At 47.3% G+C, this 57,671-nt stretch carries 46 protein-coding genes (1 of these 46 running past the window's edge); 14 read left to right on the top strand and 32 right to left on the bottom strand.

Annotated elements, in window-relative coordinates; translation table 11 throughout:
- Positions 1-341 precede the first annotated feature (341 nt).
- From DKW60_RS11035 to DKW60_RS11045, 3 genes are all read right to left on the bottom strand, one after another.
- Positions 342-1,697, bottom strand: coding sequence for an ATP-binding protein (locus DKW60_RS11035; RefSeq protein ID WP_109837717.1), 1,356 nt, complete (start codon positions 1,695-1,697; stop codon positions 342-344).
- 201 nt (positions 1,698-1,898) lie between these two features.
- A complete protein-coding gene (locus tag DKW60_RS11040) occupies positions 1,899-2,408 on the bottom strand; it encodes a hypothetical protein (protein ID WP_109837718.1) in 510 nt (169 codons plus the stop codon).
- Positions 2,405-3,676 carry an AAA family ATPase gene (locus DKW60_RS11045; RefSeq protein WP_109837719.1) on the bottom strand — a complete coding sequence of 424 codons (1,272 nt, stop codon included), beginning with the start codon at positions 3,674-3,676 and terminating at the stop codon, positions 2,405-2,407. The genes DKW60_RS11040 and DKW60_RS11045 overlap by 4 nt, the downstream gene beginning before the upstream one ends.
- Before the next feature lie 110 nt (positions 3,677-3,786).
- Between DKW60_RS11045 and DKW60_RS11050 the strand changes: the two genes are divergently transcribed.
- On the top strand, positions 3,787-4,068 hold the full coding sequence (locus tag DKW60_RS11050; protein ID WP_181389662.1) for a PIN domain-containing protein: 282 nt from the start codon (positions 3,787-3,789) through the stop codon (positions 4,066-4,068).
- On the top strand, positions 4,065-4,283 hold the full coding sequence (locus DKW60_RS11055) for a ribbon-helix-helix domain-containing protein (RefSeq protein WP_109837721.1): 219 nt from the start codon (positions 4,065-4,067) through the stop codon (positions 4,281-4,283). The genes DKW60_RS11050 and DKW60_RS11055 overlap by 4 nt, the downstream gene beginning before the upstream one ends.
- Positions 4,284-4,335: 52 nt before the next feature.
- Here the strand turns inward: DKW60_RS11055 and DKW60_RS11060 are convergent, their stop codons facing one another.
- From DKW60_RS11060 to DKW60_RS11100, 9 genes are all read right to left on the bottom strand, one after another.
- Entirely contained in the window at positions 4,336-5,133 is a 798-nt protein-coding gene (locus DKW60_RS11060; RefSeq protein WP_245929687.1) for a M48 family metallopeptidase, read from the bottom strand.
- 5 nt (positions 5,134-5,138) lie between these two features.
- Positions 5,139-8,387, bottom strand: coding sequence for a type I restriction endonuclease subunit R (locus tag DKW60_RS11065; protein ID WP_109837722.1), 3,249 nt, complete (start codon positions 8,385-8,387; stop codon positions 5,139-5,141).
- A gap of 48 nt (positions 8,388-8,435) precedes the next feature.
- A complete protein-coding gene (locus tag DKW60_RS11070) occupies positions 8,436-9,731 on the bottom strand; it encodes a restriction endonuclease subunit S (protein WP_109837723.1) in 1,296 nt (431 codons plus the stop codon).
- Positions 9,721-11,241: a type I restriction-modification system subunit M gene (locus DKW60_RS11075; RefSeq protein WP_109837724.1), complete on the bottom strand. Its 1,521-nt coding sequence runs from the start codon at positions 11,239-11,241 to the stop codon at positions 9,721-9,723. Before DKW60_RS11075 ends, DKW60_RS11070 begins: the two co-directional genes overlap by 11 nt.
- Before the next feature lie 310 nt (positions 11,242-11,551).
- Positions 11,552-11,962 carry a type II toxin-antitoxin system VapC family toxin gene (locus DKW60_RS11080; RefSeq protein ID WP_109837725.1) on the bottom strand — a complete coding sequence of 137 codons (411 nt, stop codon included), beginning with the start codon at positions 11,960-11,962 and terminating at the stop codon, positions 11,552-11,554.
- Positions 11,959-12,204, bottom strand: a complete 246-nt coding sequence (locus DKW60_RS11085) for a DUF6364 family protein (RefSeq protein ID WP_109837726.1) — start codon at positions 12,202-12,204, stop codon at positions 11,959-11,961. The genes DKW60_RS11080 and DKW60_RS11085 overlap by 4 nt, the downstream gene beginning before the upstream one ends.
- Positions 12,205-12,280: 76 nt before the next feature.
- Positions 12,281-13,957 carry a SulP family inorganic anion transporter gene (locus DKW60_RS11090; protein WP_219988720.1) on the bottom strand — a complete coding sequence of 559 codons (1,677 nt, stop codon included), beginning with the start codon at positions 13,955-13,957 and terminating at the stop codon, positions 12,281-12,283.
- Positions 13,958-14,005: 48 nt separating this feature from the next.
- Positions 14,006-14,224 carry a helix-turn-helix domain-containing protein gene (locus DKW60_RS11095; RefSeq protein WP_109837727.1) on the bottom strand — a complete coding sequence of 73 codons (219 nt, stop codon included), beginning with the start codon at positions 14,222-14,224 and terminating at the stop codon, positions 14,006-14,008.
- On the bottom strand, positions 14,196-14,342 hold the full coding sequence (locus DKW60_RS11100; RefSeq protein WP_219988721.1) for a hypothetical protein: 147 nt from the start codon (positions 14,340-14,342) through the stop codon (positions 14,196-14,198). Before DKW60_RS11100 ends, DKW60_RS11095 begins: the two co-directional genes overlap by 29 nt.
- A 150-nt stretch (positions 14,343-14,492) precedes the next feature.
- On the opposite strand from DKW60_RS11100, the gene DKW60_RS11105 reads away from it, so the two are divergent.
- Positions 14,493-17,135, top strand: coding sequence for an MGH1-like glycoside hydrolase domain-containing protein (locus DKW60_RS11105; protein ID WP_109837728.1), 2,643 nt, complete (start codon positions 14,493-14,495; stop codon positions 17,133-17,135).
- A 957-nt stretch (positions 17,136-18,092) separates the two neighbouring features.
- Positions 18,093-18,992: a reverse transcriptase domain-containing protein gene (locus DKW60_RS11110; protein WP_109837729.1), complete on the top strand. Its 900-nt coding sequence runs from the start codon at positions 18,093-18,095 to the stop codon at positions 18,990-18,992.
- A 126-nt stretch (positions 18,993-19,118) separates the two neighbouring features.
- On the opposite strand, the gene DKW60_RS11115 is transcribed toward DKW60_RS11110, so the two are convergent.
- From DKW60_RS11115 to DKW60_RS11125, 3 genes are all read right to left on the bottom strand, one after another.
- Positions 19,119-19,400: a hypothetical protein gene (locus DKW60_RS11115; RefSeq protein WP_109837730.1), complete on the bottom strand. Its 282-nt coding sequence runs from the start codon at positions 19,398-19,400 to the stop codon at positions 19,119-19,121.
- A gap of 220 nt (positions 19,401-19,620) precedes the next feature.
- Positions 19,621-20,406 carry a class I SAM-dependent methyltransferase gene (locus DKW60_RS11120; RefSeq protein WP_219988722.1) on the bottom strand — a complete coding sequence of 262 codons (786 nt, stop codon included), beginning with the start codon at positions 20,404-20,406 and terminating at the stop codon, positions 19,621-19,623.
- Between the two features lie 196 nt (positions 20,407-20,602).
- Positions 20,603-21,256 (bottom strand): LysE family translocator, encoded by a 654-nt coding sequence (locus DKW60_RS11125; protein WP_109837732.1) that lies wholly within the window; start codon positions 21,254-21,256, stop codon positions 20,603-20,605.
- A gap of 215 nt (positions 21,257-21,471) precedes the next feature.
- Between DKW60_RS11125 and DKW60_RS11130 the strand changes: the two genes are divergently transcribed.
- The gene (locus DKW60_RS11130) at positions 21,472-22,125 is read left to right on the top strand and encodes an ankyrin repeat domain-containing protein (RefSeq protein ID WP_181389663.1); all 654 of its coding nucleotides are present in this window, start codon (positions 21,472-21,474) and stop codon (positions 22,123-22,125) included.
- 16 nt (positions 22,126-22,141) lie between these two features.
- Positions 22,142-23,002: an urea carboxylase-associated family protein gene (locus tag DKW60_RS11135; RefSeq protein WP_109837734.1), complete on the top strand. Its 861-nt coding sequence runs from the start codon at positions 22,142-22,144 to the stop codon at positions 23,000-23,002.
- A gap of 181 nt (positions 23,003-23,183) precedes the next feature.
- Here DKW60_RS11135 and DKW60_RS11140 read toward each other — a convergent pair whose 3' ends face one another.
- Positions 23,184-24,401, bottom strand: a complete 1,218-nt coding sequence (locus tag DKW60_RS11140; RefSeq protein ID WP_109837735.1) for an aminopeptidase P family protein — start codon at positions 24,399-24,401, stop codon at positions 23,184-23,186.
- Positions 24,402-24,609: 208 nt separating this feature from the next.
- Here DKW60_RS11140 and DKW60_RS11145 point away from each other — a divergent pair, with 208 nt between their 5' ends.
- From DKW60_RS11145 to DKW60_RS11160, 4 genes are all read left to right on the top strand, one after another.
- A complete protein-coding gene (locus tag DKW60_RS11145; RefSeq protein WP_109837736.1) occupies positions 24,610-26,451 on the top strand; it encodes a Na/Pi cotransporter family protein in 1,842 nt (613 codons plus the stop codon).
- Complete coding sequence (locus tag DKW60_RS11150; protein ID WP_109837737.1) at positions 26,448-26,729, top strand: hypothetical protein; 282 nt, start codon at positions 26,448-26,450, stop codon at positions 26,727-26,729. The genes DKW60_RS11145 and DKW60_RS11150 overlap by 4 nt, the downstream gene beginning before the upstream one ends.
- A 94-nt stretch (positions 26,730-26,823) precedes the next feature.
- Positions 26,824-27,390 carry a Uma2 family endonuclease gene (locus DKW60_RS11155; RefSeq protein WP_109837773.1) on the top strand — a complete coding sequence of 189 codons (567 nt, stop codon included), beginning with the start codon at positions 26,824-26,826 and terminating at the stop codon, positions 27,388-27,390.
- Between the two features lie 50 nt (positions 27,391-27,440).
- On the top strand, positions 27,441-29,087 hold the full coding sequence (locus DKW60_RS11160) for an L-lactate permease (RefSeq protein ID WP_109837738.1): 1,647 nt from the start codon (positions 27,441-27,443) through the stop codon (positions 29,085-29,087).
- A gap of 90 nt (positions 29,088-29,177) precedes the next feature.
- On the opposite strand, the gene glgX is transcribed toward DKW60_RS11160, so the two are convergent.
- The 5 genes from glgX to DKW60_RS11185 form a co-directional block, all read right to left on the bottom strand.
- Complete coding sequence (gene glgX / locus DKW60_RS11165; protein WP_109837739.1) at positions 29,178-31,283, bottom strand: glycogen debranching protein GlgX; 2,106 nt, start codon at positions 31,281-31,283, stop codon at positions 29,178-29,180.
- A gap of 258 nt (positions 31,284-31,541) precedes the next feature.
- Positions 31,542-32,297, bottom strand: coding sequence for a hypothetical protein (locus DKW60_RS11170; RefSeq protein WP_219988723.1), 756 nt, complete (start codon positions 32,295-32,297; stop codon positions 31,542-31,544).
- Between the two features lie 9 nt (positions 32,298-32,306).
- Complete coding sequence (locus DKW60_RS11175) at positions 32,307-34,568, bottom strand: xanthine dehydrogenase family protein molybdopterin-binding subunit (protein WP_109837740.1); 2,262 nt, start codon at positions 34,566-34,568, stop codon at positions 32,307-32,309.
- Positions 34,569-34,570: 2 nt separating this feature from the next.
- Complete coding sequence (locus DKW60_RS11180; RefSeq protein ID WP_109837741.1) at positions 34,571-35,035, bottom strand: (2Fe-2S)-binding protein; 465 nt, start codon at positions 35,033-35,035, stop codon at positions 34,571-34,573.
- 207 nt (positions 35,036-35,242) lie between these two features.
- Positions 35,243-36,076: an SGNH hydrolase domain-containing protein gene (locus DKW60_RS11185; protein ID WP_109837742.1), complete on the bottom strand. Its 834-nt coding sequence runs from the start codon at positions 36,074-36,076 to the stop codon at positions 35,243-35,245.
- Between the two features lie 216 nt (positions 36,077-36,292).
- Between DKW60_RS11185 and DKW60_RS11190 the strand changes: the two genes are divergently transcribed.
- Positions 36,293-37,237, top strand: coding sequence for a hypothetical protein (locus DKW60_RS11190; protein ID WP_109837743.1), 945 nt, complete (start codon positions 36,293-36,295; stop codon positions 37,235-37,237).
- Between the two features lie 100 nt (positions 37,238-37,337).
- On the opposite strand, the gene fabF is transcribed toward DKW60_RS11190, so the two are convergent.
- Entirely contained in the window at positions 37,338-38,603 is a 1,266-nt protein-coding gene (fabF, locus tag DKW60_RS11195; protein ID WP_109837744.1) for a beta-ketoacyl-ACP synthase II, read from the bottom strand.
- A 113-nt stretch (positions 38,604-38,716) separates the two neighbouring features.
- On the opposite strand from fabF, the gene DKW60_RS11200 reads away from it, so the two are divergent.
- Positions 38,717-39,358, top strand: coding sequence for a TetR/AcrR family transcriptional regulator (locus tag DKW60_RS11200; RefSeq protein WP_109837745.1), 642 nt, complete (start codon positions 38,717-38,719; stop codon positions 39,356-39,358).
- A gap of 33 nt (positions 39,359-39,391) precedes the next feature.
- Here the strand turns inward: DKW60_RS11200 and DKW60_RS11205 are convergent, their stop codons facing one another.
- From DKW60_RS11205 to fusA, 3 genes are all read right to left on the bottom strand, one after another.
- On the bottom strand, positions 39,392-40,513 hold the full coding sequence (locus DKW60_RS11205; RefSeq protein WP_109837746.1) for an acyltransferase family protein: 1,122 nt from the start codon (positions 40,511-40,513) through the stop codon (positions 39,392-39,394).
- Between the two features lie 153 nt (positions 40,514-40,666).
- The gene (gene ung, locus DKW60_RS11210; RefSeq protein ID WP_109837747.1) at positions 40,667-41,347 is read right to left on the bottom strand and encodes a uracil-DNA glycosylase; all 681 of its coding nucleotides are present in this window, start codon (positions 41,345-41,347) and stop codon (positions 40,667-40,669) included.
- Between the two features lie 245 nt (positions 41,348-41,592).
- Positions 41,593-43,677, bottom strand: coding sequence for an elongation factor G (gene fusA, locus DKW60_RS11215; protein ID WP_109837748.1), 2,085 nt, complete (start codon positions 43,675-43,677; stop codon positions 41,593-41,595).
- A 234-nt stretch (positions 43,678-43,911) separates the two neighbouring features.
- Here fusA and tcdA point away from each other — a divergent pair, with 234 nt between their 5' ends.
- Entirely contained in the window at positions 43,912-44,691 is a 780-nt protein-coding gene (tcdA, locus tag DKW60_RS11220; protein ID WP_109837749.1) for a tRNA cyclic N6-threonylcarbamoyladenosine(37) synthase TcdA, read from the top strand.
- A gap of 52 nt (positions 44,692-44,743) precedes the next feature.
- Here tcdA and DKW60_RS11225 read toward each other — a convergent pair whose 3' ends face one another.
- From DKW60_RS11225 to DKW60_RS11240, 4 genes are all read right to left on the bottom strand, one after another.
- Positions 44,744-45,934, bottom strand: coding sequence for a GNAT family N-acetyltransferase (locus DKW60_RS11225; RefSeq protein WP_146203473.1), 1,191 nt, complete (start codon positions 45,932-45,934; stop codon positions 44,744-44,746).
- A 212-nt stretch (positions 45,935-46,146) separates the two neighbouring features.
- Positions 46,147-46,590, bottom strand: a complete 444-nt coding sequence (locus tag DKW60_RS11230) for a type II toxin-antitoxin system VapC family toxin (protein ID WP_109837751.1) — start codon at positions 46,588-46,590, stop codon at positions 46,147-46,149.
- Positions 46,581-46,865 carry a type II toxin-antitoxin system Phd/YefM family antitoxin gene (locus DKW60_RS11235; RefSeq protein WP_181389664.1) on the bottom strand — a complete coding sequence of 95 codons (285 nt, stop codon included), beginning with the start codon at positions 46,863-46,865 and terminating at the stop codon, positions 46,581-46,583. Before DKW60_RS11235 ends, DKW60_RS11230 begins: the two co-directional genes overlap by 10 nt.
- 92 nt (positions 46,866-46,957) lie before the next feature.
- On the bottom strand, positions 46,958-48,670 hold the full coding sequence (locus DKW60_RS11240) for a monovalent cation:proton antiporter-2 (CPA2) family protein (protein WP_109837753.1): 1,713 nt from the start codon (positions 48,668-48,670) through the stop codon (positions 46,958-46,960).
- Positions 48,671-48,849: 179 nt separating this feature from the next.
- On the opposite strand from DKW60_RS11240, the gene DKW60_RS11245 reads away from it, so the two are divergent.
- Complete coding sequence (locus tag DKW60_RS11245) at positions 48,850-53,052, top strand: hypothetical protein (RefSeq protein ID WP_181389665.1); 4,203 nt, start codon at positions 48,850-48,852, stop codon at positions 53,050-53,052.
- 208 nt (positions 53,053-53,260) lie between these two features.
- Here DKW60_RS11245 and DKW60_RS11250 read toward each other — a convergent pair whose 3' ends face one another.
- The 3 genes in view from DKW60_RS11250 to DKW60_RS11260 are tightly spaced (at most 33 nt apart) and all read right to left on the bottom strand, a layout consistent with a single transcriptional unit that may run on beyond the window.
- Positions 53,261-54,088, bottom strand: coding sequence for a formylglycine-generating enzyme family protein (locus DKW60_RS11250; protein WP_109837754.1), 828 nt, complete (start codon positions 54,086-54,088; stop codon positions 53,261-53,263).
- 33 nt (positions 54,089-54,121) lie between these two features.
- Positions 54,122-57,418, bottom strand: coding sequence for an SUMF1/EgtB/PvdO family nonheme iron enzyme (locus tag DKW60_RS11255; RefSeq protein ID WP_109837755.1), 3,297 nt, complete (start codon positions 57,416-57,418; stop codon positions 54,122-54,124).
- Positions 57,411-57,671, bottom strand: the final stretch of a protein-coding gene (locus DKW60_RS11260; protein ID WP_109837756.1) for an AAA family ATPase. Its footprint extends 807 nt past the window's final position; the window shows 261 of its 1,068 coding nt (coding positions 808-1,068); its start codon lies beyond the right edge, outside the window — the gene reads right to left on this strand; it ends in the stop codon at positions 57,411-57,413. The genes DKW60_RS11255 and DKW60_RS11260 overlap by 8 nt, the downstream gene beginning before the upstream one ends.

Raw genomic sequence — 57,671 nt, forward strand, 5'->3', positions numbered from 1 at the left:
CCTGAATACTCCTGAGACCGATGTGGAGAACTTGTTTTACCACGACTTGGGCACTTTGATGCCGCAGGCCGGGAGTATTCACCTCTTTTCGGTCTGATTAACCACTCTGATTTAAGGTTGGGATGCGTTCATATCATTCTCCTTGATTACGTGCTAGTAGCAATTCCAATCGATTAAACCAAACATGTACTGGATAGCATTTTGTTAGCTAACGCACCAGTGTCATAGCTTGAAAAGCGATACCATCTTTACTTGACGCCACTTCGGACAATTCAAAACCAACCTAGGTATCCGGCTCACTAAGTGCACCGTGATCCTTAACGATAATGACCGTATTCATTTTAATCGCAGGCAACCCACTCCCGCCAATACTCCACCAAATAATGGGGCAAGCTTACCAGCTCATAACGACCACCCTGAACCAGTGGCACATCCTGCCGCTTCGGCAAGTTATTCAAAAAGCGCAGCGCGACACCTGCATGCGATTCTTTGCTGCTCATAAACACCTGCAATGACTTCATCGCACCCGATGCTCCAGACTTAACCTCAACAGGCACAACCTTGCCCTGCTTAACCGTCAAGAAATCAATTTCAGAGGTCGCGCCTGCTTTTTGACGCTGCCAGTAATGCAGCTGTGGTCGTTGAAACAGCTCACGATCATCCAATAAATGTTGTGCGATGAACTGCTCTGCCAAGGCCCCTCTGGCCGTGTTATTGAGTTCACGATCAATAGAGTCCAGCTGTAAGCCCAGCGCGCTCAGCACTAAACCGATATCAAGGAAGAAGGTTTTGAAGTGATTGTCTTTTTGCTCGGCAGCGAGTGGCGCGCCATTGCCTGCGGAGTGATAACAACGGCTAACAACACGCGCCAGCTCTAGTGCTTCAAGCGCTTTTTTATTCGTTTCACTGCGCTCACCACTGGCAAGCTGGGTATAAACAGTCTTTTCAGAAATCGTGAATGACAGTTTGCGAAACACTTGCTGGATGACGTCACTTTTCACATGACGATGGTATTTACCAAAGTCAGCATAGTAAGTGTCTAAGATGGACTCTTTAACACGGGCAACCTCTAACCATGACTGGGTATCACGGTATGTTTTCACGGCTTCTGGCATTCCACCCGTCACGACATAAGCCCGTAACCGCTCCGTATACATGTCGTGTAATGCCCGGCTGGGTAGCTTACCCCAACTAAACTCAGCTAACTTGTCTGCTAAAGGTGCCTGATCAATGCCGCGTAAGTACTCATCAAACGTCATCGGGTTGATGTATAAGAACTCGACCCGCCCGACAGGAAACGAAAAGTCCGGTGCATTGATGACAAATTCCAACAACGAGCCCGTCAGCACTACCCGATACTGCGGTGCTTTTTCATAGCAATACCGTAAGAAAGGAATGATGGCAGGATGCTCCTGAGCCTCATCAAAGAAGAACAGTGTCTTATCAGGATCAAGAGATACTTTGCCTTGGCTGAGTGCAATCAGTTCAAATATGACCTCTGGGTCATTCTTTGGCAATTCGGAAACAAAGCTTTGTGGGTCTTCCATATTGAGTGTGATTAGCTCAACACCCAGTGCCTCCGCCGCTAAGTTAACCGCGGTTGTTTTACCCACTTGTCTCGCGCCACGAATGATGAGCGGCTTACGTGATGTTCTGTGATACCAATTTTCTATATATTTTATATGCTTGCGATACATAACACGGCTATCAATGTAAAAGTTATAGGGTGTTTTATAGCATATTTTGTAAAAGTTATAGGGTGTTTTTAGGATTTTTTTGCAGATGCGCTGGCTAGTATGCCGCCCATTTCAATCGCATTGAATGTGGCGATGCGCTGAATATCCACGCCATTCGCAAGTAATGTTTACGCCAGCGAAGCGGGCATGGCCTGTTTGAACCTAGCGCTTGCGGCGGCGTGGTGTTTCAGTCGCCGTCACAGGCTCATAGCTTTTTAGCCCTTCATCACCCGTTAGAATTTCAACGGCAAACCGTGACTGAGCATAGAACTCCGCAACATCCTTGATGGTGGCGTCGCCAATTGAAATACATTGATTTGCTAATGACGGCCAACTGTCGGCGAGCTTTTCCAAACCTTCCGGTGACCATAAATCAGACTGGTGCGAAAACGCCGCCCACGGTTCCAAATCCTGAGCGCTTTTCCTAATGATCTCCGCTAAGGCATTTGCACGCTCCCAACGACTATGGGCTGCTTGTGCAATATGATTTCCGGTTTCAATTAACGTAGCCATGGGTAAGACAAACGTCGTCTTTGCAACCATTTCCTCAGAGATTTTCTGATCAACCCGATCACGATCCCAGCGATCTGCATCGGAGCCGCAGGTTTCCATTCCCGGCACATTCAACCAGACACACAGAATACTAGTATCAAGAATCAACACTTTACTCACTGTTGATCCTCCAGTTTGAGCGCAGATTCAATACGCCCTGCACTGCTAAGTTTGCCAAGGCTTCCGCCCGCCAAAAGCTTTGGCAATTGTTCTAAGTCTTCCAACGGTTTCAATTCACTACAACCGCTCTCAGTATCCCGGTGTGCAACCGTAATAAATGGCAACATAGGAACACCCGCTGCATCCAGCAGTGCAGGATTATGAGTGGTTACAAGGATGTCGATACCACGTTGTTTGCCGAGTGTTCTTAGCATATCCAGCAGTGCCTGAGCGCGTGATGGATGAAGTGCATTATCGACCTCCTCAATCACCAGCAAACTCCCTGAATCTCGCGTCAGCAAAGCGGTCAGAATACCGAGATAACGCAATGTGCCATCGGACATGCCTCTGGCATCGATTTCATGCGCAGTGTCTTTTGACCATGCTTCTTCGCAATACAACATGGCATCCGTTGCGGAGCGGCCAATCTTTTCAGTCCACACCTTTTGAATATCTCGCTCTGGCAGAGCTTTTAGGTATTGGGTGAGTGTTTGTTCAATCGACTGTTTTTTTGAGGCTTCTAAATCGGCTAACACACCAGCAATATTTGAGCCGTCACTGGCTAATTTATCGGAGAGTGGCGAGTAGTCGCGCATATGGCTGGGGATTGGGTCGAAGATAAAAATGCCTCTGAACTGCGTTAATACATGCTTCATAGCATGAGTAACCTCATCATCTTCAGGTTCCATTAGCTCAGCCTGTAATAAAAATATTGTATTGGCAGAGTAACTTGTAGTGAGTTTGAGTGCTGAAGAGGTAACAGCGCTTCTCGGGATCTCCACCACAGCTATTTTCGAATCATTGACTAAAGTATCGGGTGTCTTGAAAAGGGTTTTCTCTCTTGTCGTTTCGGTACCTGCATCACTCAGTATCACCGCTTTCAGTGATTCGTTTGTAACAAATGCCTTTGCACCCTGAGTTTGCACCTCTAAACAATAGTGGTATTCATCATAATCACCGTTCCCGTCGGTAATCACTTCTAAGGCAAATTGCTTATGCGGTTGCAGACAAACCCACTCCATACCGCCTCGCAGTGCCGGAAAAGACAAATCACCATTGATCGCTTGAGCAAAAGTCACGCCACGACTAATACGATGCAAAAACGTAAGTGCATCAAGCGCATTGGATTTACCACTCACATTGGTTCCAATAATAATCGTCAGCGGATCAATATAGAGCGTTGCTTCGTCAAAGCTCTTCCAGTTTTTTAGTCTTAGCTCTTTAATCACCACAGGCTCCTGAATGTTGCGGCCATCTTGAAAGTGGCACTTATAATAACCGTATTCTATCAGTTCGGGAGCATTCGTTGATAAATGTGTTCGGCAGAAAGCAAGACTTATTGAACAGAGAAAAAATACAGTCGCTTTGTAAGAAAACAACTGTTTCGTTAATGGAGTTTTTAGATGGATTTGCAAGTATCTGTACCCCCATTGACGCCCGCTATTTATGGCGACCAAACTTAAAAGATGAAGCTGACAACCATTTGGTAGAATTAGCAATTGCCGCTCAAGCAAGGTATATAATCACCAATAACGTTTCAGACTTTGCCCAAGCTCAGCTCAAACAACTGGGCTATGAAGTAATAACTCCCGAACAACTATTGAGGGTACTTAGATCATGACAACTTTATCTATACGTTTACCTGATGACATGGCTGAAAAACTTAAGTCAATTGCTAAAGTACGAGAAATTAGTTTGAACAAACTTATGTTTGAACTCTCCGCTCACGTCTTAGCTGAAGAAGAAGCTAAACAGAAGTTTCTCGCCACACAGTTGCGAGGCAACCCCAAAAAAGCGCTACAGATGCTTGATGAATTAGATGCTTTAGGCTTCTGATTCATGAGGAAGGCCCCTATGTCGGGATAGTTGGAATGCATTATCAACTTCCTCACTCATTCAAATAAAGCTCCGCCATATCATCCAATTTGGCCTTCACTTCCTTCCAATGCGGCATCGACTGAGTCAGCAAGCGCCAGAAGCGTTCACCGTGGTTATGTTCAGCAATATGACAAAGCTCATGCAAAATCACATAATCAATACACTCCTTAGGCGCTTTTACCAAGTGAGGATTCAGCATTAAATTGCCTTTGGCGGAGCAACTGCCCCACTGCTTTTTCATCGCCATCAAGCGAAAGGATGGTATCCCCGTGACCCACGTGGTTGTCGGTAAAAGTGCTGTCAGACGTTCATGAAAAATGGCTTTCGCCTTGTGCTGATACCATCGATCAATCAGGGGTTTCACTTGTGTGCGCTGGCTATTGTAATCCGCATTGTCTGAGCCAATTGCAGGCGCTTTTTTTAGTGTGACATTGAGCTTGCCGCAGCTGAGTTTGACGCTGGGTACTTGCGATGCATCGACCATCACTTTTAATACATAACGCTTGCCTAAATAAAACTGCGTTTCACCACTCACATACTGTCGGGGCAATACCGCATCTTGTTGTTTTGAAAATGCCTCGATACTCTGCCAAATCCAACGCGCGCGTTTTTGAATCGCATCGTGAATAGCTGCATCACTGGCATCATGCGGTGCTGTCACCACCACACGCTGATCGGGGTGTACCTTAATCACCACCTTACGGGCAGGTGCTTTAGCCGTCTCACTTGGCGGTGACTTGCGCATCACCTGATAATGAATCAGATCATCCCCATACGGGAACACGCCATTTTTTACTGAGCTGGACACGCCTGTTAGCTCCTCGCTAAACCTAAGCGCGTGACATTAATCACCTCGGCAATTAGCTTCTGCGCATTATCAAGCCCCAAATCGGCAAACAACATCGGCAATAACTTGGCATGAATCGAGTTTTCAATTTCAGCGGGGTTAATCGAATACTCCGCCACGGCGGTATTCACCACCTCATCAATTTCAAAGGCATATTTCACTAAGGTTTCGGTGTCTAAGTTTTTACTCTCCAAAAACTCCGCATCAAACAAGTGTTTAAACAAACCAAAATACGCCTGCGCGTGTCGATTCAGTGTCCCCGATGCATCCACAAAGTCAGTCGGCATATCCGCCACTTTGCGGGCTTTCACATCCGCTTCAATGTCAGCAAATATCATGTACTGCTTTACGGGTGCATCAAACATCGCTTTGGCATCTTCAATCGCCTGCTTGAGCAGCTTAGAAAAGTATTCCTGCGCATACGGGTCATCCGCCAAATCCTGCTCAATCATTTTGGTCACGCGACCCGTGATTTTATCCGTTTGGTTACGCGCTTCATCATCGCTGAGGCTTTCAGGTTTTACGTCTTTGCCTAAGTTACCCACCAAATACGCGCCTTCTGGCTCTTTGACCTCAATCCCCGCGATATGCCTATCCAGTAAGCCGCGAATATCCTCAGCATAATCATCATAATCCACGGTCTCATCCGCATCCTCACGCACTTGCTTGCGCAAATCAGCAAAGGCTTTAAGATCACGCTTATACACATCCCGCTTAGTATCAAATGACGTATCTTCAAAATAAGTCGCTGACTGCAAAGCCACTTTCATGCAGCTAGAAAAAGCGGTTAAAGCATCATAAAAATCTTCACGCTTTTTTTGATTAGTATCCGTTAATTGACCACCCATCTCTGAAATCTTAGGCGCTAACACCTGACGCAAGGCTGGCCCGTCCTGCTTGTTTTTTACCTCAGCAAAGATGTCCCACAAATCACGGTGCAAGCCCGGCAGCTTTTTGTACTCCGTGTCCATGCGGTTATACAAGCCTTTCAAGTCATCAATATCAAAGCCGCCTTGAGTGCGCTCGGCAAGGTCTTGGTACTTCTCAATGGTGGTGTCCAGCTCTTTCAAAATACCGCGATAATCAATCAAATAACCAAACTGCTTTTTTTCGTGCAAGCGATTTACCCGCGCAATTGCCTGTATCAGATTGTGCTCTTTAAGCGGTTTATCGATGTATAACACCGTGTTTTTAGGCTCATCAAAGCCCGTTAGCAGCTTGTCCACCACAATCATAATGTCTGGCCCATCATCCCGACCGTAGTCTTCGATAATGGCTTTGGTGTAGGCTTTTTCGTCCTGATGACCGACGTGCGCCTTCCACCAGTTTTGCACAATATCCTTGCTCTCCTGATCCACCGCTTCATGGCCTTCACGGGTATCCGGTGCGGACATTGCCACCACCGATGTAACCGTGCCGAGTTTATCCAAGGCTTGCTTATAGCGAATGGCTGAGGCTTTAGAGTCACAAGCGAGCTGGCCTTTTAAACCCAAGCGCTTAAAGTTTTGAAAGTGATCGGCAATATCAAAGGCGATGAGTTCAATGCGGCCCTCGGTTTGGTAGATTTGCCCCTTTTGCGAAAACTTCTTTTTTAAATCCGTTTTTTGTTTATCACTGAGCTTACTGGTACTGCGCTCAAACCACGCATCAATCGCTTTGTCATTGACGTTTAACTCAGGAATACGCTCCTCATACAACAAAGGCGTGACGGTCTTATCTTCAACCGCTTGCTGCATGGTGTAGGAATGAATAATCTTGCCGAACTTATTTTCCGTCTTATCATCTTTTAACAACGGTGTGCCGGTAAACGCAATAAACGCCGCTTTGGGTAAAGCCTGCTGCATACGAATATTGTTTTCACCATTTTGGCTGCGGTGACCTTCATCCACCAACACCAAAATATCGGGGCTGTCGTTGTAACACGCTTTATCCTTTACCGCAGAACCAAACTTATTAATGATCGAGAAAATCACCCGTTCATTGCCTTGCCCAATCTGCTCAGCCAAGCGCTTGCCAGAGGACGCCATGGCATCCTTTTTATCTCGGTCAGACAGTGCACCACCCGAAGCAAAGGTACGGCTTAACTGGTCTTCCAAATCCACGCGGTCGGTGACGATAATCACCCGACACTTGGCCAAGGACTCCAGCCAGATCAAGGCTTTGGATAAGAACACCATGGTAAACGACTTACCGCTGCCCGTGGTGTGCCAGATCACGCCGCCTTCACGCGCGCCTTTCTCGTCATAGCGGTTAATGCGCTCGATCAGCGCTTTAATGCCAAACACTTGCTGATAACGCGCAACGATTTTGCCGGCCTTTTTATCAAACAAGGTAAATAAGCGCGTCATGTCTAATAAGCGGTCAGGGCGTAATAAACTGATTAGTAATCGGTCTTGGTTGGTGACGGTCAAATCACCCCCTGCAATCAGTGCTCGGTAATCTTGCAACTCATGTGCAGGTCGATGGGCAAACAGCGTGGTGAGCTGCGCGTCGCTGAGTGCGCGATTTTTTAAGCGAACAAACTCCGCCTCAGGAATCTCTTCTTCTTTCCATGTTGCCCAAAACTTATCGGGCGTGCCGCAGGTGCCGTATAAGCCCTCATGCCCATTAATCGCAAGTAGCAGCTGGCTATAGGCATACAGGTGTGGGATTTCGGTTTGGCCTTGGTTACGAATGTGTTGTGACACGGCCTCAGTGTTGGTGGATTGGCCGGGTTTGTTTGACGCGGGGCGTTTGGCTTCGATCACCACCAGCGGCAAGCCGTTGACAAAGCACACGATGTCAGGGCGTACCGTGCTAGTGCCTTGCGCGTTGGCGACGACAAACTCTTCGGTAAAATGAAACTGATTGCGGCTGATGTCTTGCCAGTCGATGAGTTGAATAGTGGGCGAGGCTTTCTTGCCGTCGATAAACTCCGTGACGCTGATGCCATACATGAGTGCATCGTAGATTTTTTCATTGGCCGCTTTTAAACCGAGGTTCATAGCAGGGCTGAGTTCCTGCATGACTTTATCAATCGCTGCCTCCGACAGCGTGTGCTGCTTACCGCCAAAGGAGAAGGTTTGACCCGCTAAAAACGAGCGCATGACCGAGGCTAGCACCACCTGTTGCTTGCTGCACGATGCAGGTGATACGAAGGTATAGCCTAATGTGCTTAGCAGTGTAAGCGCGGGGATTTTTGCACTGAATTCTTCTTGGAATTTAACGGTAGCCATGATGGTTTAGGATTCCTTTTTGAACGGTATGCGGTTGTGTGGGTGTGATTATGCGGCGGCTGTATCATCCAGTTTTACGCGGCGCTTGCCGGTGAGCAATTGCTGCATTAGGGCTTTTTTCTCTTGTTTGAGGTCGGCTAGTTGTTGTTCTAGTCGTTCGATTTCTTGATCAGCATTAGTAAACACAGAGGCAATTTTGTGTTGCTCTTCGATTGGTGGAAGTAATATCTTAATTCTTGCTAACTCACCAAGGTAAACACCAGCTTGAGCTGTTGAGTTAGATTTTCTGACTAGAAGATGATTGAAATCGTTAGAACTGAAGAGCTGCATCAAGAATTGATTATCAGCCTTATTTGATACCCTTATTATTGCCACACTTCTTTGTAAGGTAAATTTTCTGTCCTCTGACACTATGGCGACTCTTCCTAGAGTACCAACAACAGTAAGGAGTATATCTCCGCTACTTATCTCGTATTTGGAATGGATTTTCTTATAATCATTCCCACTAATGAATGGCGCACCTTTAAAACTTATTTTGTGGCTCTTCGTTATATTTGCAGCTGATAGCATTGGAATGCCTGTTTCATACCTCTTATGAGTTCCATGCGTACCGTCTTTTATGAACTCAGTAATTTGTCCCAGCCTAACCTCTTCCCACTCCCCCTCAAACACCCGCCTCGAATCATCAAGCAGGCGCTTTTTACCCGTGAGCAGTTGTTGCATTAGCGCTTTTTTCTGCTGCTTGCTATTGTCGATTAGGCGCTCAGTGGTGTTAATCGCTTTATCCCAAGTGGATAGGATTTTGGCGATTTTGCGTTGTTCTGGGAGTGGGGGGTATGGAAAAATCAGACTATTAATATCTCCCAAATTGATTCTCGGAAGAAGACTAATAACCATCCTTATAAACTGGCGTTTGGCAATTGGATTATTTAGTAAATACGTATAAAAGTATCTATCTGCTTTTTCATCATCTAGCAAGATTTTAGCAACCGCAGCATTGCTATTGCACTCTCCTAATTCACCCTCATAAACTACAGCTTTTCCTAGTGCAGAGCCAATTTTTGAAAATAAAATCGTGTTACTTGTGACATACGATTTATTCAATACTTTGTGAACATCTTCTGATATGTATGAGACATTTTCCCAATCAATTATTCCTTCTTTAATCATTTCCGACTTGATAAAGGGAATCCCCTCACTAAGAAAAGTAATAAGCTTGGTGGATGAAAAGCTCCCGAAGTCTCGTATGGGTTTTAAATATATTTCGTGAAAGTCGATATATTTCCAGTCTTTAGGGATCTCTCCGATAAGCTTATGAGCTAGCACTAAATTTTTAGTTCCCATAACCCAACTCCTCCAAATACCCCTTCATTTCTCCCTCAAGCGCTTCCAGCTCACTTTTTAGCTGCAATCGCTCGGTACGCACGGCGACTAAATCAATTTCCGCTTCTTCTTCAAAGGTATCCACATAGCGCGGGATATTGAGGTTAAAGTCGTTTTCGGTAATCTCATCGAGGCTGGCGAGGTAGGCGTATTTATCCACCGTCTCACGCGCTTGGTAGGTGTCGATGATTTTCTGGATATTCTCAGGGGTCAGCTGGTTTTGGTTTTTACCCGATTTAAACTCACGGCTGGCATCAATAAACAACACGTTTTTATCGGTCTTGTGCTTTTTGAAAATCAAAATCGCCGCAGGGATGCCCGTGCCAAAAAAGAGTTTTTCAGGTAAGCCGATGACGGTGTCCAGCAAGTTTTCTTCGATCAGCTGCTTGCGGATTTTCCCTTCGGATGAGGCTCTAAACAACACGCCATGTGGCACCACCACGCCCATGCGGCCTGTGTCGGGTTTTAGGGTTTCGATCATGTGACTGATAAAGGCGTAGTCACCTTTGGTTTTGGGTGGCGTGCCGCGTCTAAAGCGCCCGTAAGGGTCAGCGCTGGCGTCTTCATGCCCCCATTTATCCAATGAAAACGGTGGGTTGGCGGTCACGATGTCAAAGTGCAATAAAGCGGTGCCGTCTTTTTCCAATAGCAAGGGGTTGCGAATGGTGTCGCCCCACTCAATGCGGTGGTTGTCTTCACCGTGCAGGAACATATTCATTTTGGCCAAGGCCCAGGTCGAGCCAATGGCTTCCTGCCCGTATAAAGCGTATTTTCTGGAGCCTGAATTTTTGCGCACCATCGCGCCACACTTCATCAACAACGACCCCGAACCACAAGCGGGATCGCAAATTTCATCACCTTCAACAGGCTCTAAAATGGTGGCCAGTAAGTCCGAGACTTCCGGTGGCGTATAAAACTCACCGGCGGTTTTGCCGCTACTGGCGGCGAAGTGTTTGATCAGGTATTCATAAGCATTTCCGATAATGTCTAAGCTACCGACACGCTCAGAGCTTAAGTTGAGAATGTCTTTGCCAAAGTCTTCCAGCAGGTGACGCAGCAGTTCGTTTTTCTGCTTTTCCTGCCCTAAGCGGTCGGTGTTAAAACTAATGTCCTGAAACACGTTTTTCAGCTTGCTGCCGTTGGCTTCTTCAATGGCATGAAGCGCCTTGTCGATGCGCTCACCATTACCCGCTTCGTAACGCAGTTCATACAAATCCCAAAAGCTTGCACCCTCAGGCAGTACAAAGCGCTGCTTTGACATCATGGCGTGAATCAGCTCAGGGTTTTCGCCGTACTGCGTGACCAGCTTGTTGTATTCGTCCCTATACACATCCGAGATGTATTTTAAGAACAACATGGTCAGGATAAAGTCTTTGTAGGTGTCCGCACTGATTACGCCGCGAAAGGTGTCGCAGGCTGCCCAGACGGCTTTGTTGATATCGTCCTGATTGATTTGAACAGTGTCGGTCATTTGTTCTGATTCCTGTTGATGTTGACCCCGGTAGCCCATTAAATACCGCGAAGTAATGGGCAGTATCTGCCAGAAGTTGCAACTGGCATGTTTTGTTATCTTATACCACATCTACACTGAGTTAGCATTGCACTCTCTCAGCTAAACTGGCCTTTGGCACCCCGTAACAGGCTTTGATAAAGCTACAGATACCGCTCAATTACAACATCAAACTCATATAACCATCAGCCTGCACAAAGCCTGCTTACTCATAGATTCTTTTACCATGGCTTGAGGCATGAAGTTTAACCATTGAAAACTCCTTAAACATTCAACTCAAGCGCTCTAAAAACTCCTGAGGCAAAAGTGCAGGCACTGGTGACTGTTTAAAATCATTAATATTACGAGTCACTATAACGTCACACCCTGCTTTAGCAGCAATCGACGCAACGACTGCATCCTCAAAGTCCTTCATGGCAAGCTGGCGTGCATTTCGAAACACATCGCTTTCAGCATTCACTACCACAAAATGATCCAGTAGGAAGTCAATACCTTCATCCGCTTTCTGCTTATTGGTGTAGCGCGAAAGTAAATAATGAAGTGTGGTTACCGCACGTCCGGGAACAAGACCTTCACATTCTTTGTTTAGCGATTTACTAAGTGCAGCCGCGGAAGCAGCGTAGAAGGCTTCTCGCTGTTGCATCACATCAAGCAAAATATTCAGGTCAAAGAGTACTTTCATTGATGCTTATCCAATAGATAATCGTGATATTCCTTTCGAGCCTCAGAGAGATCAATATTTTGCGGCAAAATACCCGTTATCGGCTGGAGTAGCGGTGAAATTTCAGCGTTACTTTGTCGCCGTAAGCTCGCTAGCTGACGGCGAATTAACTCTGTTACCGTTAGTTTATGATCAAACGCAAATTGCTTTAGAAATTGAAGATCATCTTGCGACAATCGCACTGTGAGTTTTTGTGTTTCCATAGCTAAACGCTCTCTGTACAGCTTGGTTTTAATTATTGTACGGCATTTATATAGAAAAGCAATTTCGGAAGGTCACCTACCCCTGCTCCAAAAAACCCAATGCCGCTTCCAGCGCTGCCGTGCGTACAGCATAAGTATTGGCCTCTGGCACCAAATCAATCACATGAAACTTCTCTAACTGCTGACGCGTCTGCTCATTCGGGCATAATAAAAGCACTTCACAGTTCACTTCTTGCGCATCCTTGATGGCATTTTCCAGCGCCAGCCCAACGGTCACATCAATCATGGGCACATCGGTCAAATCAAGCACCATCACTTCATAATCCGCGATGCGGCGATGCTGGCGGGAAATCGCCTTAGACACACTAAAAATCATCGGGCCAGACAGGTAGAAAAACAGCAGCTTGCCCTTTGCCCGATCCAGTAAGGCGCGCTCATCTTCAGATAGCGGCACAATATTGCCATCCGCATCACTGATCGCCCGCACCTGACGCACATGCTCACGGCTCAGGCGTTCGATAATAATAATATTCGAGATAAATACGCCCAGCCCAACGGCCACAATCAGGTCAACAAACACTGTCAGCAGCATAACGCCATACATAATCGCCATCGCCGGTACGCTGACTTTATGCGCGCGTTGGATAAAGCTCCAATCCAGAATATTAATCCCGACATAAACGGCAATGCCCGCCAATACTGCCATCGGAATGGGTTCGGTCAAACCACCGGCTACCAGTACTACCAAAGCCAGCACCAGCGCACGCACCATGCCCGATGCCGGCGAGCGCGCACCGACCTGAATATTTGTGACGGTTCCCATGGTTGCACCAGCCCCCGGCAATGCACCAAACAATCCGGAGATCATATTGGCAAAGCCCTGCCCGCGCAGTTCTTTATCCGAGTCGTGTTCTTTTCGGGTGAGTGAGTCACCGATAACGGCCGTGAGCAAGGTATCAATACAGCCTAAGGTGCCCAGCACCAGCGCATCAATCACCATCTCGGTGAAGATTTCTAAATTAAAATGCGGGATGACCAAGGATGGTAAACCCGCCGGAATTTCACCGATGCGGCGAATGCTGTCGCTGCTAAAAAAGAGGACTGACACTAAAGTCACCACCAGCAGTGCGACCAATTGCGCGGGCACGTACTTGCGAAGTTTCTTGGGGAATAAGAACAGAATCGCCAGCGTGAGCGCACCCAGTAGCAGCTCATTTGGTTTCATATTGGCGATGGTATTGGGCAGCTCGGTCAGTGTGCCCATCACGCCTCCGGGTGGTGCAGCGTGACCCAGCAGCGGTGATATTTGCAATAAAATCAGAATGATACCGATTCCCGACATAAAGCCAGAGATCACACTATAGGGCATTAAGGTGATGTATTTACCGAGCTTAAGTGTGCCCAGTAAGACCTGAAACGCGCCGGCCATCATCACCACCGTAAACGAGATGGCGATGCCGGATTCGGGGTATTTGGCGACCATGCCGGTCAATACGGCGGTCATAATGACGGTCATGGGGCCGGTTGGTTCAGAGATCAGGGTCGTCGAGCCACCGAAAAAGGCAGCAAAAAAGCCCACCAAAATCGCGCCCCAAAGCCCGGCTTCAGCGCCCGCGCCGGAGGCCACACCAAAGGCCAGAGCCAATGGCAGAGAGATAACCGCCGTGGTCACTCCGCCAAAGATGTCACCCTTCAGATTAAAATCGTCAAAACGGTTTCCAAACAAACCTAAGCCCTCGTCAAAAAGTTTCACAACTGTAACGAATGATACTTTGTTTTGTCCAATACCCTAAGGCGTAACTTAATGCATCGATGCCGACTGAATGTAGTCTTTCGGACTTTGCCCTGTTTTCTTTTTAAACAAACGCGAAAAATACTGCGGATATTCAAAGCCCAAGTGATAAGCCGTCTGAGAAACCGAGGCATTCGGTGCCAGCAAAAGGTGCTTTGCCTCTTCGACCAAATACAGGTTGATCTGATCGATTGCCGTTTTACCGGTTGCCGCTTTCAAAGTAATCATTGAGCACGTCTTTAAAACGGGTACCGCTATTGGCACCGGTGATGACAAATACTTTTCCGTCAAGAGAACCAATACGCTCTGGTGTCCAGCCCTGCTTTCCAAATGTGTTATCAGCCATTGTTTAAATCCTTCATGTGTAAATTATTGATGTGACTAATATAGAGGACGAAGGCCATAATGCCGTTAAACATTTTGGGTAAAGACGTATACATTTCGGTAAAATCTCCCAATAATAAACTCATCTAAAAAATGATAAATATTCCGTACTATGTCGACCCAAAAAAATGCAGAACAACAACGCTTAAACGAACACTACTCCGATAAGAAAAAATGGTTGGAATGGGGCCCTTACCTCAGCGAGCGTCAATGGGGCACAGTGCGCGAGGACTACAGTGCCGGCGGTGATGCATGGGATTATTTTCCGCACGAACACGCCCGCAGCCGCACCTATCGCTGGGGTGAAGATGGCATCGCGGGGATTTCAGATCGTCACTGTGCGGTTTGTTTTGCGGTCACTTTATGGAATGGCAATGACCCTTATCTAAAAGAACGTCTCTACGGTTTAACGGGGCCGCAGGGCAACCACGGCGAGGACTGCAAAGAGCTGTACTACTATCTGGACAGCACGCCAACGCACTCCTATATGAAAAACCTGTACAAATACCCGCAGCAGGCTTACCCCTACCAGGATTTACTGGAGACCAATCAAAAACGCAACCGACAAGAGCTTGAGTACGAAATACTTGATACCGGTGTGTTTGATGACAATCGCTATTTCGATGTGTTTACCGAATACGCCAAGGCGGATGAAGAAGACATTCTGGTCAAGATCACGGTACACAACCGGGGACCGGAAGCGGCTAACATTACCGTCCTCCCTACCCTGTGGCTACGCAATTTATGGCGCTTTGGGCAGACTGAGCGTGCTCACAATATTACCAAACATACTGAGGCTGATGGCTTCGGTACAGTAAAGCTCACACATCCAAAACTCGGCGACTACTATCTGGCCTTCGACAAACCAGACCAGTGGATGTTCACCGAAAACGAAACCAACACTGACAAGTTGTATGGCCAACCCAATAAAACGCCATATGTTAAAGATTTGTTCCACGACGCCGTCGTGGGCAATGACTTCAGCCTGACACAAGCAGCTTCTCAGGGTTCGAAATTTGCCCCGATGTTTCAACAAAGCATCGACAGCCAGGGCCATATTGAAATCCGTTTACGCTTCTCAAAGCAGCACTACACGGCAACACCACTAACCGACGAGTTTGATGCCATCTTTGCATTAAGACAGCAAGAAGCCGATGACTTCTACGCGCCATTTTGTGAGAAACAACAAGGCGAGGACGCCGCCAATATTCAACGCCAAGCCTTTGCCGGTATGCTGTGGTCTAAGCAGTATTACAACATCGATATGGAGTCTTGGATAAAAGGCGACCCCGGATTAACGCCTCCGCCTGAAGCAAGAAAAAAGGGACGCAATAAAGACTGGATGACCCTCAATAATGAAGACATCATCTCGATGCCGGACAAGTGGGAATACCCTTGGTATGCGGTGTGGGACCTGGCGTTTCATACCTTACCGCTGGCCATGATTGATCCTGAGTTTGCTAAGAACCAGCTGATTATGGTGTTGCATGAATGGTATATGGCACCCAATGGACAGATTCCCGCGTATGAGTGGCACTTTTCCGATGTGAACCCACCGGTACATGCGTGGGCGGCTTACAAGGTTTATGAGATTGATAAGCAGAAGACAGGCAAAGGTGATATCACCTTTTTAAAGCGCGTCTTTAATAAGCTGTCACTGAACTTTACCTGGTGGGTAAACCAAAAAGACCGCAGTAATAACAATGTGTTTGAAGGCGGCTTTTTAGGCTTAGATAACATTGGTGTGTTTGACCGCAGCAAGGAGATTCCGGGTGGTGGCCACTTAGAGCAAGCTGACGGCACGGCATGGATGGCCATGTTTTCACTGAATATGTTACAGATCGCCTTAGAGATTTCCACCGAAGACAATGCCTATGAGGACATGTGTACCAAGTACTTCGAGCACTTCGTGTATATCTCAGAATCGCTCAATAAAATGGGGCATGACTGGGTCGGTAACTGGGATGAAAGCGAAGGCTTTTTCTATGACATTCTGGCTTTACCAAAAGAGCAATACATTCCGATCAAAGTCAGATCCTTAGTAGGCTTAATGACACTGAACTCGGTGTTAGTGCTGGAACGCGAGAAGTTAGACAACGTTAAAAGCTTTTACAGCAAGTTAAAGTGGTTCTTTAATTACCGTCGAAAGCACAATAAATACCGCGTCATTGAAGAACTCAAAGACGATGGCGACTTACTGCTGTCACTGGTACCAAAGCAGCGGCTCAAAAAACTGCTAGGCGCGTTACTGGATGAGAATGAATTCCTCAGTGATTACGGCATTCGCTCCTTGTCGAAAAAACACAGTGAGCCTTACAACATACACATAGAAGGTCAGCACTTCTCGGTGCAATACGATCCGGCAGAGTCCACCACCAATCTGTTCGGAGGCAATTCCAACTGGCGCGGGCCGATCTGGATTCCCATGAACTTTCTGTTTGTGCAGTCGCTGATGGAATACCACAAATACTATGGTGATGAGTTCACCATCGACTGCGCTATTAATGAAGAAAGGAACATCAACCTCAAAGAAGTCAGCGACGACATCAACCAGCGCTTAGTGGCGATGTTTAGGAAAGATGCCGATGGCAACCGCCCGATTCATGCACTTCACAAAGACACCTACAGCGATGAGCACTTTGAAGATTTAATCCTGTTTTATGAGTATTTTCATGGTGATAATGGCCGTGGAGTTGGCGCGACGCATCAAACCGGCTGGACCGGGTGTGTGGCGTATTTGTTGGATGGGGATTAGTGTCAGTGAGCGGGTTTCCGATGAAACTCTGTCAGCGAGAGTGTATTCCCATCCGGATCCTTAAACCATGCAATCTGCGAACCATCGGGCGTGACGCTTCTCGTAAAAATCCCTTGATTCATCTGGCTTACTCGTCCCAACAAATCCAATTACTTTCGAAGTACTTAACATGGTGTGCCCTCCTTTGGGACAAGTGATGCTCAACGCATCGCGTTAGGCGCGAGTCCAACTTACACTTTAACACTCACAGCCTCCTCGTTAAATGCTCGCCTTCATCCCATTAGCGCTCTACATCCTTTTTGCTAACTTTCATATAAACCACCTTTAAGTGTCTGGTTAATTAACACTTAAAGTGTGGCTTATTTATAGAAAATTTTTTGGAATCAGGTAGCTACCGTGTTAGCGGTTTAGTTCAACGGTTGAGTTCACCTGCATTTTGGAGCAGAGCGGAAAAATGTCAGGTGAAACGATTTGTGTACGCTCAGCATGGGCATGAACTAATGAGGTGAAAGTCCTCTGTTGGAAAATCACCGTCAGAACCCCGTGTTGGTAGTATGACGTTAACAACTAGCGAATGGCAACTGCAATACCGCGAGGTCTTGTGGGGAGGAAGCCGGACGCAAAACTGCGAGCTGATGAACAAGAACATCATATGAGGCGTAGGCTGGAGGCGAGTTGGCACAAGACAACGAAGCCGCGTGATTTAACGGCCACCGTAAATGAGCCCTTGCGCAGGGACAGTTCATGCGCTTATCTGGGGAGATGGGCTAACAAGCGATCGGTAAAATAGCAGTAAGGCTCTGCTCTAAAAGTGCCTTGGTTTCTCTGAGTTCATCGACAGAGGAAAGCGAAACAGATGAAAACCGATAGCGTCAGCAGGGGCAACCTTGTTGATGATTAAGCAGAAGTCAGCAGACGGCATAGTAGCCAAACGCCTGCCGTAATGGGCAGGACACGGTGAAACAGGTACAAGGCATCATCAAAACGGGACGCCGTTATGCCATTGATGTCGATCTGTCCAAATTCTTTGACCGCGTTAATCACGATTTACTCATGACACACCTTGGCTATCAAGTGAAGGATAAACGTGTGCTGAGGTTGATTAAACGTTACTTGCGAGCTGGGGTTATCGATAACCAGTTCTATAGTGAAACTCGGGAAGGTGTTCCTCAAGGCGGGCCATTATCGCCGCTATTGGCGAACATCATGCTCGACCCTTTGGACAAAGAACTGGAGAAGCGAGGCCACCAATTTGCACGCTATGCGGATGACTTTACCATTCTGGTGAACAGTCCTCGTGCGGGAGAAAGGGTGCTTCGTAGTATCAGCAGATACCTGAGTCACCGTTTGAAACTGATCGTGAATACGGTCAAAAGCCACGTCGTTAAAGTCAGCGAAAGCAAATTCCTTGGGTTCACCTTCAAGGCTGGGCGCATTCAATGGCATCCGAAAACCTTGCTAAAGTTTAAGCAGCAAGTCAGACGATTAACAAACCGCAACTGGGGCGTGTCTATGCGCTATCAGCTCTTTAAGCTCAGCCAATATTTACGTGGTTGGATAAATTACTTTGGTATCGCCAGTGGCTATCAACGCTGTGTCGATCTGGATCACTGGATCAGACGCAGAGTGAGAATGGCCTATTGGCGACAGTGGCGCAAACCACGCACCAAAGTCAGAAACTTAATGAGACTGGGTGTGCATGTTCAAGCCGCTGTGGCGTGTGGCATCACCAGCAAAGGGCCATGGCGTAGTGCGAAAACTCCGGGGATTAATCAGGCTTTATCGCTTGATTACTTAAAATCCGAAGGGCTTTATTCGCTGCGTGATGGTTGGATTGCGCTTCACCATTCTAAGTGAAACGCCCTGTGCGGATCCGCATGCAGGGTGTTGTGGGGAGGGCTGGTTAGATACCAGTCCTTACCCGATTATGTGCGATCCCGACCTTTGCGATAAAGTACCAAAACTATATATATCAAAGACCTATCAACACACATAATAATGATAATGAAGAAGCGGTTCCTGTTTGTTAAGCTGTCGATTCAGTTTTTCGCCACAATACGGGCAGCATTGAATCTGCACGGCAGTCTGCCAAACTAAGTCTCCTATATTTTCCAGTAAATGGTTACTTTCTAAGTCATCTTCATTTGCTTCATGAGAAATCAGCATTTGCCAGATAAATTGATCGTCTTTGGTTAGTTCATCACTACAAACGATAGATATACCACTCTCGGGTAAGTAATTGCACTTATGAATTTGATATTCCATAATTCTCCCGACTTTCCTCGCTAGCACATAACCAGCGATAGATAGCCACAATTCACCACCCTATCCCTCTGATTTAAAGAACTAAAACAAACCTAATCCGTTATCACCAGAAATAGACAGCATCTGTATAACTCAAATTATGTCTTAACTTTGCCCATTATTTCACAATAACCCACCCAAAACCACCCTACCAAAAAAGCCTTGCGCCCTTTGCTGGATGCTATACGACTTTCCGCCCGGTGATGCTGTAGACAATCGGAACATCGTTTCCCTTGTGGTCAAGATAAAAGCGGCCCGGTTCCCGCTCAACCATGCCGTCGAAACAGTTGTATGGACTAAATGGAAACTCGCTAACACGCTCGATCTGAATACCGACGTTAATCAATGCATTGATGACACTGGACATAGGGTGCGCCCACGTTGCCAGCTTGGCAGTCACACCCGCACCATTTTCGGTGTAAGTACCCTCTTCCTCCACCTCCGGTTGTACTTGGGTGAAGTATGAATACCCCGCGAGAAGATCATAAATGGGATGGAAATCCACGATATAAAAGAGACCACCGACGGCAAGGTTCGACGCAATAATGTCAGCCCATCGCCTGAGATCTGGCAGCCAGCAAATAGCGCCATAGGATGTGAACACAATGTCGTATGGGGATGCGCCCGAACGCTGGTAGGAGTAGACATCCGTACACACAAACTCAGCATCCAACGTGAGTGTTTGGGCAAGCGCCCTCGCTTTGTCGATGGCAACCGGCGAGATATCAACGCCTGTGCAGATCGCTCCCATGCGCGCCCAAGAAAGCGTGTCCATGCCAAAGTGACACTGAAGGTGTAACAGTGATTGACCGCTTACATCGTCCAGCTCTGCCAACTCGATTTCACGAAGCGAGGTTTGACCCGCGAGAAAACCCGGTAAGTCATAAAAACTGGAATCGAAATGTGCTGCTGCGCGTTTATCCCAGCCGACTCGGTTCATCTCGAAGTAGTCTGATTCTTGCATCATAGTCTCCAATTCCAGTTACCGCCTTTCCTATCTTCAAGGCCTTTTAATCAGTCAGCGTCATGCACATTCTTTAAACGATACAAACACCCCGTAAGCCACAAGAACCAAACAATCTGACTAAGTCCAAAGATCGCAGCAAACAACTCCAGCGAAAGCTGATTCTGTGCTCTGCTAAATAGTCCAGCTGAGTGATTATTCATGGGTCAATCAATTTGTCTGGCGCTGCAGGAAAGACCAATTTCAAACCCAGCATCACTAACACCGCACCGGTAACACCCTCCATCCACCTCATGGCTGAGCTACTGGCAAACAGGCGTTTGGCGGAGCTAACCATACCAGCAATCCCACACTGCCATACCATCGCGATCATAAAGTGTATGCCAGCCATCATCATAGACTGCAGGAATGGTGAGTGTTGAGGGTCAATAAACTGGGGCAAAAATGCGAGATAAAATACCGCTGTCTTTGGGTTCAGCACATTCGACAGAAAGCCCTCTTTAAGGGAGCGTTTAGCATTGAATGAGTGAGCGATCGTGTCATTGATTGCTACCCCGGCGTTACCTTTCAGCGCGGCCCGTAAGCCACTCACACCTAACCAAATCAGGTAAGCGGCACCAATCCATTTCATGACCTGAAATAACTCGGCTGATTGCAGCAAAATTGCAGAGATACCAACCGCGGAAAAAGTCGCGTGTACAAACAACCCGAGGCAAATACCAAGGCTGGTCACGACGCCATCCTTACCGCCTGAACGACTGGTGTTCTTGATAACAAGCACAGTGTCGATACCAGGGGTGATGGTTAATAAGGTAATGGCTATGAGAAACGCTTCAAAGTTTAGAATAGGCATTTAAGGTCATCCGTAGAATTATCACGGGAGTATAAGCCGACTAATAAGATGCTATCCAGCACAGTCTTTATCGGGTCATTAGTGGACCTTATTGCAAATAGACAAGCCATTTATCCAGAACTTGGTCTATGCTAATATATCGCACACCTTTATAAGGAATTACTTCGATGATTTATAAAGGATTAACCCCCAAAATACCTGAGGAGAACCACCGCATGTCACGTCTGACATTTGTCATCACCCTTTTGCTTAGTTTAACTTTTTTCTCAACCGCGCACGCTAGCAGCAGTGAACGTTTGTACTATGCGGCGAAAGGGGGATACCTTCAGGCTGCGAAAGAGTTAATCGAAACTAAAAACGCCAGCACTGCTTATGCCAACATAAACGGTGAAACTGCATTCTTTGCAGCAGTTGAGAGTGGTAATTTAGAAATGGCTGAATACTTGCTGGATAATCGCGCCAATATCAATCAACCAAATAGTAACCGCACCACGCCATTGCACATCGCAAGCCGTGCCGGTAATTTGAACATGGTTAACTTCTTACTGGAGAATGGCGCAGCACCGGATGCTACTGACAATGATGGCGTGACTCCTCTACACGAAGTGGCGGCTGCCGGTCATTTCGACATTATGCAACAACTGGTGATCAAGGGCGCGAATACCGAAGCCAGAACAGTGCGTGGTTGGCTCCCGATGCATCATGCGGCTCGGTTTGGGCATATCCGCATCGTCAGCACCTTGCTGTATCGTGGTACACCGATGTACATTCGTACCAATGACGGTAAAAGTATTTTTGATTTAGCCAAGATTGCCGGTCATGAAGATCTCTTGGTGTTTTTAGCGAAATACGCAAAGAGCAAACAATAAATGAAAGGAATACCGGATGCTTAAACATGCTCAACACCCTGCCCCGACAGATGCAGCAGCGCGCCGTGCCAAACCTGCCATTGTCTGCTATACCGTAGATAAACTGCCTGCGTTTGATCAATCGTTTTACGAGACGGCACGCCAGTCTATGACGAAGATTGATGAGGTGGTTGTCGCACCGCGAGATGCATCCAGTTTTAAGGTACCTGCTGGTCATTTTTTCCGGATACTAAGCACTGAGGGACCGCAGGTTGGTGACTTAAACCTGTGGAATCAACATGATTTGAATGAGCGTTTTTTCAGTGGTAAAACACGCCAGTTACACGCCACTCATGTCAGCACCGGCGACCGTTTGTGGAGTAATTTACCCGGCCTGCGCCCTATGGCCACCATCACGCGTGACACGCTGGATTGGTATGGCTGGGATGAAGACGGCGGCGGCATTCATGATGTGATTGGCACCCGTTGTGACCCCTACACCAATTACATGCTCAATGAAGTGAATTACCATCATTGCTGTCACTCTAATTTAACCCGTGCGCTGGCAGACTCTCAAGGTACAGAGACTGCGGCGATTGAGTCGCATGTGCATGACGTGCTGAATGTGTTTATGTGTACGGGTTTCACTAAAGACACGCATCAGTACTTTATGAAAGCCAGTCCGGTCAGGCCGGGGGATTATATCGAATTCTTTGCTGAGATTGATTTACTGGGCGCACTGTCAACCTGTCCTGGTGGGGATTGTGGCAGTAGTCATTCTGATGATTCTACGCCCTGCTATCCGTTGATTGTGGAGATTTATAAGCCTGCGGATGAGGCTTTAGCAGACTGGAAGCCATGGCCGAAGAATGGCTATGATGGAACGCATGGGCTTTAATTCACTTTAATTCAGAAACGGTCAGCGCCACTTCCTGACTCTACATGATTACTCTACAGAGCCAGTTCAGATAATGAACTGGCTCTATAAACCGTCAGTTTTCTCAGGACTGGCATTTAACTAACGTCGACTCACAAGAAACGAGCGTCCCTCATCATCGTTAACATCCGAGTCAAATGGCTCAAACTGGCACAACATTAAACTCAGGGCCATAAGGATAGTGCGTAATATCTTCCGCGCCCTCCTCGCCAACCACTAAAATATCGTGCTCACGATAACCACCCGCGGCAGGCTGTCCATTCGGAATCGTTAACATCGGCTCCATCGACACCACCATACCCGGTACCAGCTCGGTATCGATGTCCTCACGCAGTTCAAGCCCTGCCTCGCGACCGTAGTAATGCGATAACACACCGAAGCTATGGCCATAACCAAAGGAGCGGTATTGCAGCAAATCACGCTCTTCAAAAAACTCATTGATCTTGGCTGTGATACCGGAACAGGTCGCACCGGGTTTAATCAAACTAATTCCCAGCTCATGTGCATCAATATTGGCCTGCCAGATCGCCATGCTGGCTTCATCAACCTCGCCCACAAACAAGGTACGCTCTAATGCTGTGTAGTAGCCACTGATCATCGGGAAGGTATTAAGCGATAGGATGTCCCCACGTTCAAGCTTGCGGCCCGTCACTGGGTTGTGTGCGCCATCGGTATTGATTCCCGACTGAAACCACACCCACGTGTCGCGATACTCAGCATCCGGAAAGCGCTTGGCAATTTCTAATTCCATCGCATCACGTCCCGCCATTGCCACATCGATTTCACGTGTGCCCAGCTTGATAGCATCACGAATGGCATAACCACCGACATCTGCAACTGCGGCACCGTGCTTGATGATTTCAATTTCTGCGGCTGACTTGTGCATACGTTGCTGCATCGTCAGATCTGAAATATCAATGATTTCGCTGGGCTTCAAAAAGTCCTTCAACTTATCCAGCTGCAGTAGGCTAATGTGGTCACGCTCATAAGCCACGCGCTGACCACTACCAGTAACAGACTCTACGGCACGCCAGTAGTTGTCACGTGTCCAGTCGGTGTAAGTGATGTTATCGCCAAAGCAACGACGCCACGGCTGTCCGGCATCGATTCCGGCGCTGATGGTCACACTGTCAGTCGCAGTCACAACACAGGCGTAAGGACGACCGAAGGCGCAGTATAAAAAGCCCGAATAGTACGCAACATTGTGCATAGAGGTGAGTACTACGGAGTCGATATTGTGCTCCGCCATGGTTTTGCGCAGCCCACTCAGGCGCTGTTCGTATTCTTCGTTAGCAAACTGCAGAACAGACTGTTCGCCATTGTGGAAACGTAAAAAATTAGTACGGGTAGATAATGTCATTTTGACCTCACAAGAAGCGCTTGGCTTCCAAAAGATCCCGGCGTTCAGGACGAATGTGGATTTCAATCCGGTATTGAGCAATGTAGCGACGCCATCGCTACCGGGTCAGTTTAATTTGAGGCTGAAGTTTTGACAATAGAATTTATTCTGCTTTAACTTTGATATCAGTCATGACCACTTCTTCAGTTGCGCTTTAGAATGCTCTGTTATGACTCAAAAAATTCTACTAATCATCATCTTTAGCGTTCTCGGCTACGGTTTCTGGCTAAGCCCTGATCTGAAAGAAATTGCCGCGGGTGTGGCTATTTTCCTGTTTGGCATGATGAGCCTTGAGCAAGGCTTTAACGTATTCACCGGAGGATTGCTGGAAAAAATACTAAGCAAAACCACGGATCGATTATGGAAGAGCCTGAGCTTCGGCGTCATCACCACCGCCTTGATGCAATCCAGTTCTCTGGTTTCGATCATTACCATCTCATTTTTGTCTGCGGGACTCATCTCGCTTACCGCAGGTATTGGGATTATCTTTGGAGCCAACCTCGGAACAACCACTGGTGCCTGGATAGTCGCAGCCTTTGGCCTTAAGGTGCAAATCGCCACTTACGCCATGCCAATGATTGTCTTCGGCGTCATTTTATTATTCCAGAAGAGCAAACAACTCAAAGGCATTGGCTATGTACTAGCCGGACTAGGTTTCCTCTTTCTCGGCATCCATTACATGAAAGAAGGTTTTGACACCTTTAAGGGAAGCATTGACCTGACTGCGTATGCCGTCTCAGGCTATAAAGGCATACTGCTGTTCACCCTGATAGGCGTCGTTGCCACCGTCATTATGCAATCCAGCCATGCGACCTTGGTGTTGATTATTACCGCCTTGGCCGCGCAACAGATTACCTATGAAAACGCATTGGCACTGGCGATAGGTGCGAATCTGGGCACCACAGTGACCGCCATTATTGGTGCACTTGGAGCCAGTGTGGACGGCAGAAGGCTTGCCGGTGCTCATCTTATTTTTAATGTGGTCACGGCTGCAATCGCCATTATTTTTATTTTTCAGTTGACCGGCGTCGTCGATATAATCAGTGAATGGCTATCAATCCAGCCAGACAATTACACCTTAAAACTGGCTGTGTTCCATAGTGTGTTCAACGCTATCGGACTAGTAGTCATGCTGCCGTTTGTTGACCTGCTGAAGACATTTCTAACTAAAGTCATCCACCCAAAAGTCAAAACAGCTGCACAGCCCAGATACCTACACAAAGTTTCCTCAGGAATCCCCGAGACAGCGATAGAAGCGGTAAGAAAAGAGACACTGCATTTGTATGACAACGCCTATGCGGTGATTGCCGGCAGTTTACGACTACACCCGGATGACATTCGCTCTGACTTGGCACTGGATGAAGTGATTAAAAACAGCAGACGCACTCTGCCGATTAATATCGATACCCAGTACAACGAAACGATAAAAACCCTATATAGCGACATCGTTGAATATGTCTCGACAATGGGAGATATGTCAGCCAGCCAAATGGAAGAGCTATTTTCCTATCACTCAGCCGGTCGTGAAATCGTTGAAGCCATCAAAAATACCAAGCACCTACAGAAAAATCTGGATCGCTATCTGTCTTCGGGAAACGCCAGTATTCGCAAAGAATATAACCAGTTACGCAGCGAGTTGGCAGAGGTACTCAGAGAACTGGAATCAGTCCGAGTGAATGCCGAAAATGACCTGCCCGCAATTCTTTCACTGGACTCATTGCGCTTAAGAATGAAAGAGAATGATATTGCATTAACCCACCGTTTGGAGGATTTAATACGCAAGCGGAAGCTTAGTTCACAACAGGCGACTTCGCTCATGAACGACAGTAATTACATTTATGGTGTAACCAAAAACTTAGTCCAAATGGGTGAAATACTGTTCTCGACTGAGACAGAAGAGGTTAAAAAAGCTGAAAAAATGTTATCGCTGAAAGATGAGGAATTAGACGAGTTAGCCACTGATAGCAGCGCGCTAAGCAACCTTAATGATCAACAGAGGGAGTCACAATGAAGCTTAAAAAACTGATAGAGACAGCGGATACACTCTTTAATACTGAGGAAAGTGATCGTAATAAGCGCAAAAAAAATATCAAGAAAGTGCTCAAAAAACTACGCAAGCAACAGAGCAAACTCACCGAAAGTTTAAGTGATAATGAGATCGATTCTGAAAGTAGAGAAACTATTGAGAAGAAGTTAGCACTCACCAAAATGCACCGTCAGAATGGCGTGGATATTCTTAAGGAAATGAAAGCTGAGAGTGCTGAGTCTTCTGCTGAAGAGTCGAAATAAGAGAAATGGAGCGCTTGGATTGGAAATCAAAGCTACCACTATGGATCTTAATCTAGCGTATACTAGAGCCACAGATCTGATGGAGCTGATTAACATGGCCAAAGCAGCCGAGACACAACAGTCAATCTCTGAACAAGAGTATCTCGACGGAGAAAAGCTCAGCGATACACGCCATGAGTACGTTGATGGCTACGTCTACGCAATGGCGGGATCTAGTAGAAGACACGCAGAAATAGCCCTCAATATTGCTACCTCAATTAAACAAGCTGCCAAAGGCACACCCTGCAAAACTTATGTGTCTGATATCAAAGTGCATGCAGCCAGTCACAAAAGCTACTTCTATCCGGATGTCGTTGTGGGCTGTGATGATAACGAGAGCAATGACTATTATCTGGAAGCCCCCTGCCTGATTGTTGAAGTCCTATCTGAATCAACCGAAAAGCGCGACCGCCGTGAAAAGTTGTTGGCCTATATGAATATTCCAAGTGTTCAGGCTTATATGTTGGTAGCGCAAGACCGTGCCGAAGTTGAGTTGTACTACCGTGAGGAGTCCGGCAACTGGTGGGTGCAGGTTTATGAGCAGATGGATGACAGCTTTTTATTACCCTGTGTGAACCAACAAGTCACCGTTGCTGATGTGTATGACGGCGTGTCGTTCTAAAACAGATAGTTCCGACCACCTAGCCTAAAACCCTAAACTCTGGAGTAAGCATGACGTTAATTGAAGGATTAACGGCCTCAATGCCTGTATTGGCTGTTTTGTTACTGCTGGTAGTTCTTCGCATGCCCGCGACCCGCGCTATGCCGCTGGCTTTATTTATGACCGCTATGATGGCTTGGCTGGTGTGGAAAATACCGGGGAAGTACATTGCGGCCTCAGTCATTGAAGGTTGGATCATAGCTTTTGGCATTGTCATTATTGTGTTCGGAGCGATTGTGTTACTGCGCACTTTACAAGCCAGTGGTGCTATTGATGTGATTCGGGCGGGCTTTACACACATCTCTCCAGACCGGCGAGTTCAGGCGATTATCATTGCCTGGTTGTTTGGATCGTTTTTGGAAGGTGCGTCCGGGTTTGGTACGCCTGCCGCAATTGCCGCTCCGTTATTGGTGGCGCTGGGGTTTCCCGCTTTGGCTGCGGTGGTTATTGCACTGATTGCAGATAGCTCAGCCGTTTCATTTGGTGCCGTGGGTACACCGGTTTTGGTGGGAATTACCCAAGGTCTGGATCAACCAACCGCAGCCTTTGTTCAGGACGTAGCCATTCGGGCCGTGAGTATTGATCTTTTTGTTGCAAGCTTCTTACCCCTCCTGATGGTCTGTATGCTAACGCACTTCTTTGGTGAGCAGCGTTCATGGTTACATGGACTTAGGCTATGGCCGTTTGCGATGTTTGGCGGCCTCGCATTTACGCTGCCAGCCTATGGTGTCGCGGTATTACTAGGCCCAGAGTTTCCATCAATTTTTGGCGGCATTGTTGGTTTGATTATTGTCATTACTGCGGTGAAAACCGGTTTTTTACAACCCAAACAAGTCTGGGGGTTCGGTCAGGCCGCAACAAAGGATACTCCGGAACAAAGCACTCAAAATGCCCCTGATAATCAACCGACTCAAGAGCGTTCAAAGCTGTCTGCTCCCGTTAATATGGGACTGCTAACGGCATGGCTACCTTACCTGTTAGTAGCAGTATTTTTGATCATTACCCGTGTTGAATTCCTGCCGTTCAAGTCTTGGCTTACGGCTGTTTCGGTGGGACTTAGTGACATCTTCGGCACCGGTATCAGTACAGCGATTCAGCCCTTGTATTTACCCGGCAGCCTGTTCGCAGCGGTAGCATTAATCACGGTATTGATCCATAAACTACCCGCTGCTAAAGCGCTGGGTGTGTGGAAATCAGCGGCTTACTCGCTGTTGCCAACTATTATTGCACTGGGGGCCTCTGTGCCGATGGTGCGTGTCTTTATTAACTCAGGGGTGAATGCTGCTGACCTTGCGGCCATGCCATTAGAGCTGGCGAATCTTGCGGTACAAACCTTTGATAGTAGCTGGCCGTTAATGGCTCCCTTTGTAGGGGCCTTGGGAAGCTTTATCGCGGGGTCTGCCACCTTCTCCAATATGATGTTTGCCACCCTGCAAGAGAGTGCAGCAATACAAACCGGTAATGACGCGACCACAATTCTTGCACTGCAGATGCTAGGCGCTAATGCCGGTAATATGATCTGTGTGGTCAATGTGGTGGCAGCGGCTTCGGTGGTGAATCTGGTCGGCAAAGAAGGGCAAATTATTCGTATGACATTGGCCCCGATGTTGTTTTATGTATTAGCCAGTGGCTTGGTGGCGACTTTATTCTTTCTGTGATCACAACGCGTGACACACTCATGAATCTTAGGAAACGGAGCGGGATATACACTACCCTGCTCCGTCACTGCTGCATGCTATATTGGTTTCTCAGTCTTCTAAATTGTCATCCACCGCTAACAATAGAGCCACCACCGAATTCCCCTTCACGCTGGCACGTTTACCTTTGATCACCTGCTGCTTTTTTGGTGCTGACTCTAAAGCGGTATCGATGTGCTTAACCCAGTACTTTGCACCGGGTCGTTCAGGGAGCAATACGTCAACATCCTTTTCATCGCGATTAAAGATAATAAATGCTGGCGCATGTCCCTTGTCATACTTCGGGTTGGCAACCGCACAGCAGCCCAGACTCAGACAAAAGCCACTCAGGCCGGCATGATCCCAGTCGACATGCTTACCGTCAAAATCCATCCACTCCACATTGGGCGTGCCGTCTTTACACAGTTCCTGACCGTGCAAAAACAGGGTTTGGCGCACGCCTTTGTAGTCCTTACGAAACGCTGATAATGCGGCAACAAACTCGATGAGGTCCTTGTCCTGCTTCCCCCAGTTCACCCAGCCAATCGGGTTGTCCTGACAGTACGCGTTATTGTTACCTTGCTGCGAATTCCCCAACTCATCGCCACCCAATAACATCGGTGTGCCTTGCGACAAGAACAAGGTCGCTAGCATATTACGCTGCCGCCTTTCACGCGCCTTTATAATGACAGGGTCTTTGGTGTCGCCTTCCACACCACAGTTATCACTGTAGTTACCGCTGTGACCATCCGCACCGTTTTCCAGGTTGGCTAAGTTGTGACGCTCGTTGTAACGGGTGCAGTCAGCCAGCGTGAAACCATCGTGAGAGGTCAGCAAGTTGACCGATGACCAGGCGCGTCTTCCTGATTTGTCGAAGTGACTGGCAGACCCTAAAAGGCCTGAGCTAAGTCCTTGCGCACTAAAGTCATCCCCCTTCCAATAACGGCGAACATTGTCACGATAGGTATCATTCCACTCGACAAACTCCGGCGGGAATCCACCTAAACGGTAACCACCAGGGCCAATATCCCAAGGCTCAGCAATCAATTTCACACCAGACAAAACGGGGTCTTGGCGGATTGCATCGAAAAATCCACCACGCTGATCAAAGCCATGATCTTCACGCGCCAAGGTAGTTGCCAGATCAAACCGGAAACCATCAATGCCCATGCACTGCACCCAGAATCTCAGGCTATCCATGACCATACGCAGCACATAAGGATGCGATAGATTGACGGTATTGCCACAGCCCGTGTCGTTGATGTAGTAGCGCGGATCTTCTTTAAACAGGCGATAGTAGGAGGCGTTATCGAGTCCGCGATAGCAGAGAGTCGGGCCGCGTTGATCACCTTCTGCGGTGTGGTTATACACCACGTCCAATACCACTTCGATGCCAGCGTCATGAAAGCGCTGTACCATTTTTTTAAAGCCCAGTAAGCCTTCCGGCCCAAAATAGCGAGGCTCAGGTGTAAAGAAACCGATGGTGTTGTAGCCCCAATAGTTTGTCAGCCCTTTATCCAACAAGAAACCGTCATCAATAAAATGATGCGTCGGCAGTAATTCAATAGTGGTGACACCAAGCTTCTGCAGGTGCTCGATAATCGCATCCGACGCTAAGCCTTCATAGGTTCCTTTCAGTGCTTTCGGGACTTTTGGGTGTTCCTGTGTCAAACCTTTGACGTGTGCCTCGTAGACCAGTGAGTTGTCCCAACCTTTGGGCGTATGCTGAAGTACTTTGAATAGTTCGGGATCAGACACAACCGACTTGGGAACAAAAGGCGCACTGTCCACGGCACTGAATGACAGGTCTTCTTTTTGCGCTTTTTTCTCATAACCCAGTGTTGCGGGATCATTTGTCCAATCACCAAACACTTCACGCGTGTACGGATCTAACAGTAGTTTGTTGGGATTAAAGCGATGTCCAACGGATGGCTCATACGGGCCATGTGCACGATAACCGTAAAGCGCGCCCGGCTTTATGTCAGGCGCGTAGCCGTGCCAGATCGATCCGGTGCGCTCAGGTAATACGCAACGTCCCAGTTCTGTTTTGCCATCCTCAGAAAATACACATAGGTCTATCTGCGTAGCGTTTTCGGAAAACACAGCAAAATTAGTGCCTCGTCCATCATAATTAGCTCCTAATTGGAATGGACTACCGGCCTGTAAATTTAATTTCATAGATTTGGTAACGCTTTATTTATTATGTGGTGACTGGCAGCAATGAGTAAGCCTGCTATTGATATGGTTGTACAATATGCGCTCTGATTGGTTCAACTACAAGAGAAAGGATTCTGCTTATCGCATAAAACCTGATGTCGGATATTCGGTTTTTTTGTTCATCGGCAGAAGAAAAGACAATAGGTCGGAAATAATGAAGTTTGATCCAGTTGAACCGTGAAGGTTCAACTCCTGTTAAAGAACTCCTAACAGCTAAAACTATTCAGGACAAGGCAAGCCCAGCGCCAGCCATTGCTCTAACATTGCTACTGTCTCATCGGCTGAAAACGGTGCAGGCTCTCGCCCAATTCCCGGCTCCCAGCCCCATGCAACCAAGGGATCATGCCCGATATGATCAGCAAAGGCAGTGATGTCTCGTCCACCAGTTTTAGCGGGATCTTTGACAATCGCGCACAGTTCATCTGATGACTTACCCCACCACACCATTTCGGGTGGCGCTAACGCCCACACCTCTGCCCCCGGTGGACCGTGCGGCACATCTGAGTTGGTTTTAGCGTGACACGTTGAGCACATTTGCTGTCCCGGCATGCCGACTCGGGTCGCTGTGGCGTGCACGTACATGCCGTGAAGCTGTGTTTTGCCATATTGCTTGCCTGACCAACGTGGACGATCATCCTCTACATGACAATTGACACAGCGCGGGTGAGACAGGACTTTGTAAATATTCCCCCAAACCTCGACGCCCTTGGCTTTATCCTCATCACTTTGCGGAACAATGGATGCCTGATCTAGTTTTTCAGGAGCTGGATCAGCGGTTTGTTGTGGGTCTCCAATGACATTTTCAGGCGTTTCCACACCTCCAGTTTGCGTTGAAACTTGTGTTGTATTTACGTCTGTTGCAAGCGACTCAGATGGCTTGGCGCTTTCAGCATGACTGTCCGCAACCACCAAATTACCGACGGTTAAAGCAAGAACGAGTGACGTAATTGCCACGAATAATGTAGTAATTTTCATACCAGCCTCTTAGACAAAATCAACGGATTTGTTCATCGGTAACTCACGAATCCGCTGGCCAGTTGCTGCAAAGATTGCATTAGCCAGCGCCGGCACTGAAGGTGGCGTTCCGGGCTCACCAACACCAGTAATGCGCGGATTATTTTCCATCACTGCAACCTCTATCTCAGGCACCTGATGCATACGCATCGCCGGATAATCATGATAGTTTGACTGCACCACTTCGCCATTTTCGAAGGTAATTTCACCGCTCATCGCAGAGGTTAGCCCATAAATAATCGCTGACTGCACTTGCGCTTCAATATTGCGAGGATCAAGTGCCGTGCCGACATCAATCGCGCAATACACCTTATCAATGCTGATACCGCGATCCGTCATGCTCACATCAATGATTTGAGCGGTGTGTGCGCCAAATGACAATGTGTAAGCAAAACCGCGTCCACCTTTGTCAGTTTTACGCCCTGTCCACCCAGCCATTTCAGCGACTTTCTCAACCACTTTATTGGCTGTTGGCGCTAAGTCCCCAAACATTTCCAAACGCATCGCGATAGGATCAAGATCTTGGCTTACTGCCAGCTCATCCATAAAGCTCTCATGAACAAAACCATTGTAGGAAGCCCCTACTGAGCGCCAAAACCCAATAGGAATATCCAGCTCTGGTGCATAGGTGCGGATACGAATATTATCGATATCATCCGGTTGTCCGGCAGTCCCTTCGGCAATCAGTGCATCTGGCCCTAAGGCTGGAAATGCAGAGCGTTTTGACATCGATAACATAATCGAAGGACTGGCTATTTGTACGTCCAATGCCACCGGCTTTTTAAGCCCCATTACCCCTTTAAAGCGCGCAATTGCAGCGGGGCGATAGAAATCATGTTGCATGTCTTCTTCACGCGACCACGTTACTTTCACCGGCTTACCATTAGTTTGCTTTGCAATCTTGTAGGCACTGACCGCGAAGTCCGTTTCAGAGCGTCGGCCAAAACCGCCTCCTAGCAAGGTGGTATGAATGTGAACAGAATCCTCTGTTAACTCATCTACAGCCATAATGGCATCGCGGAGGCTGGTCGGTGCTTGTGATCCCGTCCAGATATCAACCCGACCGTCTTTGACTTGCGCCACTGCTGTCATCGGTTCCATGGTGGAGTGTGCCAGATAAGGAACACGGTATTCCGCTTCAACAAGGTTTTGACCGGCATCTGCAAACACTAATTCAACATCACCTTGCTCGTCATAAGTGCCGTTCGGCTCTGCTAAAAAACTCTCTTCGTAAATCTTAAAAATGCCTGCAGTGTCTTGCGGATATGAGACCTCTCCCCACTCAACATCGATGGCATCAGCCGCTTTGAACGCGCGCCAGGTGTTATCAGCGATCACCGCAAAACCGTGGTTATCCAGAGTGATTACCTTCTCAACACCCTTCATGGTTTCGGCTTTTGTGGTGTCGGACGATTTGATGCCTGCCCCAAAGCGCGGACTCATTTTCACAGTTGCATGCAGCATATCAGGCTGCTTCACATCGATAGCAAACTCAGCAGTGCCATCCACTTTGGCCGGAATATCAAGCCGTGGCATGGACTGTCCGAGGTAGCGCCATTGCGAAGGGTCGCGCAGCGGTGGCTCTGCGGGTGCTTCAATAGTTGCCGCTTTTGCAGCCAGTGCTGTGTAAGCAAGCTTTTCACCACTGGCAGGATTAATGACGTGACCATCCTGCGTTTTTAGGGTCGTGGCTTTCACACCCCATTGCTGAGCTGCAGCCAGTGTCAGTGCTAGTCGGGCACTCGCACCGGCACTGCGCATTTTGACAAAGGCATCAGCGGTAGACATTGATCCACCGGTGATCTGTAACCCCAGAAACTTAGCAGGGATGTGTGACAGATCGCGAATTATATTCGCCTTGGTACTATGGTCATACATATGACCTGCCATGGCTTCGAGCATGATGCCGACGTAATAGCTGTTGCTGGCTGGGCCATGTTCGGTTTTAACCCGCTTCCAGTCCAGATCTAGTTCTTCCGCCACTAGCATTGCCAGCGTGCTTTGTATGCCCTGCCCCATTTCAGCGCGGGGCGTGATGACCGTCACTCCTTCCTGATCGATTTTGATATAAGGATTGAGACTGGCGAACTCAGGATTTGCTGAACCATCGCTGTTAAGTAAGGGGTTTGGAACGGCTTGTTTGTATTTGTAAGTACCAAACACCACACCACCCGCAACTGCTGCGGAAGTCACCAAAAAGGTACGCCGTGTAATTTTACCCAGAGTGCTCATGCTCAGGCCTCCTGTATCGATTTAGCGGCGGCATGAATGGCTGCACGAATTCTCGGATAGGCGCCACAACGGCAGATATTCCCCGCCATTGCACGGTCTATTTCTTCATCTGTCGGACTGGGATTAGCACTAAGTAATGCGGTAGCAGACATGATTTGGCCGGACTGACAGTAACCGCACTGTGGCGTTTGATGCTCTATCCAGGCCTCCTGTACTTTGCTCATGATGTCTGAGCTTGAATCAGTCTCGATGGTGGTGATTTTTCCTTTAACCTGACCCACAGGATAGACGCACGATCGAATCGGCATGCCATCGACATGCACAGTACAAGCACCACATTGGGCGATACCACAACCAAATTTTGTACCCGTTAAACCGACTTCATCCCGCAGCACCCATAATAAGGGCATTTCTGCTTCGACATCGACATCGACGTCATAGTCTTTGTCGTTTACCGTTAGCTTCATGTGCTTGCTCCCTGTTCCTGCATAGCAGGATGTGTGAATTTTTGTATTATCATGAGTGTATCGCCTATTCGGCTCTAGGTAACTAGCAGATTACGCCAAGCTTTATAACCCTGGCGCTGAAACACAACAGGCCATATGCATCAAACATATGGCCTGTTAACAAACGTCGCTTCAAGCGCTTATGCGCTCACTGCTTTATGCACTCGCTTACAACGATGAGAGTGCTGGTGAGGTAAAGATTCTTTCCCCTACATAACGTGCGCCCTCTTTGGTCAGATGACCACCATCAAAAGAAATTAGCTTGGCATCTGGCGTAAACACCGGACAGGTATTCTGACCTGCACCACAAATCGATGCGTATTGATCAACAAATACAGTCGGTGACAGTCTCTGCCTTAACATATTATTATCGTTAAGGAATTGTTGATTAATGACATTTCGTACAGACTTACGTTTGTCATCTGACATACGCAAATAGTGCCTTATGGATACGCGTCCGAAGCTCTTACGCCCCAACACGACTAGCTTTTGGTTGTCCCGCAGTTCAAGGTTTTCGATAGTCTGAGGCAGCTTTTGTACTGCCCAGCTACGCCACAACGACGCGAAGATAATCACATCCGCATTATTGATCTGCTGTCTCGACGTAGTCAAACTCTCAACTTTTGCACACAGCGCCTTGTCTTTCTCGGCAACACCGGACTGCTCAGGGTCACCCAGGTAAAGCTGACATTGTGCAGGTACATGACGTGTACGCACCTGATACCCCTTGAGGTAATCATTTTCCATCGCACTGTTAACAAAGTCTTGCGCCTGACTGTCACCGATAATTAAAAGCTTGCGGCGTGCATCACCCGGATTAAATGCTTTGTTTTGTACAGCACCAAAACGCGCTCGTACATAGCTCTTGTTAACCTCAGCATCTGCGGCTTTAAGCAGATCCTCACTGCTTGCATGAGCTGTGCTCAAAAACAGCGTTGTGCACAGTGCGCTTACCGCTGCTAATCCGAGCCCATAACTTGAAGTAATTCGTTTATTTTTCATTGTTTCTTAACCCCCTGTTTATATGGAATTTGGTCTGACATATTGTTTTCAGATCAGTTCTGCATTGTGACAAATAATTCATCATTACAGAACCGTCAGTTCTTATGAATTACGCGCATAGTAAACACCAACCTCATCTGGCAATGATTGGAAATCCGGTGTATCTGTGGCAGGATACTTGAGCATATTAAAATATTGTAAGAATCAAGGATAACAATGACTATCAATATACACAGAACTCCCAAGTTGATTTTCGCAGGAATGCTTTTTGCATCTCTGACTGCTTGCGGCAGTAGTAAAGAAGAAATAATCGAAGAAGTCGTCGAAGACGCAATTAACGCTGGCAACTACCAAGAAATTCTCAGCACAGGCGTGCTTGAAACTGCCAAACTGGCAGCTGGTGTTATGTTCGCTGGTAATGAAATTGACACATCCATAATGACACTGGATAGTGCAACAGAATCAAGCAATGTTTATCGTTGCAGCAATACTGATGGCTTACTTGAGGTCACTTTAATTGACGATACAACTGAGCAATGGGACTTTGATAACTGTCATATCACCTATTATGATTCCGACTCCGCTTATGACGGAAGAGTGCTTATAGACTCAGAAATCATATCAGGCGATTATGAGGATATTGGCGACTACAATGCTAACTGGAGTGTCAGCCAATACGTCACTTTTACTAACTTCACTCAAACCTCTCCAATTGATGGAGGAAAGGCCAATACTTCTAATGGTTCTATCATATTAGATTCATCCAATAGTCTGGATACTGAGCTGAATATCGCCACTATGTCCAGCACCAATCTGATTATTGATTCGGCAGACACCACCACTTTAGACACAAAGACCTATACCTTCAGCGATCTTTACTATGACTTGCGCGAAGATATTATTGATGAAAGCTTAGATGCTGATCTTGATTTCACAGCTGAAGTGTCCGACATCGGTGAGATTCAGGTAATTACAGATCCTGTTTTGGAATATGATACTGACGGATTATTGCAGGATGGTACGATGACTGTATTGTCTGGCAACTCTGCGTTAAGCATGGTTGCTACGGGTAATGATACCGTTGATATTTCATTGGATGCGAACAATGACGGTACTTACGAATTTACCATTTCGCAGGATTGGGATATCGGCAGTGAGTAATTCGAACTGACTCTATTTGAATAAATAGACGTCACACAAATAAAAGCCCTCGCTACCAACGCAGCGAGGGCCTTTTTATAGCAGCAGTAAATCAGTTTACTTAAGCTTTACTAACCACAACTGCAGCATTCACGCCACCGAAGCCCAGACCATTACACAAGGCATGGCTGATATCGGCTTCCTGCGCAACATTGGCTACCAGGTTAAGATCCTGAATATTGTCATCAGGCTCGGACAAGTTGATGGTCGGTGGCAATATTCCTTTTTGTAATGCTTGCACCGTAAAGATTGTTTCAATACCACCCGCTGCACCTAACAAGTGACCTGTTGAGGATTTAGTAGAAGAAATCGGCGTGTTGACGATGCCATCGCCAAATACCGAGCGAAGACCCGCTACCTCAGCACGGTCACCAACGGGTGTCGATGTTGCGTGAGCATTCACGTAGCCGATATCAGACGCTTCCAGACCTGACTGCTTGATTGCAGCGCGCATTGCTTGCGCACCACCAGCACCATCATCCGGGCCAGAAGAAATATGATGAGCATCACAGCTGGTGCCATAGCCACTCAGAACTGCCAGAATCTTTGCACCACGCGCTTCAGCGTGTTCACGAGTCTCGATAACAATCAAGCCAGCACCCTCACCCATTACGAAACCATCGCGTGATTTGTCAAATGGACGTGATGCACCTTTTGGATCATCGTGATTTAGTGATAAGGCTTTCATCGCATTAAAGCTAGCCAGTGCCAACGGATCAACACAGGCTTCGGCCCCACCCACAAGCGCAATTTTTGCTTCGCCACTCTTAATGATACGTGCGCCATCTCCAATCGCCTGAACACCAGCCGCACAAGCCGTTACCGGACAACCCATTGGGCCGCGAAAACCATACTTAATGGACACATTACCCGCTGCCAAATTTGCCAAAAACGACGGGACAACGAACGGTGAAAGGCGTCTGAAACCACGTGTTTCCATGGTGCGCTGGGCATTAGTAATCGTCGGGAATCCACCAATACCAGAACCAATAATGGTTGCTGTATTGATTTTATCTTCATCAGACTCCGGGAACCAATTTGCCTGCTCCAGAGCTTCTTTTGCAGCAGCCATTGCATACAGCGTAAAACGATCCATCTTTTTGAGTTCTTTCTTAGGAACAACAGATTCAGCATCCAAACCTGCTTCAGGATCATCAGCGATACTCGGTACCATTCCGGCCATGTGAACCGGGCTACCGTCTTCGTGAAGTTGCTCAATCAGCTCTATACCACTTTCGCCTGCGATTAGTCGATCCCAAACTTTTTCAATGCCATAGCCTAACGGCGTTACCGCACCCATACCTGTTATAACAATATCTGACTTCATGATGTCCCTAAGTAATTATATCAATTTGATAAAAAGTGTAATTGCTCCCAATATATGATCAAGATAATACGTGAATTTGCTATCATGGGCAGGTACAGTTTTTGGGTAATCACATGTCATATACAAAGCATCACAAGAAACAATCAAAGGAGCGGATTTTAGAGTCAGCCTCCCAGTTATTCTGCCGGTTTGGATACGAAAAGGTATCCATTAGTCAGGTGATGAAACTGGCGCGTATGACGCATGGTGCTTTTTACGCACATTTTGACTCCAAAGAAGCGCTTTATAAAACCTCTTTGGTGAATGTTCTTAAGCGCAATAAAACGAATCGCTTAGCCAAGTCGCCTTTTTCCATTAATCATTTGATGGAGCTCGTCAATAATTTATCCAATTTGCGAACCACACCCGCGCAAGGTGGCCCCTCGCCGGAAAACATATTGTTTAATGAAATTGGCAACGATAGCGATGAGATAAAAAGCGTCTACGAGACCTCATACCTGAGCATTCTCAAATTATTAGAAACACGCATTATGGCGCTGAAAAAACTAAAACAGTTACCCAATGTGCAAACCGCTGAACATGTCAAAGAAACCTCACGCGTTATCTTAGCGACCATGGTGGGCGCTGTGGCAATTGCCAAAAGTATCCAGAGTGATGAAGAGCGTCAGTTGCTATTGCTATCCGCTCAAAACCAAATACTCAGCTTGCTTGGCGATAAGAGTTATACGGAGCGGTTTGCTGCGCCTATTGTTTAATTAGCATACATCAGGCATTTACATAACCATTGATTAGAAACGTTGTTCAAAACCATTAGCGAAAACGAACGTCATGCCGATAGCAATCAGCACTACACTGCAGCCAGCCGCCATCCATAACACTTGCTTTTGGCTCAACCAATCTCGGTTTCTAAACGGCTTCTCAATCCATCGCCAGCTGAGATAAGCCAGCACAAAACTCAACACACTCAGACCCAGTAGATAAGTAACCGACAATTCATCCATACTCTGCATACGCGCAAACACAAACAGCGGCTGATGCCAGAGATAGGCACTGTATGAGATTAATCCAATACCCACCAACACAGGTAAACTAAGCAATTTACCAACCAGTGTTTCATGATCCGCGCAAAGAATAATTAATGCCGTTCCGATAACTGGCACAAGCGCATAAAGACTCGGGAATGGGATATTTTTGTCAAACGCAACAATCGAATACACCAACGCGGCCAGTCCAATAAAACTACCCAATTGCTTCACCAGAGCATTTTGAATCTGTTTATTATTCAGATAAAACGCACAAAACACCCCAGCTAATAACTCCCAGACACGAGATGGCGCTAAAAAGAAATTAGCCTCCGGCGCGTTTCTCCATGCCCATTCACAATAGAGAAAACTCACGACCGCAAGCGCGGTCAGCACCAACAAGCGACTACGCTTTAACCACGCAATACTCGCTATCATAAACACAGGAAAAATCAGGTAAAACTGCTCTTCAACCGCCAAGCTCCAAGTGTGAAGCAGAGGAATAAACTCCGATGTCGCTGCGAAGTAATCGCTCTGTTGCCAGAACAAAATATTAGACGCAAACACTCCCACCGAAGCCAAACTCGCCCCGTAATCAACCAGTTCGTTGGGAAGTAAAATATACCAGGCGGCGATCGTACTTAAGAGCACCACCAGCATCAAAGCAGGCAATATCCGCCGCGCCCGTCGCTCGTAAAAACTCGCCAGCGTAAACCGCTCTTTAGCCTGCTCATTGAGAATAATCGAGGTGATGAGATAACCACTAATCACAAAGAAAATATCGACACCAACAAAGCCGCCACTGAAACCTACAATTCCCGCATGAAACAATACGACCGGCACGACAGCCAGCGCTCTTAACCCATCTATTTCAGCTCGATATTGCATTTATTTTCAACCCTGAATTCATTGGTATTTGTGAGTTTAGAAGACACCTAAGTAGGTCTTCGTTTTGGGGATTAGCTTTGTGAATCGATTCAAGCGAAGCTTGTGTGAGCAAAGCTAATCCCCAAAACGAAGACCGGCTAAACACCACTAAACTCACAACTGCCAATTAATCGGTGCTTTACCAACCTGCTCTAAATAGGCATTGGTTTGTGAAAACGGCTTACTACCAAAGAACCCGCGATAGGCCGACAATGGCGATGGATGAACCGCTTTAATAATATGGTGTTTATCCGCATCAATAAATGCCGCTTTTTTCTGCGCATAGCTACCCCATAGTATAAACACGATGGATTCCGCTTGCTCATTCAATGCACTAATGACCGCATCCGTAAACTTCTCCCAACCCTTACCTTGGTGAGAATTAGCATTACCTGCTTCAACCGTTAATACTGCATTGAGTAACAATACACCCTGCTCTGCCCAAGGCTGCAAATACGCGGTGTGTGAGTTATTGATACCCAAATCATCCATAAGTTCTTTATTGATGTTAATTAATGATTTTGGGAGTGGCTTTACTTCCGGCATCGCGGAAAAACACAGGCCATGTGCATGACCTGGTGTGGGATAGGGGTCTTGTCCCAATATGACTACTTTCACCTTGTCAAAGGGAGTTGTGTTTAAGGCGTTAAACCACAGTGAGCTATGTGGCAGGATGTTTTTCCCTGCTGCTTTCTCGGCCAGTAAGAAGTCACGCAATTGCTGCATATAAGGTTGATCAAACTCTGATCCAATCACATCCAACCAACTCTGATCGAGTTTTACTGATTTATTCATCTTGTCATCTCTTCCAAATGCCTAGTTCGCTCTATAGTAAATACACCAAACACTACATCAACAGATTCTTTAATACCTTTGTAGTTTAGTTTTAGTTCTCGATTTATTTCAGTTCTATTGGCTATTTAGCTATCAGACACCAGCGCTTCAAACTAACCTCAACGATTTTCATAAGCCAAAACCAAAACCGGCCGGAGAATAAATTCACCGGCCGGTCGTGTCTAGCTCAAACGTTTAGTAACTAATTACTTAGCCGCTTCACGCTCTTTTGTTTCTTTGATTACTGCTTCAGAAACGTTTGCAGGACATGGTGCATACTGCGCGAACTCCATAGAGAACTGACCACGACCAGAAGTCATCGTACGCAGGTCACCGATGTAACCAAACATTTCACTCAGCGGTACTTCAGCCTTGATGCGAACACCAGTAGCACCAGACTCCTGAGACTTGATCATGCCGCGACGACGGTTAAGGTCACCGATAACATCACCAACATTGTCGTCTGGAGTGAACACGTCAACTGCCATGATAGGCTCGATCAACTGAGGGCCAGCCTTAGGCACTGATTGACGGTATGCGCCTTTTGCTGCGATCTCAAATGCTAGTGCAGAGGAGTCAACCGCGTGGAAAGCACCATCCATCAACGTTACTTTAAGATCAAGACATGGGAATCCAGCAAGAACACCTTTGTCCATGCTCATCTTGAAACCTTTCTCAACCGCAGGCCAGAATTCGCGAGGAACGTTACCACCAGTAACCTTAGACTCGAATGCAAAACCTTCACCCGGCTCGTTTGGCTCAATGATGTAGTCGATCTTACCGAACTGACCAGAACCACCAGACTGCTTCTTGTGCGTGTAGCTGTCTTCACAAGACTGAGTGATTGTTTCACGGTATGCAACCTGAGGCTTACCAACAACAACGTCAACACCGTGAGTACGCTTCATGATGTCAATCTTAATGTCCAGATGAAGCTCACCCATACCTTTCAGGATTGTCTCACCAGAATCTTCGTCAGTCTCAACCTGGAAGGTAGGATCTTCAGCAACCATTTTACCGATCGCGATACCCATCTTCTCAGCACCGGCTTTATCTTTAGGCGCAACCGCGATAGAGATAACAGGCTCCGGGAATACCATAGGCTCCAGCGTTGCTGGATGCTTAGGATCACATAGCGTGTGACCAGTCTGAACGTTCTTCATACCCAAGATAGCAACGATGTCACCAGCCTGTGCAGAATCCAGTTCGATACGATCATCAGCTGACATCTCAACGATACGACCAACACGCTCAGTCTTACCTGTGAAGCTATTCAGGATAGTCATACCCTTCTCAAGCTTTCCAGAGTAAACACGGATAAAGGTCAGGGCACCGTAACGGTCATCCATGATCTTAAATGCCAATGCACGTAGTGGCTTATCAGGATCAACAACTGCAAATTCACCAGTTTCGTTACCTTCAGCGTCTACTTCTGGCTGAGGCTCAACTTCAACAGGGTTTGGCAGGTAGTCAACAACCGCGTTCAATACTAGCTGAACACCTTTGTTCTTAAACGCAGAACCACAGTAAGTCGGGAAGAACGCTAGTTCTTTAGTACCCTTACGGATACAAGCGTGGATAGTGTCTAGGTCTGGCTCGTTACCTTCAAGGTACATTTCCATCGCATCGTCGTTCATCTCAACCGCAGTCTCGATTAACTTTTCACGATACTCTTCAACTTTGTCCACCATATCGGCTGGAACGTCTTCGATCTTGTACTTGAACGGGTCACCTGAACCGTCCCAAACCCATGCTTTACGAGTTAGCAGATCAACAACACCTGTGAAGTCATCTTCTGTACCAATCGGCAGAACCATTACTAGTGGACGTGCGCCCAGTACATCTTCAACCTGCTTAGTAACGCGGTAGAAGTCAGCACCCAAACGGTCTAGTTTATTTACAAAGATAATACGAGCAACACGAGAGTCGTTCGCGTAACGCCAGTTAGTCTCTGACTGAGGCTCAACACCACCAGAACCACAGAATACACCAACACCACCATCTAACACTTTAAGCGAACGATATACTTCAACGGTGAAGTCAACGTGTCCCGGTGTATCGATGATGTTTAAGCGATGTTTATTCCACTCACAACTAACCGCAGCAGACTGGATTGTGATACCACGCTCCGCTTCCTGCTCCATGAAGTCAGTTGTTGCTTCACCGTCGTGAACTTCTCCAATCTTATGGATTTTACCAGTAAGGCTCAGGATACGCTCAGTAGTGGTTGTTTTACCCGCATCAACATGGGCAAAAATACCAATGTTGCGGTAACGCGTTAGGTCTTTCATGTCTGTACTCTAAATATTGTCAGGCGAAAAAAATTACTGGCGATGTCTGTTTTTATAGTCAACATCCTCACTCGAAGCGTTAGCAAAATCAGTTGCTTAACAAGTCGGGCAATCCGTCCAGTTCGGAAAACGGGGTATTCTAACCAAAAATAGTGGTTCATTGCTAAGAAATTATGTTGATATCTGCAAGATTTTTAAAAATAATTCAAGAATTTGGCGTTCAGGAAGTAACTAATGACCCATTCAGCCGACTGGCAACGCCGTTTTGGTGGCATCGCAAAGCTTTATGGCCAACAAGGCCTTGCACAATTTAGCAGCAGCCACGTCTGTGTGATTGGTGTCGGGGGCGTGGGTTCGTGGGCTGTTGAGTCACTGGCGCGCAGTGGTATCGGCGAAATTACCATGATTGATATGGATGTGGTCGGTGAATCAAATATTAACCGACAACTCCCCGCGATGTCCTCGACACTGGGGCGCGATAAGACAGCCGTGCTTGCTGACCGTATCGCGGAAATCAATCCGGACTGTAAGGTTAATATCGTCGATGACTTCGTCTCGATTGAGAATGTTGCTGAGTTGTTACTGCCCAGCATGAGCTTTGTGATTGATTGCATCGACAGTTCACGTGTCAAAGCCGCATTGATCAGTCACTGCAAACGACAAAAAATTAAAGTGATTACACTTGGTGGTGCCGGCGGGCAAATTGATCCGGGGAAAATTCAGGTCGGCGATCTCAGCCAAACCAAACAAGATCCTCTACTCTCAAAAACACGCAAGTTACTGCGACAAGACTATGGCTTTAGCACGAACCCAAAACGTCGCTTTAGTATTCCCTGTGTCTACTCAGAAGAAGCGCAACGTTATGCCGATGAAGATGGCGGCTTTACTCATACTAAGCCCTCCGGCAATGATGGCTCATTAAATTGCGCCGGAGGATTAGGCTCGTGCACGACGGTTACAGCGGCCTTTGCACTACGCGCCGTCGCCGAAGTCCTGAAGAAGCTGGCAGCTTGAGACGTTTCTAAATCACCAACTGAGCTTTCTTAGCCACCAAGCGATAGCGATATCAAGATGCTTTTTCACCGAAAATACGTTGACGTAGCGATGTTGCTAACGTTTCTGTACCCATCGATTTAAATTGGCGATACACCTTGCCGCCTTGCGCCCTTATGCGTCGATAGCTGCGCATCAACACAGACTGCCAACCACGCTTTAACCACAAGGTTTCATACACCGGCTCAGACTCACATTTAAACTTAGCCTTATAAGAATTATCACCCTCAGCACTCAGGTAGTCATACTCCAGATAGCCTGCTTTTACCAGTGCCTGAATCTCCAAAATATCAAACACCACCATCGGTGAAAAACGCTTATCATCCTGACTACTAAAGCCACTTTGATAGCTGTAACAACGCTTCTTGAAATTAAAGTTATGCACCGCCGCAATTGGTTCACCGTCGTGGTACATCACTCGGATATCAATAATGCCTTGATCTAGCAGGCGGTTTAATAAAGTCTTGTGGAAAGTCTTAAAGGACAAAGAATCAAAAATACTGCCCTTTTCACGTGACTCCCAACGCGCACGATGCAAGCGTTCCAGAATATCCATTGCCTCGTGCGGATCGGCGTAGTCCTGCGCGGAGCGAATCTCAATCTCACCACTACTTTGCATGCGATTTAAACGCGAACGAAATTGCTTGCGCATTGAGCGGCTCAAACTCGCAACGTATTCCTCCGGTGTGGGCGGCAATTGAATCGCATAGGACTGACTACTACTCACCGTGTAATGGTCATATTGCTGAGAAATCTGCTGCTGCATTTCATTGAGTAATGAATCACCCAACATGAAACGAAATTGCCCGAAGCTCCATTCATTATCATGCTCTAATAAATAGGCAACCAAAGCTTTAACCACATCGCTGCGATGACTTGCTAATGAAATAACATCAGGATAGTGACTGACGACCTCATCTTCTCGCGCCTCACCTTCGCCCAGCATCCGCAAGCGTCCGCGCACTAGCCAGTGTTCATTGTTAATGTAAAAAGGTGCGATTGCCAGCAATTGCTCGTTGTCGTAAACAGCCAATATTTGTAGTTTGTAATTTGGCTTTTGGTAGACTTCCCACCACGTGTAAACCCACTCCCACAATAGGAATGGCTGTGGGTGAATGGAATGTTCAACTAGCGTATTCCATTCATTTTTTAACGCGCAGAACTGCTCTGTATTGTTAATACATTCAACACGAATATTACTCACCAAGGAGGTACTCCCTGCAAACGGGCTATGCCGATGTGCTTGTTATTTTAATTATTTAATTCTCAATCACAGCGACTAGTGAGCGAGAAATTGGATATCCCTGTGATTAGAATCTAATCTGGTGTGGTATTCAATTTTCTCCGATTAACGTGATACGAATGATTAAATAAAACTCATCATGAATGTAGCTTCGGAGACCATGCTGGTTTAGCCTACAAAAAATCACTCAATAACAACTTCTCAATGCCCTTCGGTGTTTTTATACCCTGGTCATTGGTAATGAACACATCAGCCTTACCCTCCATTGCCGAAGCCACATGAATCGAATCAGGGGTTTTCATACCGCTTAGCGTTGCGCGTAAAAATGCGGTCTTGATATAGACTTTCTGGGTGGTCGGCACAAGCTCGATAAACTTCCGGTCGTTCAATGCTTTTGTGTAGAGATTGATAGCGCCGGTGTCATCTTTATTGAAAGGCATAACCAATATCTCAGCCAGCGTAATTTCACCTGTCAGCAAAGTGATCTCTTTACTATCCACACACTCCGCCAACTCTTGCAGTAGTGGGAGATATTCCTCAAACCCCTCAAACAGGTAAATCAGGATATTTGTGTCCACATACACACGCTTACCGGATATCGCTTGCTTCAGCCCCATGCTTCACGCTCTTTCGCGATAAATTGATCAACCTCTGCCGACGATGAAAATACACCTTTCACCGACCCCAGATATGACTGAGCAATATTATCCTCTGCAACAAATAATCTACTTGACGCGTTTTCATAAGCCTGTTTCATCTTGTGATACTCCTCAGAAGGGACAATCACAAACACCTCTTTGGCATGTTTTGTAATAGAGATCGGCTCTTTAATGGCACTGGTGACTAGCTCACCAAAGCTCTTTTGAGCTTGGGTACTGGATATTGTTCTCATGCTGAACTCCATCTTGAAATATCAATAATCCATATTATACGTAAAATACGGATTATTGAAACTACCCACTCAGTTCTGGTGTTCTGATCGCCTTAAATTACACCTTTGTACTCTTGCTTTCGCACCTCGTCCAAGCAAGCCCTAATCTCGTCGACATCAACCTCGACTCGCTCCAATACCATCGCCGCCAAACGCAAACTCGCCTCAGTAGTCTCCGGCATCACCGCATCTGCACCATGCTCGTATAGCTCATCACTGTGCCCTGCATCCCTCGCCCGAACCAAAATCGTCAGTTGAGGCCAGAGTCTTTTCACCGCTTCAACAACACGCTTAGCAGCCTCCGGCTCATCCAAAGTAATCAACACTACCTTGGCTTTATCAGCTCCCACCTGCCTAAGTACATCCGGCCTTGCCGCATCGCCATAATAAACCGGCTCATTCGCCTCCCGACATTGCCGGACACTCACCGCATCCATATCCAGCGCGACATACTCCACCGATTGCTGCTTTAGAATCGCCGCAACCGACTGCCCCACCCGGCCATAACCAGCAATAATCACGTGATCGCTGCGTTCATGCTCACCACTTCGAGGCATCATTAAACGCTCATCTCTCGGCGACAATCGCTTACTCAGTTCACCCGCCAAATAAGCAAGGAATGGCGTTAGTACCATCGATAGTCCAGCCAGGATCACCATAAACTGCCCGACATCTGCAGGAATCAAATCGTAAGTTGTCATCGCCTGACCGATCAGAACAAAGGCAAACTCACCGGCTTCTGATAAATACAATCCCACCCGCAAGGCATCTTGCAGTTGCAATCCAAAATAGCGTGCTAATGCAATACCAATAATTGACTTTAAGGTCAGCAAACCGATTAATGACAACACTAACCACCCTGCTTTATCGATAACCAGTGAGAAGTCGAGCATCATGCCGACACTCATAAAAAACAGACCCAGCAGCAAACCTTTAAATGGCAAAATCTCGCTTTCGATTTGGTGACGGAACTCGGTTTCTGCCAACAATAAACCGGCCAAGAATGCCCCAAGTGCCAACGATAATCCTGCGTAAGCCGTTAATAACGAAGTCGCCAGAACGGACAATAAAATCATCGCGGTGAATACATCGACATTGCGGGTATTGGCGACGATTTGAAATAAGCGACGGAAGACTAACCGCCCCAGTAATAAAATAATGCCAACGGCCAGCACGGCCTTGAAGATGGATAGCCCCAGATTAAGCCAGATATCGCCCTCACCCTCAGCCGCTAACACCGGCAGCAGGATCAATATTGGCACCACCGCCAAGTCCTGAAACAGCAATACAGAGAAACTTGCCCGACCATGTGTCGTTGAAATTTCACCGCGTTCGGTCAGTAATTGCATAACCATAGCAGTGGATGACAAGGCCAGACAAAGCCCAATAACTAAGGCTGCTTCAGCGCTATTTCCCCAGAAATACGCCACACTACCAATGACACCCGCAGAGATAATCACCTGCGCGGCTCCTAAGCCAAAGATCAAGCGCCGATAGGATCGTAATCGCTCAAACGAAAGCTCCAGACCAATACTAAATAACAGAAACACCACGCCCAGTTCGGCAACATGACTGACGCCTTCTGCATCCGACACAATAGATAAACTGTAAGGCCCGATGATTGCGCCCACCGACAGATAGCCCAAAATCGGACTCACATTCAGGCACTTAAACACCGGCACAATAAATACCACCGTCAGCAAGAACGCAACGGTTTCAACAAGGTAAGGAATGGGAATATGGATAGCGCTACTGGCAAAAACCATTGGAGTTGACCACTTGGATGAAAGTGGTCAAATCTTATCAAAGCCTATCTGCTACAGCACTGAATCGTTTTACTAAATCAGCAATTATCAGCTAATCCGACTTTTACAAGATTTTTACATTACTCTTCAGCGAATGACATAGACTTAAACCATCAATAAACACAACAAATGAGTCCGCCATGTTTATCCGACTATGCCTTTTGTTCAGCTTGCTACTCATCAACCTCAGCGCACTTGCCGCGCCCATGACAACCGAGCAAGTCCCCGAACCGTTAAAGCCGTGGGTCGATTGGGTACTGCAAGATGACACCCAACGCAACTGCCCCTATCTGTACAACAGCCAATCCCGCGCCTGTAGCTGGCCCTCGCAATTACAATTACAACTCAGCGAAAGTGGCGGTACTTTTAACCAGCAGTGGCAGGTGTTCGATGAAACACTGATTCGCTTACCGGGTGACAGTGAACATTGGCCACAGAGTGTACGCTCAGACAGCGGCGAGTTACTCGTGCAATCGGTCAATGGCATGCCCTACGTCAAACTCCCTGCGGGAACACATACCATTCTGGGATTATTCCGCTGGAGCAAACTGCCCAAATCTCTACGCGTCACACCAGAATCCGGACTGATTCAACTACAAGTAAATAACAAACTCATTGAGCAGCCGCAATTCAATCAACAGGGTCAACTCTGGTTAACCCAAGGCTCTAGTGGAACGGTCAGCGAAGATAATTTAGACATCCAAGTCTTCCGCAAAATCAGCGACAGTCATCCGGTACTCGTCACCACCTCCATCAAGCTACGCGTGTCTGGTAAGCAACGAAACACCACGCTCTCACCTGTATTGCTTGATGAATTCACTGCCTTGAGCATCAACAGCAAGCTCCCTGCACGCATGGAAGCAGGCAAAGACGGACAGCCTACACAATTGCAAGTACAACTGCGCCCCGGTGAATGGACTATTGAAGTGACCGGGCGCGCATTCGCCGCTCAAACCGACTTTACCTTGCCAGTGAGCAAAGCGCCGTGGCCACAGCAGGAAGTCTGGGTATTTGAAGCCGATACTAAAATGCGTCAAATCGAGGTGTCTGGCGTCAACAGTATCGACCCCAGCCAGACTCGCCTGCCGTCACAATGGAAGTCACTACCTGCCTATTTACTTGCGCCGGAGCAAACACTCAAGCTCAATGAAATGCACAGGGGCGTCAGTCAGGTGGGACAAAATGAGTTAAACCTACGCCGTGAAATGTGGCTCGATTATGACGGCAAAGGCTACACCATTAAGGACAGACTTAACGGTACCATCCGCCAGCAATCACGCCTGAATGCCACGCCAACGCTGGAACTTGGCCGCGTCAGCATCGACGGACGTGATCAATTCATTACCCGTGAAAGCGAAGGTAAAGCCGGTGTAGAAATTCGCCGTGAATCCATTAATTTGAATGCAGAAAGTCGTTACACTGGCAGCCGCGCCCAGCCTCCGGTTAATGGCTGGGAACATGACTTACAATCTGTGAATACCACACTTCACCTGCCACCGGGTTGGGGACTTTTCTCAGCAACCGGCACGGATAATCTACCGAATAGCTGGGTAAAAAACTGGAGCCTACTCGACTTCTTCTTAGTGCTGATTATCGCGATTTCCGTCGCCTATCTTTACAACCCGTTATGGGGTTTTCTGGCGTTGGTCACCTTGGTATTCACCTGGCATGAGCCGAATGCGCCGCGTTATATTTGGTTGAATTTACTGGCCGCGATTGCCCTGCTTCGGGTACTCCCGGACAGCTGGTTTAAGCGTAGTGTCAATCTGTACCGCTGGGCAAGCTTGCTAGCCCTCGCGCTGATACTGCTGCCCTACACCATCGACACCATTAAAACCGGACTATACCCACAACTGGAAAATCGCTATGGACGTGTACAAGTTAATAACACCGGCGTCTCCGGCACGATGAGTATGTCAACTAACGATGAAATTCAGGTGGAGATGGCGCAAGACATGTCGAATGACAGCATGCTGCAACGTGCGCCCGAAATCGCCATGAAACCACGCCCGAAAGTGAGTTCCTCCATCGTGTCAAAAGAGTACAACAGCTATGCCGGTAAAAAACTCGCGCCGCGCAAAGCCGATCTAAAATCCATCGATCCCAATAGCATGATTCAAACCGGCCCAGGCTTACCACGCTGGACAGGTTATAAGCGCATCAATCTCAGCTGGTCTGGCCCTGTTAAAGCCGATGAAACCAGCCGCCTGATGCTGATTAATCCATTCCTGAATGCACTGATTAAATACTTCGGTATCGCGCTATTACTCGGCCTGACATGGCGCTTACTCAGCCTGAATAAAGGCTTCAGCTGGAACCCAAAACAATGGTTTAAGCGCAGCATCGTTCCGGCACTCGCCCTGTGCATATTGCCTGCAATGTTTATGGCGCCTGAGCCTGTACAGGCAGACACCTTGCCCAGCGAACAAATGCTTCAGGAATTAAAACAACGCCTGACTCAGGCTCCGGAGTGTTTACCGGAATGCGCGCAGATCGAGCAGATGCAAATCTCTATTGCCGATAACGCGCTGCAAGCCCGACTCCGCGTACACGCCGTGATTGATACCGCGATTCCTCTGCCCGGTAGCCAAGGCACGTGGTTGAGCCAGCAAGTCATGGTGAATGGAGAACCCGCGCTGGCGATTCAACGCGACCAATCACAACAACTGTGGATTGCCATTCCTAAAGGTCAAAGCAATGTGGTGCTGAGCGGCGCGCTGCCTAACCGTAATAGCGTGCCACTGCCCCTACCACTCAAACCGCACTCCGTGACATGGCAAAGCAGCGATAAAGATTGGACGCTGGATGGCATTAAAGACAACGGCAGCACCGAGTCACAGTTACAGCTCAACCGTGTACTCAGCAAAGACGCCAAGGCACTTCGGGAACAAGCTCAAAGCACGCTGCCAACCTTTGTAAAAATCCAACGGCATTTAAATCTGGGACTGGACTGGACGGTGGAAACCACGCTGACGCGCTACTCGCCACTGGACACGCCGCTGAGCCTGAACATTCCGCTACTGGCTGGCGAACAGCCAATGAGCGAACAACTCAGCATTAAAAACGGTCGGATAAAAATCAATCTGAGTGCCCAGCAAAAACAAGCGCGTTGGTCATCACGCCTTAACAGCACCGACCAACTCGTGCTAACCGCGACTCAGAGCAATGATTTTCTGGAAAGTTGGCAAGTCGCCACCAGCCCTGTTTGGCACCTGAAAAGCAGCGGCATTCCGGTGAATCAATACCGTAATCAAGACCAACAAACCGTGCCGGTGTGGTATCCGTGGCCGGGTGAAAGTCTGACGCTGGACATGAGCAGACCGGAAGGTGTCGCGGGTCAAACCGTCACGATTCTCAGCAGCCAAATGCACATAAACACCGGCAAACGCGCCAATAACGTCACGCTGACCATGAATATCCTCAGTAGTCGTGGTGTGTTGCATGAGATCCAGTTGCCAAAGAATGCTGATGTAAAACAACTGCATATTGATGGCACCGCGCAACGCATTCAAAACACGGACAACAAGCTCAGCCTAACGCTAAAACCCGGCAAACAAACTGTGTCGGTGGAATGGCGCGAGTCGGATGTACTGACCACGCACTATCAGTTCCCAGAGGTAAATACCGGCCTGCCAAGTGTGAATGCAAACTTCACCATTAAGCTACCGCGGGATCGCTGGGTGCTGTGGGTAGATGGCCCAACCTCTGGCCCTGCCATTCTATTCTGGGGTGTGTTACTGGCACTATTGATACTATCGCTGGCACTGGCCGCGTCTAAATATACCCCGCTGAAAAGTTGGCAGTGGTTCCTGCTCGGCATTGGACTGAGTCAGACGGAAACCGGCCTGATGATTCTGGTGATACTCTGGTTATTTGCCATCGCCTCCCGTGAGAAACTCACGAGGAAGCTCAGCTATGCAAAGTTTGATTTGATGCAAATCAGTTTGGTAGGGCTGACCGTGGTTGCGCTGGGCGTACTGGCTGCAGCGGTGGCCAATGGCTTGCTGGGTAGTCCCGATATGCAGATTGTCGGCAATGGGTCGAATGCTTACTCGCTGAATTGGTATCAGGACAGAGCGGGTGAAGTATTGGCGCAGCCGTCAATTGTTAGTGTACCGCTGTGGATTTATCGGGCCCTGATGTTGGCATGGGCACTTTGGTTAGCGATGTCGGTACTGGGCTGGTTGCGCTGGGGCTGGCAGGCTATGAATGTCGGTGGGCTTTGGATGAAGCGGCCTGTTAAGGAGGCTGGTGATGATGGGCGTGGGTGGTTTGGGCGGAAAAAGAAGTCTGAGGCAAAGCTTCCAACTACTGATGAAGCGGTTGTGCCTGCTGAAAAGTAATTGTTTTGACAGGAACACTGGGATCTATTTCTTTTAGAAGCGGATCTTGGCGTTTCCCTCATCACGCAATTCACTGATTTTCTCGCCTAATGTGAGCCTAGTTTTTTGGAGGCTCACATTCATTGACCAATACTCGAGCATGTACACTCTAAAGATCATCATTTAAAAATGACAGGCCCATCCAGAATCCAAGTTAACATAAAGCACTCTATGAGTGATGATTGAGAGACAAACGAAAGCCAAGGCTATTGTTACGAAATGATGGAAAGCCATAGTAACGACAGGCAGATCGGCAACCTTTTGTACCATCAAGCCAAGAGCCACCACGCAATACACGCCCTTTATCTATGCCTGATGTTAATGAACCGTTAGATTTAAGCTCCATGTTAGATGAATTAGGGTATTCTACATACCAATCCTGACACCATTCCCAAACGTTTCCATGCATTGCATAAAGCCCCCAATTATTTGGAGGCAAAAGTTTTACCGCAACTGTTTTTCTTCTGTACTTACGATCATTACCGATCACATGAACCCCTCTAGCATCAAAGTTGACCTCACTAAAATCAATCTGATCCCCAAAATAAAACGAAGTTGTTGTCTCTGCTCTACAAGCATATTCCCACTGCACCTCACTTGGGAGGCACAGTTTTAACTCAGGTTCTAGAGTGTTAATTTTGTTGATAAACATCTGAGCATCTTCCCAGCTGACGGAGTCCACTGGATTATTCTTACCATTAAAACTGCTAGGGTTCCCCTCCATTACAACCTCCCATAAAGCTTGTGTAACAGTCGTATCCGCTATCCAAAAGCCTTCTCCGAGCTCTACCTCATGCTGAGTTTCGCTACTAACCCTCTCCGGCTCATTATCTGGTGAGCCCATTAAAAATACTCCCGGTTCACACCAGCGGAAGGCCTGCTGTACGCCTTTGTAGGTGAAGCTCATCCATAGACCAAATTCATCTTCTCCCCAGCCACTAGCCCATGGTTGAGGAAAAATTTTAGGATATATTTTATGAATGCGATTATTAAACATAGTGAATACAAAAACTCTCAGATTACATGTGATTTACTTCGAATAATTACCGAGATGCTCACTTATCCCCTCATATAGTCTAGTCAACTCATGGAGAGTATCCTCCCCTCCAGATAGATTGACTCCCGTAATATCTTGCAAGGGAAATGGCTGGGCAAGTACACCGACCCACACTGGGATAATAATTTTACCTTTACTTTTCACTTCATTGATTTCCTTTTCACTTAGAGGTGTAAAAACAGAGTCAGAAACAATAACTAATACAATCTTTGACTCGCTAAGAGCACTTTTCGTCTCCCCTAACCAGTCATCCCTTGCTCCAATACTTTTCTCATCAAAGAAAACCGATATATTCCTCTTTCTTAGATAACGATATAATGTTTTTGCTACTACACTGCTTTTTCCAACATGTTTTGCGTAACTGATAAAAACCTCAAATTTATCACCAACTCTTGCATACCCCCTGATAGGCGAATTATCGTCACTACGGGCAAGGCGAAAACCGAAATTGAAGTCACTATCTGTTGGAGCTCCACGGTTACGAAAAGCAGAACGACAAAGCCTTCCCCTACGAACCCAAGAGCCTCCACGCAATACACGGTTATCACCCACCACAGGTCCCTCTGGATCGATAACAGGCTTATTATTAAATGACTCAAACCAATCTTCACACCATTCCATTACATTTCCATGCATTTCGTATAAACCCCAAGCGTTCGGGGGATAATCTTTAACACCTGAAGTTGCTCTTAAGGCTCCTTCTCCCCAGCCCTCATAGTCATCCCAATTACCTCGATAATTCACGTCTTTAAGTGATAAGTCTTGATTAAAATTAAATGCACTTGTGCTACCTGCTCGGCAAGCATTCTCCCATTCGGCCTCACTTGGAAGTCTTAGATTTAATAATGGGTATTGCTCATATGTACATGAAAGAAAGTCTTGAACGTCATCCCAACTGACTTGCTCAACAGGTTTATTCTCAGCTTTGAAGTAACTCGGATTATCACCCATCACAGCTTGCCAAAGCGCTTGAGTACACGCGGTGTCCGCCAACCAGTAACCTTGTGTTAAGGTAACTAAGTGCTGAGTTTCTCTTTCATAGCGTCCATTTTCGGTTTCAGGCGATCCCATTCTAAAAGTAGTCGGCTCTATCCAGCGAAACCACTGTTCGATGCCGTTTAAAGTCACTTGAGCTTTTAAACCTACTTCATCACGAATACAAACATCCGCCCACTGGGGTAGCTGAGGCATTCTGGGATGCACTAACAAACTCTGATACCAAAAGCCAGAATATTGATTTTGATACTTGATTTGATCCTCAGAAGAAAATTCTTCTGTATTGCTATGATGAATCGGGGGGTTCCAATACCAACGATAAATATCACCGTCTTGGTTTTGAGTTTCAGCATACAGCCCCTTAGCATCATAACCAACACCCATTGCCCAATCAGGCTTAGTCAGTCGCTCAATATGCACCTCTTCACCCGCCAGATAAAAGCATTGACTAGGCTTCAGTTCATCCAATGAAACCAGCTTATTCTCTACACCTCCCTCTTCAAGATGCTGCTGATTCAATGCATATGACGACCTGACATTAAACTCTGCTAGTGGTACGCCTTGGCTAAAGTCAGATCCATTCTTCAGCGCGCTATCTTTTGGTAACAAACTCAAGGTATCGCTACCTTTTTGGCACAGCAGATAAGTATTTGTTTGAGAGGATTTCTGATTATAAAACTGCATAAACAACTGCATCGATTCTGGCGAATTCACCAGATAATCCGGCAATGTATGTGCGGATTGTCTATCGCTAGACATCAACACCCCTAACATCGCAGGGAGATGCGCACTTCGCTTATCTCGCCATATACCGCTGTGCTGTCGCGCCAATGTATCTTCGGTAAATGCCTCCAAGCCTTCGCCACCTTCAGCCTTTTCTTTTAAGGCTTTGAGTAGTTGCTGCCAATGCAACGTGGCTGCTTCCACTTCTTCTTGATAGCAAGGGTCTAAGTGTTCCCCCATCAAGTTTGCCAGTATCAGCATTTCCTCATGCAGTTGCGTTGGAAATACATGGCGATGATAGTCCCGCAGCAGCTTTACTATGGTGTTAGCGAGTTGCGGTTGTTCAGTGGCTAGCTGTTTAAAACGTTCCCTATGCTTTTCTACACTCTTCGCTTTAAAGTAAAAGTCCACACTGGATGGCACAACATCATCACTTAACCAACAAGCCGCCTCAGTACCCACATCCTGTTTAAGTGCAGGCAAGCGGTGACGTACTGCTCTTAATAAAGCAGGCTCAATGGTGACTGCCGGAGACAGCCATGCCAGTAGATCTTCCTCTGCCTGTCGCCGCTGCGCCTTTTGAGTGACGGTGGCCCATTGGGTAATATTCAGAGGGCTATTTCGCGTCCATTGCACACAGTCAAAAGTAGCAATCACTTCGGCAGTTAAGTAACGGGAAGCTAGTGGCACGAGCGCCATTGGTTTATGTCCCAATCTCGCTAATTGCTTTCCAAATATTAGCCAGTGCTCAAGCGCTTTTCCTGTGCTGTCTAACAAACCTAAATCACTAAGAATAAACACTTTAGTTTCAGGCTCTGGCATTCGCCATTGTTTGGTTTGATACCGCTCACCCTTACGAATTCTGATTACTTTTTTGGGCAGGTCAATCAGCTCCAACACTTTCAACCCAGTGGTTCCGCGTAGTTGCTTCAGCTGATCAAGTAGTTGGTTGTAATCATCATTAAATAGCTCGGTACGACTAGGCCGCTCAACAATGACTTGAACACTGGCAGCCCATTGCGCTCTGGATTTTTGAGGAATTCTATTGGGGATTTCGGCCTGCGATATCTGCTTTATTAAACGAGCGGTATCGACTTGTCGGGTATGTTTTATTTCACTGAGCAAGCGTTGTAACACAGGCCACAGTTTAGCCCAGCGCACCAATGGTTCTTTTGTCGGTGGCTCGACATCGGCAGCTTCTACACTATCAAGATCCAGCGCGGGTATTTTTGGATACCATTCCGGTAGCTCGTATTCTTCATTTTCAGGCTCTGGTAAGACATCACTGGCGACGCGCTTCACGACACGATAGTAGTGAATGGGTTCGTGGGTGGCCTCATCAGGTTCAATGTCTGGTTCTTCAGGCGGTGGAGGCTGTACGGGGACAGCTTCAGGCTCAATGTCCGGCAGTACGAGTTCTATTTTTCGTTCGGGTGCCTGATAGCACGATAGCTCAGCAAGCGCCCGCAAAGCTTCCTCATCAAACAGAATCAAATTCTGTAATAAGTCCGCTCGGTTAATACGTTTGCTGTGGTGTCGAAAGCTACTCATCAATATCCGGTTCTGTGCTTTGCTGCATGCCGGGGTATTTTTTTAGCGCGAAGTCTTTGATCATACTGAGTAGTGCTAGCTGGCGCTCTTTACCTTCTGGCGCAAGCTCATCTAATACCCGCAGCATGTCGAGATATTCTGCTTGTCCCGGCGGAGTCACGCCTAAACCTTCAGCCTCTACCCGATCCTGATATAGCTGACTGGCTGCTTCAATCAATACGTCGGTATCAAATCTGGATTGATCAACTAACTG

It is taken from the genome of Leucothrix pacifica (genome assembly GCF_003172875.1).
GTDB lineage: Bacteria > Pseudomonadota > Gammaproteobacteria > Thiotrichales > Thiotrichaceae > Leucothrix > Leucothrix pacifica.

Excerpts from the sequence above, each read along its gene's own strand:
- DKW60_RS11035 (WP_109837717.1), bottom strand. The coding sequence starts at position 1,697 with ATGTATCGCAAGCATATAAAATATATAGAAAATTGGTATCACAGAACA.
- DKW60_RS11055 (WP_109837721.1), top strand. The coding sequence starts at position 4,065 with ATGACAACTTTATCTATACGTTTACCTGATGACATGGCTGAAAAACTT.
- DKW60_RS11065 (WP_109837722.1), bottom strand. The coding sequence starts at position 8,387 with ATGGCTACCGTTAAATTCCAAGAAGAATTCAGTGCAAAAATCCCCGCG.
- DKW60_RS11070 (WP_109837723.1), bottom strand. The coding sequence starts at position 9,731 with ATGGGAACTAAAAATTTAGTGCTAGCTCATAAGCTTATCGGAGAGATC.
- DKW60_RS11075 (WP_109837724.1), bottom strand. The coding sequence starts at position 11,241 with ATGACCGACACTGTTCAAATCAATCAGGACGATATCAACAAAGCCGTC.
- DKW60_RS11080 (WP_109837725.1), bottom strand. The coding sequence starts at position 11,962 with ATGAAAGTACTCTTTGACCTGAATATTTTGCTTGATGTGATGCAACAG.
- DKW60_RS11085 (WP_109837726.1), bottom strand. The coding sequence starts at position 12,204 with ATGGAAACACAAAAACTCACAGTGCGATTGTCGCAAGATGATCTTCAA.
- DKW60_RS11095 (WP_109837727.1), bottom strand. The coding sequence starts at position 14,224 with ATGATTACTTTGAAAGCGGCAACCGGTAAAACGGCAATCGATCAGATC.
- DKW60_RS11100 (WP_219988721.1), bottom strand. The coding sequence starts at position 14,342 with ATGGCTGATAACACATTTGGAAAGCAGGGCTGGACACCAGAGCGTATT.
- DKW60_RS11105 (WP_109837728.1), top strand. The coding sequence starts at position 14,493 with ATGTCGACCCAAAAAAATGCAGAACAACAACGCTTAAACGAACACTAC.
- DKW60_RS11115 (WP_109837730.1), bottom strand. The coding sequence starts at position 19,400 with ATGGAATATCAAATTCATAAGTGCAATTACTTACCCGAGAGTGGTATA.
- DKW60_RS11120 (WP_219988722.1), bottom strand. The coding sequence starts at position 20,406 with ATGATGCAAGAATCAGACTACTTCGAGATGAACCGAGTCGGCTGGGAT.
- DKW60_RS11125 (WP_109837732.1), bottom strand. The coding sequence starts at position 21,256 with ATGCCTATTCTAAACTTTGAAGCGTTTCTCATAGCCATTACCTTATTA.
- DKW60_RS11130 (WP_181389663.1), top strand. The coding sequence starts at position 21,472 with ATGTCACGTCTGACATTTGTCATCACCCTTTTGCTTAGTTTAACTTTT.
- DKW60_RS11135 (WP_109837734.1), top strand. The coding sequence starts at position 22,142 with ATGCTTAAACATGCTCAACACCCTGCCCCGACAGATGCAGCAGCGCGC.
- DKW60_RS11140 (WP_109837735.1), bottom strand. The coding sequence starts at position 24,401 with ATGACATTATCTACCCGTACTAATTTTTTACGTTTCCACAATGGCGAA.
- DKW60_RS11145 (WP_109837736.1), top strand. The coding sequence starts at position 24,610 with ATGACTCAAAAAATTCTACTAATCATCATCTTTAGCGTTCTCGGCTAC.
- DKW60_RS11150 (WP_109837737.1), top strand. The coding sequence starts at position 26,448 with ATGAAGCTTAAAAAACTGATAGAGACAGCGGATACACTCTTTAATACT.
- DKW60_RS11155 (WP_109837773.1), top strand. The coding sequence starts at position 26,824 with ATGGCCAAAGCAGCCGAGACACAACAGTCAATCTCTGAACAAGAGTAT.
- DKW60_RS11160 (WP_109837738.1), top strand. The coding sequence starts at position 27,441 with ATGACGTTAATTGAAGGATTAACGGCCTCAATGCCTGTATTGGCTGTT.
- glgX (WP_109837739.1), bottom strand. The coding sequence starts at position 31,283 with ATGAAATTAAATTTACAGGCCGGTAGTCCATTCCAATTAGGAGCTAAT.
- DKW60_RS11170 (WP_219988723.1), bottom strand. The coding sequence starts at position 32,297 with ATGAAAATTACTACATTATTCGTGGCAATTACGTCACTCGTTCTTGCT.
- DKW60_RS11175 (WP_109837740.1), bottom strand. The coding sequence starts at position 34,568 with ATGAGCACTCTGGGTAAAATTACACGGCGTACCTTTTTGGTGACTTCC.
- DKW60_RS11180 (WP_109837741.1), bottom strand. The coding sequence starts at position 35,035 with ATGAAGCTAACGGTAAACGACAAAGACTATGACGTCGATGTCGATGTC.
- DKW60_RS11185 (WP_109837742.1), bottom strand. The coding sequence starts at position 36,076 with ATGAAAAATAAACGAATTACTTCAAGTTATGGGCTCGGATTAGCAGCG.
- DKW60_RS11190 (WP_109837743.1), top strand. The coding sequence starts at position 36,293 with ATGACTATCAATATACACAGAACTCCCAAGTTGATTTTCGCAGGAATG.
- fabF (WP_109837744.1), bottom strand. The coding sequence starts at position 38,603 with ATGAAGTCAGATATTGTTATAACAGGTATGGGTGCGGTAACGCCGTTA.
- DKW60_RS11200 (WP_109837745.1), top strand. The coding sequence starts at position 38,717 with ATGTCATATACAAAGCATCACAAGAAACAATCAAAGGAGCGGATTTTA.
- DKW60_RS11205 (WP_109837746.1), bottom strand. The coding sequence starts at position 40,513 with ATGCAATATCGAGCTGAAATAGATGGGTTAAGAGCGCTGGCTGTCGTG.
- ung (WP_109837747.1), bottom strand. The coding sequence starts at position 41,347 with ATGAATAAATCAGTAAAACTCGATCAGAGTTGGTTGGATGTGATTGGA.
- fusA (WP_109837748.1), bottom strand. The coding sequence starts at position 43,677 with ATGAAAGACCTAACGCGTTACCGCAACATTGGTATTTTTGCCCATGTT.
- tcdA (WP_109837749.1), top strand. The coding sequence starts at position 43,912 with ATGACCCATTCAGCCGACTGGCAACGCCGTTTTGGTGGCATCGCAAAG.
- DKW60_RS11230 (WP_109837751.1), bottom strand. The coding sequence starts at position 46,590 with ATGGGGCTGAAGCAAGCGATATCCGGTAAGCGTGTGTATGTGGACACA.
- DKW60_RS11235 (WP_181389664.1), bottom strand. The coding sequence starts at position 46,865 with ATGAGAACAATATCCAGTACCCAAGCTCAAAAGAGCTTTGGTGAGCTA.
- DKW60_RS11240 (WP_109837753.1), bottom strand. The coding sequence starts at position 48,670 with ATGGTTTTTGCCAGTAGCGCTATCCATATTCCCATTCCTTACCTTGTT.
- DKW60_RS11245 (WP_181389665.1), top strand. The coding sequence starts at position 48,850 with ATGTTTATCCGACTATGCCTTTTGTTCAGCTTGCTACTCATCAACCTC.
- DKW60_RS11250 (WP_109837754.1), bottom strand. The coding sequence starts at position 54,088 with ATGTTTAATAATCGCATTCATAAAATATATCCTAAAATTTTTCCTCAA.
- DKW60_RS11255 (WP_109837755.1), bottom strand. The coding sequence starts at position 57,418 with ATGAGTAGCTTTCGACACCACAGCAAACGTATTAACCGAGCGGACTTA.